This window comes from Bradyrhizobium sp. (assembly GCF_035273305.1).
Classification (GTDB): Bacteria; Pseudomonadota; Alphaproteobacteria; order Rhizobiales; family Xanthobacteraceae; genus Bradyrhizobium.
Genome location: NZ_DATEPI010000054.1, coordinates 1 through 55,896 on the forward strand (window position 1 = coordinate 1; position 55,896 = coordinate 55,896).

The window sequence follows — 55,896 nt, forward strand, 5'->3', positions numbered from 1 at the left end:
TTCCTGATCTTCGTGCTGTTCGGCTCGGTGACCTTCTCCGACATTTTCGCGCGGGCGCCCGACATCGCCAAGCAGAGCTTCCATTTCATCGGCTTCACCTGGCCGGCGCTCACCCTCGCCTGCCTGCTGCTGTTCATGGGCGCCATGGGCAAGTCGGCCCAGGTGCCGCTCCATACCTGGCTGCCGGATGCCATGGAGGGGCCGACCCCGGTCTCGGCTCTCATCCATGCAGCCACAATGGTGACGGCCGGCGTGTTCATGGTGGCGCGGCTGTCGCCGCTGTTTGAGCTGGCGCCCGACGCGCAGGCCTTCGTGATGTTCATCGGCGGCACCACAGCGTTCTTTGCGGCGACCATTGGCCTTGTCCAGAACGACATCAAACGCATCGTCGCCTATTCGACCTGCTCGCAGCTCGGCTACATGTTCGTGGCGATGGGGGCGGGGGCTTACTCGGTGGGCATGTTCCACCTGTTCACCCACGCCTTCTTCAAGGCGCTGTTGTTCCTGGGCTCAGGCTCCGTGATCTACGCGATGCATCACGAGCAGGACATTCGCAACATGGGCGGATTGAAGGACCGAATTCCGTTCACGTATGTGGTCATGGTGATCGGAACACTGGCATTGACGGGCTTTCCGCTTACCGCCGGCTATTTCTCGAAAGACGCCATTATCGAGTCCGCCTTCGCCTCCCACAATCCGCTGGCGTTCTATGGGTTCCTGATGACCGTGATCGCCGCCGGGCTGACCTCGTTCTACTCCTGGCGCCTGGTGTTCAAGACTTTCCACGGGGAGCCCCACGATCAGGCCCACTATGAGGCCGCCCACGAGGCGCCGTTGTGGATGCTCATTCCGATCGGCATTCTGGCTGCGGGATCACTGCTGGCCGGTTTTCCTTTCAAGGAGCTGTTCGCCGGCCACGGCGTGGAGGAATTCTTCCGCGAGTCGTTGAAGATGAATCCGCACATCATCGAGGGCATGCACGAGATTCCCGTGAGTATCGGCTCGTTACCCACCGTGATGATGGTACTCGGCTTCCTGGTGTCGTGGCTTTTCTATATCCGCCGGCCCTATCTACCCGTCGAACTCGCAACACAGCAGCCGCTGCTCTACCAATTCTTGCTCAACAAGTGGTATTTCGACGAACTGTACGATCTGATTTTTGTCCGTCCGACAAAATGGATCGGACGCTTCCTTTGGAAAGTTGGCGACGGCTACATCATCGATGGTTTCGGCCCCGACGGCGTATCGGCCTGGGTGCTTGATGTTACCCGTAACGTGGTGAAGTTGCAGACCGGATATCTCTATCATTACGCATTCGCCATGCTGATAGGCGTCGCCGGGCTCATCACCTGGTTCATGTTCGGCTTGGGAGGCCAGTGATGATTTCCTGGCCCATTCTCTCGGTCGTGACTTTTCTGCCGGTGGTTGGCGCGCTGATAATCTACATCAGTCGCGGTGATGACGAGGCCGTGCGGCGCAATGCGCGCTGGATAGCGCTTTGGACAACCCTGATCACATTTGCGGTGTCGTTGATCCTGGTCTGGCGCTTCGATCCGTCGCAGCCGGACTTCCAGTTCGTGGAGAAGGCACCCTGGCTCGCTAATGCCATAACCTATCACATGGGCGTGGATGGCATCTCACTTCCCTTCGTGATCCTGACCACGGCGCTGATGCCGTTCTGCGTCATCGCGAGCTGGCAATCCATCACGTTGCGCGTGCGCGAATACATGATGGCGTTCCTGCTGCTGGAAACGCTGATGGTCGGTACCTTCTCCGCGCTCGATCTCGTGTTGTTCTACCTGTTCTTTGAGGGCGGGTTGATTCCGATGTTCCTGATCATCGGAGTCTGGGGCGGGCCGCGCCGCGTCTACGCGAGCTTCAAGTTTTTCCTTTACACACTACTCGGCTCGGTTTTGATGCTCCTTGCAATCATGGCGCTGTACTGGAATGCCGGCACCACCGACATCCCGACGCTGATGCAAACCGCCGTGCCGCGGTCGCTGCAAACCTGGGCATGGCTGGCGTTCTTCGCTTCTTTCGCGGTCAAGATGCCGATGTGGCCGGTTCATACCTGGTTGCCGGACGCACATGTCGAGGCGCCGACGGCCGGCTCCGTCATTCTGGCCGCCATCCTCCTGAAAATGGGCGGCTACGGTTTCCTGCGTTTCTCATTGCCGATGTTCCCGCTTGCGTCGCATGATTTCGCGCCGCTGATTTTCTCGCTGTCGGTCATTGCCATCATCTATACCTCGCTGGTGGCGCTGATGCAGGAAGACATGAAGAAGCTGATCGCCTATTCGTCGGTGGCGCATATGGGCTTCGTCACCATGGGGATCTTCGCCGGAACGACGCAGGGCATCGCCGGCGGTGTGTTCCAGATGATCTCGCATGGCATCGTATCCGGCGCGCTCTTCCTCTGCGTCGGCATCGTTTATGACCGCATGCACACTCGCGAGATCGCCGCCTATGGCGGACTGGTCAACCGGATGCCGCTCTATGCGCTGGTTTTCATGGTCTTTACGATGGCCAATGTGGGTCTGCCCGGCACTTCCGGGTTCGTCGGCGAATTCATGACGTTGATCGGCACCTTCAAGGTTTCGATCCCGACCGCTACTTTCGCGACCACCGGCGTCATCTTGTCAGCCGCCTATGCGCTGTGGTTGTACCGCAAGGTCATTTTCGGAGCGCTGGTCAAGCCCTCGCTGGCAAGCATCAAGGATCTGACGTTTCGCGAGGGCCTGACGTTGATGCCGCTGGTTGCGCTTACTGTGCTGTTCGGGTTCTATCCGAAGCCGGTGCTCGACGTCTCGGCCGCGTCTGTCCAGCAACTTGTCAGCAACTACAACAACGCGGTGACAGCCCTGAAGGCGGCCGCGCTTCTGCAGTGAGCGTCTGGAGCGTTCAACCTGAGGTGGATACAGCCGCGTCATGAGACGCGTTGAATAAAGAGGGGAGAGCCTTGGTTCTGATGCAATCGGAAGCCGAACAGGCTCAATGTCGGGACAATACGCGATGAGCTTTGAGAGTGCAGGTTATCAGTTGCTACCCGTGCTGCCGGAGCTCGTGCTGGCTCTGGGCGCCATGGTATTGCTGATGATCGGGGCCTATCGCGGAGCTCATAGCACGCGACTGGTCACGGGCCTCGCCGTTGGCCTGTTGGTGCTGACTGGCTTTTTGGAGCTGGCCTTGCCAGCCGGCAAAGCCACCACTTTCGGCGGCAGCTTCATCCTCGACGACTTTGCTCGGTTTCTGAAGTTCCTGGCACTGATCGGCTCAGTGGCGACGCTTGTCCTTTCCGCCGAATACCTTGCGGACTCCTCACGGCGCATCTTCGAATATTCGATTCTGGTGCTGCTTTCGACGCTCGGCATGATGGTGCTGATCTCGGCTGGCGACTTGATCATGCTTTACCTCGGGCTGGAGCTGATGTCGCTCGCGCTGTACGTGGTCGCAGCCAGCAATCGCGATAACATCAAATCGACCGAAGCCGGTTTGAAGTATTTCGTGCTCGGCGCGCTGTCATCCGGGATGCTGCTGTATGGCGCCTCGCTCGTCTACGGCTTCACCGGAACGGTCAGCTTTGCTGGGGTGGCCGCCGCGGTGAAAACCGGCAGCATCGGCATTGTATTCGGCCTGGTGTTTCTGCTCGCAGGCCTTTGCTTCAAGATTTCAGCAGTGCCATTCCACATGTGGACGCCTGACGTGTATGAGGGCGCTCCGACGCCAGTCACAGCATTCTTTGCATCCGCGCCAAAAGTCGCTGCGCTCGCGGTATTTACCCGGGTGGCATTGACCGCATTTCCCGGCATCGTGCCCCAGTGGCAGCAGATCGTGGTGTTTGTGGCGATTGCTTCGATGGCGCTGGGCTCGTTCGCCGCCATTGGGCAAAGGAATATCAAGCGGCTGATGGCGTACTCGTCGATCGGCCACATGGGCTTCGCGTTGGTAGGGCTCGCCGCCGGCACCGCCGAAGGCGCCCAGGGCGTGCTGGTTTATATCGCGATCTATGTGGCGATGACGCTCGGCAGCTTTGCGGTTATCCTGACCATCAAGCGCAACGGCCAGCACTTCGAAAACATCAGTGACTTCGCCGGATTGTCGCGAACCAATCCACTGCTGGCATTCTTTTTTGCGATGCTGTTATTTTCGCTGGCCGGCGTTCCGCCGCTCGCCGGTTTTTTCGCCAAGTTCTACGTATTCGTCGCGGCGATCAAAGCCGGGCTGTTCACCTTGTCGGTTGTCGGTGTGCTGACGAGCGTGGTCGGTGCTTACTATTATCTTCTCATCATCAAAGTGATGTATTTCGACGAGCCGCTTCCGAAGCTCGATCCAATACGTGTTGAGTTGCGCACTGTGCTCGGCGTCGCAGGTCTCTTCAACATCTTCTTCTTCGCCTATCCGGGGCCGTTGGTTAGCATGGCGAGTTCAGCGGCCAAGTCACTTTTCTAGGACATGATCCCAAACGTGGACCGCCGTTCCAGAGGACATCATGCCTAACCAGAACATTGGCCCGCGGAGAGATCTGGCAAAACCGGATCGCGCCTGACATGGCATTCGCTCTCGGACCTCGAGCCACATCGGCAGGTTACCGCCTTATGGCTTTCGATCAGATCGGCTCTACGAACGCGGAAGCCATGTCGCGTGCGCGCGACGGCGAGCGCGGACCGATCTGGCTGGTAACCTCAGAACAGACCGCCGGGCGCGGCCGGCGCTCTCGGCCCTGGATCGCGCCGCGCGGTAACCTTGCCAGCAGCATCCTCGAAGTCATGGACATCTCGCCCGGGTCGGCGGCGACGCTGGGTTTTGCCGCCGGGCTTGCGCTCGAGGCTGCGTTGCAAAGGGTCAGCATCGAGGCATCGCTGAGGTCAGCGGGATCGGACCGTCTCAAGTTTTCACTAAAATGGCCTAACGACGTCTTGGCAGGCAGCGAAAAGATCGCCGGCATCCTGCTCGAGGCGGAAGCTTTGGCCGACCAACGTCTCGCGGTGGTGGTGGGCATCGGCACCAACGTGGTGGCGGCCCCCGAGGGTACGCCCACCCCTGCCACCTCGCTCGCGGCAATGGGCGCACATATTGGCGCGGCGGAACTGTTCTCGGAATTGTCCGACGCTTGGTCCGAATTCCGGCAGATCTGGGACGACGGCCGGGGCTTTGGCGAGATCAGGCGCCTGTGGCTGGCGCGCGCCGCCGGACTCGGCCAGCCGGTCTCGGTTCAAATGGGTAGCTCGGCGGTCCATGGGACATTTGACAGCCTCGATGAAGCCGGCTGCATGATTGTGAGGACATCGGCAGGCAAGAGGGTCTCGATCTCGGCGGGTGATGTTTATTTCGGCTCGGCTGCCTCGACCGGGGCAGCCTGATGTCACGCCCGGACGAACTGACATTTGCGCCACTCGGCGGGGTCGGCGAGATCGGCATGAACCTGTCGATCTACGGTCTCGGCAATCGCCATCAGCGCTCCTGGCTGGCCGTCGATCTCGGTGTCTCGTTTGGCGACGAAGAGCATCTGCCGGGTATCGATCTCATTATGCCTGACATCCGTTTCCTGGAAAAAGAGCGCAGAAACCTCATGGGCCTCGTGCTGACGCACGCTCATGAAGATCATTTCGGGGCAATCATCGATCTTTGGCCCAAGTTGCAATGCCCGATCTACGCGACCAGGTTCAGCGCGGCGCTGTTCGAGGCAAAGTGCGCTTCGGAGCGCAACCCGCCGAAGATCCCGATCACCGTCGTGCCGTCAGGCGGACGCATCGATCTCGGTCCGTTCAACGTCGAATTCATTCCCGTCGCACATTCGATCCCGGAGTCACACGCGCTGGCGATCCATACCTCCGCGGGCACCGTGTTGCATACTGGGGACTGGAAGATCGATCCGACGCCGATCATCGGACCACCGACGGACGAGCGGCGCTTGCGCGAACTCGGCGATGCCGGCGTGCTGGCGCTGGTTGGCGATTCCACCAACGCCGTGCGCGAAGGTCGCTCACCGTCGGAGGCCGAGGTCGCCAAGACGATCATCGAACTGGTGAAGACGGCGAAAGGCCGGGTTGCAGTGACCACCTTTGCATCCAACGTCGCCCGAGTGCGGGCGGTGGCGGATGCAGCGCGGATTGCCGGACGCGAGGTCGTGGTGGTCGGACGCGCGATGGAGCGCGTCGTGCAAGTCGCGCGCGAAACCGGCTATCTCGACGGCGTGCAGAACTTCCGCGGCGCCGATCTCTATGGCCATTTTCCACCCGACAAGGTGTTGGCGTTGTGCACGGGGAGCCAGGGCGAACCGCGCGCCGCGCTCGCTCGAATCGCGAATGACGATCATCCGGAGGTAACGCTGAACAACGGCGACAGCGTGATCCTTTCCTCGCGCACGATCCCGGGCAACGAGAAGGCGGTAGGCGCAATCATAAACGGTCTGATAAGGCAGGGCATTAAGGTCATCACCGACCGCACCCACCTCGTGCACGTCTCCGGCCATCCCCGCCGGGAGGAGTTGCGCGACATGATTTCGTGGGTGCGCCCGCAGCTTCTGATCCCGGTTCACGGTGAAGCGCTCCATCTGTCCGAACACGCCAAGCTGGCGCGGGCAGCCGGCGTGCCGAGGACGCTGATCTGTCGCGATGGCGATCTGGTCAAACTTGGGCCCGGTGATCCCGGTATCATCGAGGAACTGCCTTCGGGACGACTATACAAGGACGGCTCAATCCTGGAGGACTCAAAATCGCGCGCCGTGGTCGAGCGCCGGCGTTTGGCCTTCGCTGGCTGCGCCTTCGTCGCGATTGCGATGACGGATAAAGGCGACTTAGCTGACGATCCCGAGGTCGAACTGGTGGGCATTCCCGAAAAAAACACTGCGGGAGCCATCATCGACGAGATCGTCTTCAAGGTGGTGGTTTCGACCGTGGAAACGTTGCCGCGTGCGCAGCGTCGCGATCCCGACGCTACCGCTGAATCGGTTCGTCGGGCTGTCCGGGCGACGATAAACGAGCACTGGGGCAAGAAGCCGCTGTGCTACGTTCACGTTCTGAGGGTATGAGAGAAGCGGGAGAAGCTTCATGCTGGGACGGCTCAATCACGTCGCGATCGCGGTCAAGGACGCCGAGAAAGCCGCCAAGATATATGGGACAGCATTTGGTGCCGATATCTCTGCCGCGGTGCCGCTGCCTGAGCACGGCGTTATCACCGTGTTCGTTACCCTTCCCAACACCAAGATCGAATTCATTCAGCCGCTGGGTGAGGCTTCGCCTATTGCCAAATTTCTTGATCGCAACGCCGATGGCGGCATCCATCACATCTGCTATGACGTGCCGGACATTATAGCGGCGCGCGATATTTTGATGAAAGAGGGCGCGCGGGTACTGGGTGATGGCAATCCCAAGATCGGCGCCCATGGCAAGCCGGTGCTATTTCTTCACCCGAAGGATTTTTCCGGCGCGCTGGTCGAAATCGAACAGGCCTGAACCTTTCATGGCGTATACGATCTCAACGGCGTTTGCGATCTACTTTGTAATCTGGTGGGTCGTGCTGTTCTTGACGCTGCCGTTCGGGGTGCGCAGCCAACACGAAGACGGCGTCGGTGCTCCAGGCACCGATCCCGGCGCGCCGATCGCGACCCAGATGGGGCGCAAACTGATCTGGACCACAATCATCTCGGCAATCATTTTTGCGCTTGCTTCGCTGGCCTATAATGCGGGACTGTTTAATATCGAGCGATTGTCAAAGCTGATGCGGATTCCGCTCTGACCGGCCGACGAGTTTACGAAGAGATTTCTCTCGCGTGGCGATGCGGGTCGGCTAGCTCTCGGTCCGGCTGATGAGGCAATCGATTTCGCTCAATAAAGTTCGCCACGCCTGATCGATTTCAGGAGACCAGTCGCTCCCAAGTATGTCGCGCAGGGTGTTAGCAATCACAGCGAAAAAATCGCTGAATAATTTGCGCGGCGTGCCGTAGGCATCATGCGACTGCACCTCGCATTCGATCATGCGGAAATTGCCGTTGCGCTCTCCGGCCAGATCCAGAATTGCGTCGATCGCAAGCGCCAGCATTGACCCTTTGACGAGATCGCCTGACTCGCGCCGGAACATCGCCTCAGTTTCCGGATGTTTGCGGAAAAGCCGGCGATAGACAGCCGGCGTCAAATCTTCACAACGTTCGGCCGCCAATTCTAAGCTGTGCTGGATCAGATTTGTTGGAGTAACCATACGCCCTGCAACAGCGGCTTGGCGATGACAAACGCCTAAAATGAAAACATCAAAAAAAAGCAGGGCGCTAGCCCTGCTCTAAAAATTGTGTCGACCCTATTTCCCCGAAAAATTAGATTTGGTTTTGATTGACAGGGCGACGCTGCTTGAGCGCGTCAGGGCTCCTCCCGAGACTTGGACCACCAGACTTAAACCTCTCGGCAAGCCTGAGGCGCTACTCGTAGACCAGTTTTTTCGGGTTGTCACCCTTTTCGGCAACGATTGTTCAAATTTCGCGCAATTTGCGTAATGATCGCGATTTCACCACCCCGAATTGCATCAGTCGCATGCGAGTTGAGCTTTCGCGGAGAACGAGCCCAAAAATATTTTGGTGATCTGGTGGCAGAACCAACCGGATTTCATGTCGCGGAATAACCTGTTCCGATTGTGCAAACACGTGGAGGGCGGGACATCGCGAAGCGGTCCAACCTCGACAGTGGTTAGTCCGCGTGATTAGCTGATACCGTTCGAAAGAGGTGGAATGATCGATGCGGCGGCGATTGCGGAATTTTCTTCCGATCGTCCTGATGGCGCTGGCAATACAAATTGTCGCGCCAGTCGCGGCCTGTTGGGCTGTTAGCATCGTTGCCTCCGATCCGCTGCATGCCGCTGTTATTTGTCATGACACTGCGGCTTCCAATTCAAACACAGACGATCACACCGGGCAGCCACGCGCCCACGACGGCTGCTGCTCCGTTTGCAGCCTTGCCCAAATGGGGACCGGCATCGCTGCGCCTGATGCCGCAGCCGCCTCACCCTATTTCCAGCAGAACCGCGTCGTTTGGCTCGCTTTCGAAGTTGTTGGCCCAAGTTCCCGACATGGCTCCCTGGCGCAGGCGCGCGGGCCGCCGCAGTGACGTGATTTTGGCGGCTCTCGACCGCTGGCATCACACGTTCACTCTCGCGGAGAATCCAAATGCCTATCCGTCATGCGCGAGTAAGCCTGTCAGGGCTTGCGGTCGCGATGCTTACCCTAAGCCAAAGCGCCGCCCACGAAATCGTCGGCAATCGGTTTTTTCCAGCCACGCTCGGCATCGATGACCCAGGTGTTAACGATGAGCTGGCGATTCCGACGATATCCAGTGCTAAGACAGGTGACGACTCTTCATTCAGGCAGCTGGATTTTTCCGGCGAATATTCCAAACGGATCACTGACGCGTTCGCGATTTCGATCGGTTCCACCTATAGCCGTTTAAACCCGCCTGGCGGACCGACCGGGATGGGCGCGAATGGATTCCAGAACCTCGAAACGGCGTTGAAGTACCGTGTCTTCAAGGACCCGGCACATGAGTTCGTGATGTCCGTCGGCCTTTCCATTGAATGGGGCGGCACGGGTGCAGCCAGCGTGGGCGCCGACCCCTTCAATACGTACACCCCGACTGTTTTTTTCGGCAAAGGACTCGGCGATCTCCCGGACACACTGTCGTGGATCCGACCGGTCGCGATCACGGGCCAAGTCGGATATGCAATTCCAGGCCGACGCTCGACGACCACGTTCGCCATCGATCCGGATAGCGGCGAACTGGCCGCCGACACTGAATTCCATCCGCGCGTCTTGAACTGGGGCGGAACGATTCAATACAGCATGCCTTACTTAAAATCCGCCGTGGTCGATCTCGGGCTGCCCGACTTCATCAATCACCTGATCCCGCTGGTCGAGGCGAATTTACAGACGCCGGTCGGAAATACGTTCACTTCGGGAACCGTAACCACCGGCACTATCAATCCCGGTGTCATTTGGGTCGGCAATACCTTTCAGGTTGGGATCGAGGCTTTGATCCCCATCAACCGTCAGAGCGGAACCAATATTGGCGTGATCGGGCAGCTACACTTTTATCTCGACGACATCGATCCGCGCGGGATCGGCAGGCCCATTTTTGGCAATGCGGTCCAACCAGCAAACCTCTTTGCAAGGAATTGATCATGCGACACTCATCGGTCCTGTGCGCTCTGGCGCTCATGCTGTTCCTCGCGACCGGCCAAGCTTCCGCGCATGCCATGCTCGATCACACCGAGCCGCGGGTCGGCAACAAGGTCGCGGCCACTCCGCATGAAGTGACGCTTTGGTTCACGCAGAAGATTGAGCCGGCTTTCAGCACCATCACCGTGACGGATGCCGCCGGCAAGCGCGTCGATACCGGCAAAACCCGTGTCAGCGGCAGCCAGATGTCCGTGTCGTTGCGGCAAGGGGGTAGCGGAACCTATCGCGTCACCTGGCGCGTGCTTTCGGTCGACTCCCACAAGACCGAAGGTAGCTTTAGCTTCCAAGTCGGCCAGTAGGCACAATCGATGGATTGGCTCGACGCCGGTCTCAACGAACCATTGATCGTGGTTCGTGCGATACATTTTGCCGCGACAGCGGTCACCACCGGCGCGCTCATTTTCCGCGCCGTGGTGCTGGAGCCTGCTTTGCGTTCGGACGAAGGGCTTTGTGCGGGCCAGAAGGGCGATAAGCTGCGGAAACAAAGCCTGTCATTGGCGTGGATCGGCCTGGGCCTCACGCTCGCTTCCGGCGCGATCTGGCTGCTGATTGAAGCGGCCTCGATGAGCGAACGACCGCTAGCGGAAGCGATGAGTTCGAGCCTGCTGCTTACGGTGTTGCAGCAAACTCAATTCGGGCAGGTCTGCGAAATTCGCCTGCTGCTTTCGGCGGTGTTGGCGGCGTGCCTTGCTTATCATCGCTTTGGCTTGGTCGATCGGCTCGCACTCGGCGCGGGCCTGGGTCTGGCAGCCGCGATCGCATGGACCGGCCACGCGGGGTCTACGCCGGGTGAACTCGGCAATCTCCACCTCACCGCCGATGCACTGCATCTGCTTGCAGCGTCGGCCTGGATCGGAGGTCTGGTGCCGCTTGTTCTCCTGCTTGCCGCTGCCGGCGGTGATCGGGCGTTCGCATGGCCGTCGCTGACCCGGAATGCGACAAAAAGGTTTTCAACGCTCGGCGTTGTCGGTGTGGCGACACTCGCGGCGACTGGGATTATCAACGCCTGGATACTCGTCGGCTCATTTCATGCCCTGCTAAGCACCGGATATGGCCGGTTGCTAACGCTGAAGCTCGGCCTGGTAGGGATCATGCTGGTCTTCGCTGCGTCCAATCGCTTCTGGTTGACGCCACGGCTGACCCGATCGTCAGGCAATGAACTGCCGGCCGAGGTTCTTCATCAACTGACGCGCAATAGCGTCATCGAGATCGCCTTGGGCTTTGGCATCTTCGCCATTGTCGGAATGCTTGGAATGATGCATCCGGCGATCCACCTTCTCTGAATTCGAGACCAACGCTTTCACAGGATCATGCAAATGAAACTACTGGCATACAGTTCGATCCGCTGCGCGCTAGCAGCTATCGCCCTGCTTTATTGTTTTTCCGCCTGGCCCGCGCGAGCTGAGGAGGTCAAGGCGGGCGATCTCGTGATCTCGCAGGCCTGGAGCCGCGCCACGCCGGGTGGCGCGAAGATTGGCGGCGGTTATCTAACCATCGAAAACAAAGGCTCTGTGCCGGATCGGCTCGTTGGAGGGTCGGCCGATGTCGCCAGTAAAGTCGAGGTTCACGAAATGAGTATGAAGGATGGCGTCATGACTATGCGCCCGCTCGAGAAGGGTGTGACGATCGAGCCCGGCAAGACCGTCAAGCTGGCACCGGGCGGCAATCACCTGATGCTGTTCGATCTCAAGAGCCCGCTCAAACAGGGCGAAAAGCTGCCGGTTACGCTTGAGTTCGAAAAAGCCGGCAAGGTCAAGATTTCGCTCGAGGTGGAGAGCGTGGGAGCACAGGGCCCAACCGCCAATTCCGATGGCAAAATGCAGATGAAGGGAATGCCTGGGCACTCCGGCAAGATGTAAGCTGGAAATCGATCGGGCAGCGACCGGGGGGTTGATCTCACCGGCTCGCTTCGGAGATGCTGTCTTGGCGAGCATTTTGCTGATCCCGGCCTTGTGTTTTTGCGGTTGATCCGCTTTCAGTGCTGACTTCCAAGCGAATCCTGAAGGCTGATCATGCGATTGTCGCGGTTTTTTCTGCCCATCCTCAAAGAGAATCCGAAAGAGGCCGAGATCGTCTCACATCGCCTGATGCTGCGCGCCGGCATGATCAGGCAGGAAGCCGCGGGCATCTACGCCTGGCTGCCATTGGGCTTGCGGGTGCTGAAGAGGATCGAGCAGATCGTCCGCGAGGAACAAAATCGGGCCGGTGCCCTCGAAGTACTAATGCCGACGCTGCAGCTGGCGGACCTGTGGCGCGAGAGCGGCCGCTATGATGCCTACGGTCCGGAAATGCTGCGCATCACCGACCGTCATAAGCGCGAGCTACTTTATGGACCGACCAACGAGGAAATGATCACCGAAATTTTCCGCGCCTACGTCAAATCGTACCGCAGCCTGCCGCTTAATCTCTACCACATTCAGTGGAAATTTCGCGACGAGCAGCGGCCGCGTTTCGGCGTCATGCGCGGTCGCGAATTCCTGATGAAGGATGCGTACTCCTTTGACATCGATGAGGCGGCTGCGCGTCGATCCTACAACAAGATGTTCGTCGCCTACTTGCGAACTTTCGCGCGGATGGGGCTGAAGGCGATCCCGATGCGCGCCGAAACCGGTCCGATCGGTGGCGATCTTAGCCATGAATTTATCGTGCTCGCGGAGACCGGCGAATCCGCGGTCTATTGCGACAGCGACGTGCTTAACCTGCCGGTGCCCGGCGAGGAGATCGATTACGACAGCGATCTCAACCCGATCATCAAGCAATGGACCTCGGTCTATGCCGCGACCGAAGACGTTCACGACAAGCCCCGCTTTGAGCACGAAGTGAGCGCAGAAAAGAAGCTGCAGACCCGTGGCATCGAGGTTGGCCAAATCTTTTACTTTGGAACCAAATATTCAGAGGCCATGAAGGCGATGGTTGCGGGTCCGGATGGTGCCGAGCTCCCGATCCATGGCGGCTCGTATGGCGTCGGCGTCTCGCGTCTCGTCGGAGCCATCATTGAGGCGTGTCATGATGAAGCTGGCATCAAATGGCCGGAGGCAGTGGCTCCGTTCAAAGCAGTTATTCTGAATTTGAAACAGGGCGCTGAGGACACCGACGCCGAGTGCGAACGGCTTTACGGAGAGCTGTCGGCCGGAGGCATCGAAGTTCTTTACGATGACACTGACCAGCGCGCTGGAGCAAAGTTCGCTGCCGCAGATTTGATTGGCGTTCCCTGGCAGATTCTGGTCGGACCGAAAGGTCTTGCCGAAGGCAAGCTCGAACTCAAGCGCCGCAGCGACGGCATGCGTGAAAATCTCAGCTCGTCGGAGATAGTGGCGCGGCTGAGTGCGTGAAGATTTATCCACTTAACTAATCTCGATATCAATCGTCGCGGCAACAATTAGCCCGAATCGTGTGAAAATCGGGCTATGGATGAATCCATGAGCGAGCCAATTCGAACCCCACCTTTCGCGCCATTCGAATGGCTGCTGTCCGGACGCTATTTACGGGCACGTCGTAAGGAAGGCTTCATCTCCGTGATCGCGGGGTTCTCGTTCCTTGGCATCATGCTCGGCGTAGCTACGCTGATCATCGTGATGGCGGTGATGAATGGCTTCCGCAAGGAACTGCTCGACAAGATTCTCGGGCTCAACGGGCACCTTCTGGTGCAGCCGCTCGAATCACCGCTGACTGACTGGAAGGATGTCGCCGAGCGCATCAGCCAGGTCGCAGGCGTCCGGCTCGCCGCTCCAGTTGTGGACGGTCAGGGTTTGGGGTCATCGCCCTTCAATGCCGCCGGCGTTTTCATTCGTGGCATCCGTTCCGACGACCTCAATAACCTTACGTCGATCGCAAAAAACATCAAACAAGGTTCGCTGGAGGGCTTCGACGAAGGGCAGGGCGTGGCGATCGGCCGTAGGCTCGCCGACCAGCTTTCGCTGCACGCCGGAGACAGCATCACGCTGGTCTCGCCGAAGGGGGCGGTCACCCCCATGGGCACGACGCCGCGGATCAAGCCCTACAAAATTGCCGCGGTGTTCGAGATCGGGATGTCCGAATATGACGCGAGTTTCGTGTTTATGCCGCTTGCTGAAGCGCAGGCCTATTTCAACCGGACCAATGACGTGACCGCGATCGAGGTCTTCACCACCAATCCCGACAAAATAGACGCGTTTAGAAAGACGGTCACCGAGGCGGCCGGAAGACCCGTGTTCCTGGTCGACTGGCGTCAGCGCAACTCAACGTTCTTCAATGCGCTTCAGGTCGAACGTAACGTGATGTTCCTGATCCTGACCATGATCGTGCTGGTCGCGGCCCTCAACATCATTTCGGGGCTGATCATGTTGGTGAAGGACAAGGGGAGCGATATAGCGATCCTGCGCACCATGGGCGCCTCGCAAGGGGCTATCATGCGGGTGTTCCTGATCACCGGAGCTTCGATCGGAGTGGTCGGCACGTTGACCGGCTTTTTTGTCGGTCTGTTGATCTGCCTCAACATCGAAAGCATCAGGCAATTCCTGTCATGGCTCACCAGCACCGAATTGTTCTCGCCGGAGCTTTATTTCCTTTCCAGGCTGCCAGCCGAAGTTGATTTCGGCGAAACAAGCGCCGTGGTGATCATGGCACTGACGCTGTCCTTCCTTGCCACGCTATATCCATCGTGGCGTGCCGCTCGCCTCGATCCTGTCGAAGCGCTCCGGTACGAGTGAGGCGGTGATGGGGCAGGGGACGGAAGATGTACCGGTCATCTATCTCCACGAGATAAAGCGGCAGTACGTGCAGGGGACGACAACGCTGACCATCCTGGAGGGCGCGAAACTTGCTCTTTGGGCCGGACAGTCCGTCGCACTGGTGGCGCCGTCCGGTGCGGGAAAATCGACGCTGCTGCATATTGCCGGCCTGCTCGAGAGTCCCGACGATGGCGAGGTGTATGTCGGCGGCGCGGCCACTTCGGGTTTGTCTGATGTAGAGCGTACCCAGATCCGCCGGACCGACATCGGTTTCGTCTATCAGTCGCATCGGTTGCTGCCGGAGTTCTCGGCGATTGAGAACGTAATGCTGCCGCAGATGATCCGAGGACTAAGACGCAGCGAGACCATCAAGCGCGCGACTGAGATCCTTGGCTACCTGGGCTTGGGAGATCGCATGAAACATCGGCCTGCAGAGCTGTCGGGCGGTGAGCAGCAGCGGGTAGCTATTGCACGTGCGGTCGCGAATGCGCCACGCGCGCTCCTGGCCGATGAGCCCACCGGAAATCTGGATCCACACACGGCCGATCACGTGTTCAGTGCGTTGATGCAGCTCGTAAAGGCGACCCATGTCGCAATGCTAATAGCAACGCACAACATGGAATTGGCAGGTCGCATGGATCGACGGGTCTCATTGGTTGACGGACACGTTGTCGAGCTGGACTAGCTCAATAAGCCGGCCGATACCCCCGGTAGGGTCGGATGGACGGCTCTTCCGCCCTCGCGACATAAGGATTGAGCGAACAGTCGGCCGAGCGCCCGGATGCCGAGGCGTTGCACTGCGCCAGTGATGCGTAACGGCATTCATAATACGCAACCGGTCCGTACACGTGCAGGCAGACCGGATATCCCGGCGCGTAGGTTTGGGCAGCAACCGGTGCGGCCACTGACATCGTTGCGATCGCCAGAATTGGCAAGGCGAGACGGCGCATCAGTACCTCCTCCAACGATTAACGGACATGATCGGACGCAGCAGCGAGATAGGGACTTGCGGCGCGAGTTGCGAGGTATCGGGAAAGTTACCACAAGTCCGGTTTTCCAAACCGTCGTGGATCAGTTTTATGGTCGCGGCGCGATGGGCTGGCATCCGGTCGTTTCCCGGCGCATTTCGCAGGACGTCCATAAACGGCGATGCCTATGGTCGCCGGCATTTCGTCGCGCCCTAAAATAACTCCCAAACGTCTCCGATCTTGCTCGCACGTTGCGCGCCCCAACAGAGACCGCGCCAGCACCATGCCCGAAATTAACTAAGAGAAAACTTTGGGGCTCATTTTTCCAGCTGACCCACCGCCCCAGCTTGACTCCTGAGAACAAAATAGGAACAATGTTCGTCATATGTTCCCGTAGCAGGAGGCCGACATGTTGAAGGTTTTCGTGGAGGAATTAGCAGCTCTGGCGTCGATAACGCTGTTCGTGGGCATGATTGCGGTCTGGGCCCAACTCATTCCCCAGCTTTGAACTGGCCCGCCATGGACGTACACCGCCTTGGGGAAAGCGCGGAGAACGAGGTGATTTGCGCGTTCCACGTGGACTCAGCGGGTCCAAGAGACCACGATAAATAGGTGAGTCGGCCTGCGTGGCGGCTTCGCTCCCTCAAGCCGGACGATCGACCCATTCAATGACCCAGAAGCCTTCGGCAGCCATGTCCAATGCCGGATTTATCCATCTTCACGTCCATTCGGCGTATTCGCTGCTGAAGGGGTCCATCAAGATCCAGAAGCTCGGCGAACTGGCCAAGGCGGACCGCCAGCCGGCCCTGGCGCTGACCGATACCGACAACATGTTCGGGGCTCTGGAATTTTCCGACAAGATGGCCGGATACGGCATCCAGCCGATCATCGGTTGCGAGCTCGCGGTCGATTTTGGCGATCAGGACCCGAACGCCCGCAGCGCTATCTCCGCGACGCCGTCCCGGATCGTGCTTCTGGCGGCGCGCGAGCGCGGCTATCGCAGCATGATGCGGCTGAATTCGCGAGCGTTCCTAGAAACGCCGGTCCATCAGGCACCTCACGTCAAGTTTGAATGGCTGCAGGACGAGGCCGAGGACGTGATCGCCCTCTCCGGAGGGCCGGATGGACCAATCTCGTTGGCGTTCAATGCCGATCAGGCCGCGCTCGCGGGCTCGCGCTGTGATCGGTTGGCCAGCCTGTTCGGCGATCGACTCTACATCGAATTGCAGCGCCATGGGATTGAGAAGGAGCGCCGCGTCGAGCCCGCGCTGATCGATCTCGCCTATTCAAAAGGTTTGCCGCTGGTTGCGACCAATGAGCCGTATTTCGCGACCGCGGACGATTACGAAGCCCACGATGCGCTGTTGTGCATCGCCGGCGGCCGTCTGATCGCGGAGACCGAGCGCGAACAACTCACGCCAGATCACCGTTTCAAGACGCGGGCGGAAATGGCGGTGTTGTTCGCCGATGTGCCGGAGGCGCTGGCGTCCACGATTGAGATCGCCGAGCGTTGCGCCTTTCGCCCTCTCACGCGCAAACCGATCTTACCGCGCTTCACGGTAGGGGCGGGAAGTGATGCGACGGACGCGGAGAACGATGAGGCGGTGGAATTGCGGCGTCAGGCCGAGGAGGGGCTCAGCAACCGGATCGCGGTTCATGGCCTCTCACAAGGTGCTTCCGAAGAAGATTATCGCGCGCGGCTCGCCTTCGAACTCGATGTCATCAGTCGCATGAACTATGCCGGCTATTTCCTGATCGTCGCCGACTTCATCAAGTGGGCGAAGGCGGAGGGCATACCGGTGGGACCGGGTCGCGGCTCCGGCGCGGGGTCGCTGGTGGCGTATGCACTTACGATCACGGATCTCGACCCGATCCGGTTCGGTCTCCTGTTCGAGCGTTTTCTCAATCCGGAACGCGTCTCGATGCCGGACTTCGATATCGACTTCTGCCAGGAACGGCGCGGCGAAGTGATCGATTACGTGCAGAAGCGCTACGGGCGCGATCAGGTGGCGCAAATCATAACCTTTGGAACGCTGCAGGCGCGAGGCGTACTCCGCGACGTCGGGCGCGTACTACAGATGCCTTACGGCCAGGTCGACAAGCTGACCAAGCTGGTGCCGCAAAATCCCGCGGCCCCTGTCACGCTCGCGGCCGCAATCGCCAGCGAGCCGAAATTGCAAGCGTTTCGAGACGAAGATGCGGTGGTGGCGCGCGCTTTCGATATTGCGCAACGCCTTGAAGGTTTAACGCGGCACGCTTCCACCCACGCCGCCGGCATTGTGATCGGAGATCGCCCGCTCAGCGAGCTCGTGCCGCTCTATCGAGATCCGAAATCGGACATGCCGGTTACCCAGTTCAATATGAAATGGGTCGAACCGGCGGGGCTCGTCAAATTCGACTTTCTCGGACTAAAAACCCTCACGGTGCTTGACGTCGCAGCGAAGCTGCTCAGCCAGCGCGGTGTCGAGGTCGACCTTGCAACGCTGCCGCTGGACGATGCGCCGAGTTACCAGATGCTGGCGCGGGGCGATGTGGTCGGTGTTTTCCAGGTGGAAAGCCAAGGCATGCGTCGCGCGCTTGTCGACATGCGGCCGGACCGCTTCGAGGACATCATCGCGCTCGTCGCGTTGTATCGGCCGGGCCCGATGGCAAACATTCCAACCTATTGCGCCCGCAAGCACCGAGATGAAGAGCCGGAATATCTGCACCCGATGCTCGAACCCATCCTGAAGGAGACCTTCGGCGTCATCATCTATCAGGAACAGGTGATGCAGATCGCACAGGTAATGGCCGGTTATTCGCTTGGAGAAGCCGACCTGTTGCGCCGCGCGATGGGCAAGAAGATCCGCTCCGAGATGGAAAAGCAACGCGTCGGGTTTGTCACCGGCTCTGTCAAGAATGGAGTGCCGAAGGGACAGGCGGAAACGATCTTCGAATTGCTCGCGAAGTTCGCCGACTACGGGTTTAACAAGAGTCATGCGGCGGCTTACGCGTTGGTGTCGTACCAGACCGCCTATATGAAGGCCCATCACCCGGTCGAATTCCTCGCCGCTTCGATGACACTCGAGCTCAATAATACCGACAAGCTGTCGGAATTTCGGGCCGAGGCCCAGCGGCTCGGCATCAAGGTCGAGGCGCCCTCGATCAATCGATCCGCAGCCACTTTCGAAGTGAGCGAGGGCACCATCTATTATGCGCTGGCCGCTCTAAAGGGCGTCGGCTCCCAAGCCGTCGAACTGATCGTCAATGCGCGCAAAGACGGAGTATTCACCTCACTGGCAGACTTCGCGGCGCGGGTGAATCCGCGTGCTATCAATAAGCGGGTGATCGAAAGCTTGGCGGCAGCCGGCGCATTTGACCCGCTTGATTCCAATCGCGCTCGCGTGTTCGCCGGGGCGGAAGCGATCCTGGCTGCTTGCCAGCGCAGCCACGAGGCTGCCAGCATCGGGCAGAACGATATGTTCGGCGGGGCGGCCGATGCGCCCACGATCATGCTGCCGCAGGTTGAGCCGTGGCTTCCCGCCGAACGACTGCGCCGAGAGTACGACGCGATCGGGTTCTTTTTGTCCGGCCATCCGCTGGACGACTACTCCACGGTGCTGAAGCGCTTGAGGGTGCAGTCCTGGGCGGAATTTTCACGTGCGGTCAAAACCGGCGCCACAGCGGGCAAGGTGGCCGCCACTGTGGTATCGCGGATGGAACGGCGGACCAAGACCGGCAACAAAATGGGCATCATGGGACTGTCCGATCCCACCGGCCATTTCGAAGCCGTGTTGTTTTCGGAGGGGCTAGCGCAATATCGCGACGTGCTGGAGCCTGGCGCGGCGGTCCTGCTGCAACTCGGAGCCGAATTGCAAGGCGAGGATGTCCGCGCCCGGGTGCTGCATGCCGAGCCGCTGGACGACGCCGCGGCAAAGACCCAAAAAGGACTGCGCATATTCCTGCGCGACACGCGCCCGCTCGAATCGATCGCCAAGCGGCTGCAGCTGCCGGAGTCAGGACAGGGCGGTGCTGCGCGCGCCCAACCGGCAAAATCGGCGACGAACGGTGGGGGCGATGGGGACGTCTCGCTGGTGATGATGCTCGATCTGGAAACCGAGGTCGAAATGAAGCTTCCGGGCCGGTTTAAGGTGTCGCCCCAGATCGCAGGCGCGATCAAGGCAGTCTCGGGAGTGGTGGACGTGCAGACGCTCTAGCTTCGACGGGCGGAAAGCCTCCAATTTGAGCCACGCCGAGCCGTTGCGGCGTGGCCATATTTCCTTGCTTCTGGCCGAAATACCGCTATATAGCGGCCCATCTCACACGGAAACATGGCTCAAAAGGCCGTCCGGTGGCAGCCGGGCCATAAGGCTCGTCTGCTCACACGTTTCCGGAGGAACCAACCGGAGAACTGAACTATGGCGCTACCCGATTTCTCTATGCGTCAGCTGCTTGAGGCTGGCGTTCATTTCGGCCATCAATCGCACCGCTGGAATCCGAAAATGGCGGATTATATTTTCGGTGCGCGCAATAACATCCACATCATCGATCTTGCCCAGACCGTGCCGCTGCTGCACCGCGCGCTCCAGGCTGTCAGCGATACCGTCGCCAAGGGTGGTCGCGTCCTATTCGTTGGCACCAAGCGGCAGGCGCAGGACGGCGTAGCGGAGGCGGCAAAGCGATCGGCGCAGTATTTCGTCAATTCGCGCTGGCTCGGCGGCACCCTGACGAACTGGAAGACGATTTCAGGTTCGATCAAGCGTCTGCGGCACCTCGATGAGGTGCTGAATTCGGGCGATGCCAACGCCTACACCAAAAAGGAGCGGCTGACGCTGCAGCGCGAGCGCGACAAGCTCGACCGTTCGCTGGGCGGCATTAAGGAAATGGGCGGACTGCCCGACATGATTTTCGTGATCGACACCAACAAGGAAGACATCGCGATCCAGGAAGCCCAGCGGCTGAACATTCCGGTCGCTGCTATCGTCGACACCAATTCCGATCCCAAGGGGATCACGTATGTCATCCCCGGCAATGACGACGCCGGCCGCGCCATCTCGCTTTATTGCGATCTGGTCGCTCGCGCTGTGATCGACGGCATCTCGCGTGCGCAGGGAGACTCCGGGATCGACGTCGGCGCTTCCGCGACTCCCGTTCGCGAGGAAATTCCGACGGCTCCGCAAGCTGCGGGTTTCCAGGGCCTCGCAGGCCCGCGGGGAGCTGCCGACGATCTCAAGAAGCTCACCGGCGTATCGGGCGCGATCGAGAAGAAGTTCAACGATCTCGGCATTTTCCACTTCTGGCAGCTGGCGGAGCTCGACCATGATGCCGCCCATCAGATCGGTGAAGAGGTCGGACTGCCGTCCCGCGCCGACGCGTGGGTCGCCCAGGCCAAGACTTTGACCGCGGAAGCGGAATAATCAAACGCGCTGGCCGGAACGATCCGGCCGCCCGGTTTTCAACTGCGTAGTTCCTGGGGTGAAGGCGGCGAGCGGCGAATGCCGCGCCGCGGTCGACCGGACAGGCAAAGGATTGCAACGATGGCAACAATCACAGCGGCGATGGTCAAGGACCTTCGCGAGACCACCGGCGTGGGCATGATGGACTGCAAGCAAGCGCTGAGCGAGAACAATGGCGACATGCAGGCGGCTATCGACTGGTTGCGCAAGAAGGGCCTATCGAAGGCCGCGAAAAAAGCCGGGCGCGTCGCTGCGGAGGGGCTGATTGGCGCCCTAACCTCAGGCAACAAGGGAGTCGTCGTTGAGGTCAATTCAGAGACCGACTTCGTTGCGCGTAACGAGCAGTTCCAGGGATTGGTCAAGATGATCGCGCAGGTGGCGCTCGCCGTCGGAGCCGATGTGGAGAAGATCAAAGCCGCAAAGGCCGGAAACGTGGCGGTTGGAACCGCGATATCCGATGCGATCGCGACGATCGGCGAGAACATGACATTGCGACGCGCGGCTTCGCTCGAGGTCGGCAAGGGTGTGGTGTCGAGCTACGTGCACAACGCGGTGATCGATGGCGCCGGCAAGATCGGCGTAATCGTGGCGCTGGAGTCGGCAGGCAAGACGGATGAATTGGCAACTCTCGGCCGTCAGCTCGCGATGCATGTTGCCGCAGCCAATCCGCTGGCGTTGGACCCAGCCGGGCTGGAGCCGGCATCGGTGAAGCGGGAAAAGGATGTGCTGGCCGACAAGTACCGTCAGCAGGGTAAACCCGAGAACGTGATCGAGAAGATCGTCGAGTCCGGTTTGAAGACCTATTACAAGGAAGTTTGCCTGCTTGAGCAGGCTTTCATCCATGATAACGCCAAATCGGTCGCCCAGGCCGTAAAGGAAGCTGAGGGCAAGATCGGTGCGGCTGTGAAGATCACCGGATTTGTGCGCTATGCTCTCGGCGAGGGAATCGAAAAGCAGGAAACCGATTTCGCGGCCGAAGTGGCGGCGGTCAGCGGCAAGAACTAACCGCCGGAGCGATGCTTCCGGCCCGTTTGCGCCGAGGCAACCCGCGCGGGGAAGGATAGCGTTTAGCAATGGCTGAGCCGCTCTATCGTCGTGTGGTCGTCAAGCTTTCCGGCGAGTACCTCGCCGGCGACCAATCGTTCGGTATCCATCAGCCCACCGTCGACCGGATCGCCGGTGATCTGGTGGCCGCCCAAAAGCTCGGTACCGAAGTGGCCGTTGTCGTCGGTGGTGGAAACATCGCCCGTGGGGTCGATGTTTCCACGCGGGGCGTGTCGCGCCCGACCGGTGACACCATGGGCATGCTGGCCACCGTGATGAACTGTCTTGCGCTCGAGGCCGCTATCGAGCGCCGGGGCACGCCGGCCCGCAGCCTCTCCGCTTTCGTCATGCCGCAGATATGCGAGCTGTTCACCCGAGGTGCGGCGCACAAATATCTGGCAGAGGGCCGGATCGTGCTGCTAGGCGGTGGAACCGGCAACCCGTTCTTCACGACCGATACGACGGCCGTCTTACGCGCAGCCGAAATCGGAGCAACCGCGGTGCTAAAGGCCACTAACGTAGACGGCGTCTATAGCGCTGACCCCAAGAAGGATTCTGGCGCCAAAAGGTTTGACCGCCTGACCCATTCACAGGCGATCGAGGGCAGCTACAAGGTGATGGATGCTACCGCCTTCGCGCTTGCCCGCGAGACCTCGCTGCCTATCATCGTGTTCTCGATCGCCGAACCGGGTTCGATCGGCGCCATCCTACGCGGCACCGGTCGTGGCACCATCGTCGCCGGCTGACCAATTGAAGCTATTGGACGACGCGCAAAGCGGTCCGGCGGTGTCGACAAGAGTTTTTCTGAGGAGAGAGCGTCATGCCCACGGGTAAGTTCGACATCAACGAATTGAAGCGCCGAATGCAAGGCGCGACCCAGGCGTTGAAACATGAACTCGGCGGGTTGCGGACCGGCCGTGCCGCAGCCTCGATGCTGGAGCCCGTTCAGGTCGATGCGTACGGCACCCACATGCCGCTCAACCAGCTTGCGACTATCAGCGTGCCCGAGCCGCGGCTTCTTTCCGTGCAGGTGTGGGACAAATCGATGGTCAAGGCGGTCGAAAAAGCGATCGTCGATTCGAATCTTGGGTTGAGTCCGGCGACCGAAGGGCAGGTGCTTCGTTTGAGAATTCCCGAACTCAACGAAGAGCGTCGCAAGGAGCTTGTGAAGGTCGCGCACAAATACGCGGAAGCAGCCAGGGTCGCGGTTCGGCATGTCCGGCGTGACGGCCTCGATACCGTCAAGAAACTGGAGAAGAATCACGAGATTTCCGAAGACGATCAGGAGCGTCTGGCCGCTGATGTGCAGAAGGCCACCGACGCCGCGATTTCGGAAGTCGATCACCTGCTCGCGGCAAAGGAAAAAGAAATCCTTACCGTCTAGTGTTTCCCCGGGAACCCCCGATGTCGAACGCCGCTGCCCCTGCCACAGAAGGACCGGATCGTGCCGCCGGACCCTTGCACGTGGCGATCATCATGGACGGGAATGGACGTTGGGCAGCGGCCCGGGGCCTGCCCCGCGCGGAAGGGCATCGGCGCGGTGTTGAGGCTTTGCGCCGGGTTGTTCGCGCAGCCAGCGAACTCGGCATTCTCTATTTGACGATATTCTCCTTCAGTTCCGAAAACTGGTCGCGCCCGGCGACCGAAATCGGAGACCTGTTCGGTCTGCTGCGCCGCTTCATCCGCAACGATCTTGCAACGTTGCATCGTGACGGAGTGAGGGTTCGCATCATCGGGCAACGCGATGGACTCGAGCCGGACATCTGCGCGCTCCTAAACGAGGCGGAAGAGCTGACCAGGAACAACGCGAGGCTTAATCTCGTCGTCGCATTTAACTATGGCTCCCGGCAGGAGATCGCTAATGCGGCGCAACGGCTCGCGCGCGAGGTGGCCGAGGGAAAACGCGATCCAGCGACGATCGACGCTGACACGCTTGGGCGGTATCTCGACGCGCCCGACATCCCCGACCCCGATCTGATCATTCGCACCAGCGGAGAGCAGCGGCTGTCCAATTTCCTGATGTGGCAGGCGGCTTACACCGAACTCGTATTCGTGCCGATTCATTGGCCTGATTTCGATAAGCCCGCGTTGGAAGACGCGATCGCCGAGTATGCTAGGCGGGAGCGCCGTTTCGGCGGTCTGGCCGCGAAAACCGGATCGTGAGCGGGGACGAGGCCACGCCCCCGGCCGCCGGCGAGCAGGCGCGACGCAATCTCCTGCTGCGCGTTGTCGCAGCGCTGGTGCTCGCACCCACAACGATCGCGCTAGCCTATGCCGGTGGATGGCTGTGGATCACCTTGGTCACCCTGGCCTCGATCGGATTGTATGTTGAATGGCTGATGATTGTCGGCGCTGGACGCGAAATGCGCGTCCTTGTCACTGGCGCAATTGCACTTGCGATCGTTGCAATCTGCCTGGCGGCTGAACGGGTCGATGCTTCGCTCCTGGCAACGGTGCTTGGCCTCGCTGCCGTTGGCTTGCTCTCCCCAAAACCGCGCGGCTGGCCTGTGGCGGGCTTCCTCTATGCTGTGGCAGCGGAAATCGCGTCGGTGCTGGTGCGGCTTGACCAAGTAGAGGGATTTGTCGCGCTCATTTTCGTGCTCTTGATCGTTTGGGTAACCGACATCGGCGGATACTTTGTCGGCCGCGGCATCGGGGGGCCAAAGCTGTGGCCTCGAGTCAGCCCCAAGAAGACTTGGGCGGGCGCGATCGGGGGCTTCGCAGCTAGCCTGGCCGTGGCTGCAGTGTTTTTTGCCTTCGATCCTCATAAGTCGGATTCTCTGCTGATGCTGAAAATGGAGCGCCTGCTGGTGTTGGCAGCAGCGCTCTCCGCCGCTTCTCAAGTTGGCGACCTTTTCGAGTCGGCCGTGAAACGGACTTTCAACGTCAAGGATTCGAGCCACCTCATTCCCGGGCATGGTGGCCTGATGGATCGGCTGGACGGCTTCGTCGCCGCGGTCGTTTTGGCTGCGATTTTCGGGTTTCTGCGGGGTGGCCCGGATGGCGTCGGCCGCGGTCTTATGGTTTGGTAAAAGGCATGAGTGCTGTTCCGTTGCGTAATAACAAGGCCGCGGCTTCCGCCGTGCGTACCGTCACCGTCCTCGGCGCCACCGGGTCGATCGGCGACAGCACCATGGATCTGCTGAGGGCATCACCCGACCGTTATCAGGTCGAGGCTTTGACCGGTCACACCAACGTGCAGGGTTTGGCCAGCCTCGCCAGGGAATTCGGCGCGCGATTTGCGGCGATTGCTGATCCCGCTCGCCTCGGCGAGCTAAAGGATGCGCTGGCCGGCACGCGCACCGAATGCGGCGCGGGCGAAAGTGCCATCATCGATGCGGCAGCACGTCCTTCCGATTGGGTCATGGCGGCCGTCAGTGGCGCGGCGGGGTTGAAGCCCGCGCTCGCAGCGGTGGATCGTGGCGCTACCGTTGCGCTTGCCAACAAGGAATGCCTGGTCTGTGCGGGCGAGTTCTTCATGCAGCGGGCCGCTGCCGCAGGAGCCTGCATCTTGCCGGCGGATTCCGAACACAACGCGTTGTTTCAAGCGCTCGGCTCCGGAAATCGCGAAGAATTGGTCAGGGTCATCATCACCGCATCGGGCGGACCATTCCGCACATGGGCCAGCAATGAGATCGAGCAGGCGACCTTAGCGCAGGCCCTGAAGCACCCGAACTGGAGCATGGGACAGAAGATCACCATCGATTCCGCATCGATGATGAACAAGGGGCTTGAGGTGATCGAAGCTTCCTATCTGTTCGCGCTTACCCCAGATGAAATCGACGTGCTCGTCCATCCGCAATCGATCGTACACGGCATGGTCGAATTCTCGGATCGTTCGGTGGTGGCGCAATTGGGCGCGCCGGATATGCGCACTCCGATCGCGCATTGTCTCGGATGGCCGGATCGAATCGTCGGGCCAGCAGCCAAGCTCGATCTCGCCCAAATTGGACAGTTGACATTTGAGGCGCCGGATTTCGGCCGCTTCCCGGCGCTGCGCCTGGCGTATGATGCATTGCGCAGCGGACGGGGGACCACGACAGTCTATAATGCCGCCAACGAAGTCGCCGTGGCGGCCTTCATAGCCGGCAAGATCAAGTTCGGTGCCATCGCTCGCCTCGTTGAGGCGACCATGGAGGACTGGATTCGCTCGGGCAATCGTGCGCCACTGACGTCGGCTGATGACGCCATCACAATTGACCATACGGCGCGAAATAAGGCTGCCACCCTCTTGCCTCAAATAGCCTTAAAGGCATCTTAGAAGGCTGGGGAACGGGGCCTGCGGCCTTGGTTGAGGGGAACTGGATGTCTGAGTTTTTCGTGCATGGTTTCAATACGTTGGGTCATGGACTCATCGGTTACATCATTCCCTTCCTGTTCGTGCTTACGATTGTCGTCTTCTTCCACGAACTGGGTCACTTTCTGGTGGCCCGTTGGGCCGGCGTTAAGGTCTTAACTTTCTCGCTCGGGTTCGGACCCGAACTTGCCGGCTTCAACGACCGTCACGGCACCCGCTGGAAGATCTCTGCCGTTCCCCTCGGGGGCTACGTCAAATTCTTCGGAGATGAAAGCGAGGCTTCAACGCCGTCGTCCGAAGCGCTTGCCAACATGACGGAAGAAGAGCGCAGGGACAGTTTTCACCACAAGAAGGTTGGACCGCGGGCAGCAATCGTGGCCGCTGGTCCGATCGCCAATTTTCTTCTGGCGATCGTGATCTTCACCTGCCTGTTCACGTTTCTGGGTAAGCCCAGCACGACCGCGCGGGTCGACCAAGTGGAAGCCGGCAGTCCCGCCGCAGCAGCCGGGTTCCAGACCGGTGATGTGGTCGTTGCCATTGACGGCACGAAAATCGATAGTTTCTCGGACATGCAGCGAATTGTCGGAGTTCGCGCCGGCGAGCAGCTAACGTTCACGGTCAAGCGCGGTGATTCGACTGTGCAATTGCACGGTACGCCGCAGCTCAAGGAGGTGAAGGACCCCTTCGGAAACATGCATCGGCTTGGCGTGCTGGGCATCACCCGCAAGACCACAGCCGGCGACGTGACGACCGAGCGTGTTGACCCCGCAACCGCGGCGTGGCTCGGCGTCAAGGAAACCTGGTTCGTGATCGACCGTACGCTGTCCTATATCGGCGGCGTCTTTACCGGGCGCGAAGCAGCCGACCAGGTCGGCGGCCCTCTTCGGATCGCACAGATTTCAGGTCAGGTCGCCACGATCGGTGTTGCAGCCTTGGTCCATCTCGCGGCCGTGCTTTCGATCTCGATTGGACTCTTGAACCTGTTTCCCGTGCCGCTGCTCGATGGTGGTCATCTTTTGTTCTACGCCGTCGAGGCGGTGCGCGGACGTCCGCTTTCCGAGAGGGCCCAGGAGATGGGATTTCGAATCGGGCTGGCTCTCGTGCTGATGCTGATGGTGTTTGCCACCTACAATGACATCCTGCATCTGGCGGCATCCTGAAGCGGCTTTTTTGTGACGTGGCGAATAGGCAACGTCTTGGAATGAAAATGAAATTGCCCTGCAATCGGATGTTTGCCGCTCCGGCAAATTTGGTACAAGCAGGGCAATCGATGGGAATCTGCCGGTTCGTGGGGATTCGGGCCGGCCAGGAATGACAAGGGCGCGTTGCGCATGAATGTTGGAATGCGAGTGCGCGGGGGCTTGTTCGCCGCCCTGATCGTTTGCGCTATGCCGGTCGCCGCCACTCTGGCCGCTATGCTTGTCGCGTCGAGCGCCGTCGCCCAGAACGTGGCCTCGATTCAGGTAGAAGGTAATCGGCGGGTCGAAGTTGAGACGATCCGGTCGTACTTCAAGCCGGGCCCCGGCGGCCGTCTGGATAAGGCTCAAATCGACGACGGTTTGAAGGCGCTGATCGAGACCGGCTTGTTCCAGGACGTCAAAATCAGTCAATCGGGCGGCCATTTACTGGTAACGGTGGTCGAAAACCCGGTGATTGGCCGGGTGGCCTTCGAAGGCAACAAGAAGGTCAAGGACGAGCAACTTTCGGCCGAAATTCAATCCAAGCCGCGTGGCACGTTGTCGCGCCCAATGGTGCAGTCCGATGCCCAGCGCATCGCCGAAATCTATCGCCACTCAGGGCGCTATGACGTGCGTGTCGATCCCGAAATCATCGAGCAGCCCAATAACCGCGTCGACCTGGTTTTCACCATTACTGAGGGCGCAAAGACCGGCGTGAAATCGGTCGATTTCGTCGGCAACAACGCTTATTCGTCGTACCGGCTCAAGGACGTCATCAAGACGCACGAATGGAACCTGCTTAGCTTTCTTGGTGGCGGCGACGTTTACGATCCGGATCGCGTTGAAGCCGACAGGGATTTGATTCGGCGCTTTTATTTGAAGCACGGCTTTGCCGATGTGCAGGTCGTGGCCGCGCTGACGGAATACGACCCCGAGCGCAAAGGTTTCCTGGTCACGTTCAAGATCGAGGAAGGCCAGCAATATCGTGTGGCATCGGTCAATTTTGTCTCGAGCATTCCGACGCTCGACGCTAATGGGCTTCGTGGTTTCTCACGCGTTTCTGTCGGCGCGCTTTACAATGCTGAAGCGCTGGAGAAATCGGTCGAGGAAATGCAGATCGAAGCTTCGCGCCGAGGCTACGCCTTTGCTATCGTGCACCCGCGCGGCGATCGCAATTTCGAGAATCATACCGTCTCGATCACCTATGCCATCGATGAGGGCCCGCGGACCTATATTGAGCGCATCAATGTGCGCGGCAATACCCGGACGCGTGACTACGTGATCCGCCGTGAATTCGATATTTCGGAGGGCGACGCGTACAACCGCGCGCTCGTCGATCGCGCCGAGCGCCGACTGAAGAATCTCGACTTCTTCAAGACCGTGAAAATTACGACCGAGCCGGGCTCATCGAGCGATCGCGTGGTTCTCGTAGTCGATCTCGAGGAGAAATCGACCGGTGACTTCTCGGTGTCCGGCGGCTACTCGACGACCGATGGCGCGCTCGCCGAGGTCAGTATTTCCGAGCGCAACTTTCTGGGTCGTGGCCTGTTTGCCAAGGCGTCGGTGACCTATGGCCAGTACGCGCGCGGCTATTCGCTCTCATTTGTCGAGCCGTACCTGCTGGACTACCGCGTGGCGCTTGGGCTCGACCTGTTCCAGCGGCAACAGCTTCCGAACAGCTACATCTCGTATGGCACGTCGACCCTTGGATTCAGTCCGCGGTTGGGGTTCGCGTTGCGCGAAGATCTTTCGCTGCAGGTCAGGTACTCGATTTACCAGCAGAAGCTGTCGCTGCCGAGCTACCTGGCCAATTGTAACAACAGCACGTCCAACAACTCGTTACTGGCCTTCAATCCGAGCCCGGCTTTTGCCAACGCCAACGGCATCGATCTGAGTTCGACCGGCGGCTTGGGCTGCTATGTAGATGGAGAAGCCTCGCTCCCGGTCCGCAAGGAACTCGCAGGCGGCAGCACGCTGACCTCGTCGGTGGGTTATTCGCTGAGCTACAACACGCTTGATAACAACAAGAACCCGACCGACGGCCTCCTGGTGGACTTCAAGCAGGACTTCGCCGGCGTCGGCGGCGACGTGAGCTATCTGAAGAGTGCGATCGACGCGAAATACTACACGCCGCTGGTCGCCGATATTGTCGGACTGATCCATGTTCAGAGCGGCATTCTCAACAAGGTCGGCAGCAACGAACTGCGCATGCTCGATCACTTCCAGATGGGGCCGAATCTGGTGAGGGGCTTTGCCCCCAACGGTATCGGACCGCGCGATATCAACCCGTTCGGAACCCGCGATGCGATCGGCGGCACAAAATATTGGGGTGCGTCGATGGAATTGCAGATGCCGTTCTGGTTCTTGCCGAAGGAAGTAGGCCTCAAGGGCGCGGTGTATGCCGATGCGGGCGGACTCTATGATTATCAGGGGCCGACAACATGGGCTTTCACCAACGAAGTCACGACGCCGGCTAATTCCAATTGCGCGAAGCCGTCGCTGCCGGGGGCGATACCTGTGTCGGCCGGCACCTGCACGGGATTGATTTACGACAACGGCAACACGGTTCGTACCTCCGTGGGTGTCGGCCTGATCTGGACATCGCCGTTTGGTCCATTGCGGTTCGACTATGCCATCCCGATCACCAAGGGGCCGTTTGATCGCGTGCAGGAATTCAAGTTTGGCGGCGGGACATCGTTCTGATTTCGATCACCGGCCGGACCGCGACGGGTGGAATGGCGCAGCCGACATTCTTCGAACAACCACCTTCGTCGACGCTGGCTGAAATCGCCGCGTTCACGCAGGCGCATCTGGTCGATGCGTCCCGCGCTGGTCAGCAGGTCAGGGGCTTGGCTTCACTCGATGAAGCCGGGCCGATGCATTTGACGTTTTACGACAATCTCAAATACGCCAAGCAATTGGCTTCGACCAAGGCAGGCGCGTGCCTGGTAAGCGCTCGGTTCGAGGCGCAGGTCCCGCCCCATGTCGCAGTCCTGCGCGCCGCCCAGCCATTTCGCGAGTTTGTGACGGTCGCCCGGGAGTTTTACAGCAGCGCGCTTCGCCCGCAATCGTGGTTCGGCACTGACAGCATCGCGCCTTCCGCGATCATCGACCCCAGCGCGGATCTCGAAGATGGGGTCATCATCGATCCGCTGGCCGTCATCGGTCCGAACGTCGAAATTGGCACGGGAACGGTGATCGGAGCGGGGGCTGTCATCGGAGCCAACGTCAGGATCGGCAGGGATTGCAACGTCGGTGCGCGCACGGCCATCCAATTTGCGTTGATTGGCAATAACGTGCTGATCCATCCTGGCTGCAGCATCGGCCAGGACGGCTACGGCTTCATCTTCTTTGGGCCGGAAGGGCACTTGAAGGTGCCGCAAGCAGGACGGGTTCTGATTCAGAACGATGTGGAGATAGGCGCGGGGACCACAATCGATCGCGGCAGTCTGCGGGACACCGTCATCGGCGAAGGCACGAAAATCGACAATCAGGTTCAGATCGGCCACAATGTGACCATTGGCCGACACTGCTTGCTGGCGGCTCAGATAGGCTTGGCGGGTAGCCTGACGATTGGGGACAACGTGGCGCTGGGAGCCAAGGTGGGCATCAACAATCACCTTCACATTGGTGACGGGGCACAGGTCACGGCGATGAGCGCCGTCAAGGATGACATTCCGGCAGGCGGCCGATGGGGCGGCCATTTTGCCAAGCCGACCAAGCAGTGGTTCCGGGAAATCGTTGCCTTGGAGCGCCTGGTGCGCGATAGCTCCGCCGATCCAAAGGGCGAGGGGCGCGAATAATGGGGGATCCATCAGTCAGATTCGAGCTCGTGGATATCAATGAGATCCTCAAGACGCTCCCGCACCGTTATCCGATGTTGTTGATTGATCGGGTGATCAACATTCGGACCGATTACAGCGGCATCGGCATCAAGAACGTCACCTTTAACGAGCCTCCCTTTCTCGGCCATTTTCCCGACCGGCCGGTTTATCCCGGTGTGATGATGATCGAAGCCATGGCACAAACGGCCGGCGTGATCGGAATCAAATCGGTTGAAGGGACTCAGAAGCCACGCGCGGTATATTTTCTCACCATTGATAAATGCAAATTCCGCAAGCCGGTGATGCCCGGCGATTCCATCGAATATCACATGCGCAGCATCGGAAGACGAAAGGCCATGTGGTGGTTTCACGGCGATGCCAGGGTGAACGGCACCACGGTGGCCGAGGCCGATGTCGGCGCGATGCTGACGGACTGAGCCTGCGTGCTGGCGCACCGCTCGTGCGTCGCTGCTGAGGTGTCGCCCGTGCGCAACCCGTTCCATCTGCGAGCCCGCCCCTTCGCCGCTAACCTGTTATCCGCGATCACCATAGGCTCGTGCCAACGGGCCGAAACAGCGCGTAACCATACGTCACTAGACACTGCCCGGATGCCGCGCTAACCACCGCAACCTATGCAAATTAACTTGCGATGGCGGCAAATAACGGACCGATGAGCAGTATCGATTCCACCGCGCGCGTCGAAGACGGCGCTGTCATCGGCGAGGGCACCTCCATCGGTCCCTACTGCTTGATCGGCCCCCACGTCGTCATCGGCGACAACTGCCGGCTCGTGGCGCATGTGCATGTCACGGCTCAGACCACGATCGGCAATGACTGCACGATTTACCCGTTCGTCTCGCTCGGCACGCCTCCGCAATCGCTGAGCTATCGCGGCGAACTCACCAGGCTGCGGATCGGTCAGGGCTGCACGTTGCGAGAGCAGGTCACGATGAACGCCGGCAGCGTGGCCGGCGGCGGCATAACCAGCGTTGGCGATCGCGGCTACTTCATGAACTGCAGTCATGTTGGGCACGACTGCATCGTGGGCAACGATGTCGTGTTTGCGACCTCGGCCACGTTGGGCGGCCATAGCGAGATCGGCGACTTTGCTTTTATCGGCGGTCTGTCCGCCGTGCATCAGTTTACCCGGGTGGGTTCGCAAGTGATGGTCGGCGGGCTTAGTGGCGTGCGTAGCGACGTTATTCCGTATGCGCTCGCGAGCGGCCACTATGCGGCACTCACCGGCCTCAACATGGTTGGGATGAAGCGTCGAAAATTCACCCGCGAGCGATTGGCTGCTGTTCGATCGTTTTACCAGGAATTATTCCACGGGCCCGGCGTGTTCGTCGAACGCCTCGAGAAAGTCCGGCCGTCGGGCCTGACTGACCCGGCGATTGCGGAGATCCTGAATTTTATCGATGCCGGCAAAAACCGCGAGCTGTGTCAGCCGATCAAAGACGGGAGAAAGTCTCGATGATGAAACGCTCGGCCAAGGCATGACAGGCGCGGTTGCATCATCGCCGATTGGCGTGATCGCAGCCGGCGGAGTGATGCCCTTCGCGGTCGCGGATTCGCTCGTTGCGCGCGGCCTCGATCCGGTCTTGTTTGCTCTCAAGGGCGCCTGCGATCCCTTAGCTGTGGAACGCTTTCGCCATCATTGGATATCTGTCGGTCAGCTCGGTAGAGCCGTAAGGCTGTTTCGAGCCGAGAACTGCCGCGAGCTGGTTTTTATCGGAACGCTGGTTCGCCCTGCGCTCTCAGAAATCAGACTCGATTGGGCGACGCTGCGCGCAGCCGGCCGGCTATGGGCGGCTTTCCGCGGTGGCGACGATCATCTGCTCTCCGGGATCGGTCGCATTCTCGAGCAGGACGGCTTCCGAATGGTAGGTGTCAAGGACGTTGCGCCGGACCTTCTGATGCCCGAGGGATGTCTCACGCATAAGGCGCCTGATCAATATGCCCTTACGGACATTGCCAAGGCACGCGACGTGCTGCGGGCGCTGAGCCCTTTCGATATCGGTCAAGCCGTGGTGGTCATCGATGGCCACGTGGTCGGAATGGAGGATATCGAAGGCACCGATGGCTTGCTAGCGCGCGTCGCGCGACTACGCGAGGAAGGTCGCATTCGCGCCGGGAGCGCGCGTGGCGTGCTGGTGAAGGCGCCGAAGAGCGGTCAGGACTTGCGTTTCGATCTTCCCACCATAGGACCGCGAACCGTCGAAGGCGCACATGCGGCCGGCCTTGCCGGCATTGCGATCGTCTCGGCCAACACGATCGCCGTCGAACCGCAAGTCATGATTGATGCCGCCGATAAGGCCGGGCTTTTCATAACCGGGTTGCCCGCGTGATGCAGGCGCGCGCCACCGCCCCCATCGCTCGAACCATCTTCGTTGTCGCGACTGAGGCGTCCGGCGATCGGCTTGGTGCCAACCTGATGAAGGTCTTGCGCCAGCGCCTCGGCGACGCCGTACGGTTTGAAGGCGTCGGCGGCCAATCGATGGCCCGCGAAGGCCTGGTCTCGCTGTTTCCAATCGAAGAACTGTCGATCATCGGAGTTTCGGCGGTGGTGAAGCACTTGCCGAAAATCCTGCGGCTGATCCGGACGACTGCCGATGCTGTTGTGGAGGCCTCACCGGATATCCTTGTGATCGTCGACAGTCCCGATTTTACGCATCGGGTGGCCAGACGCGTTCGGGCTCAGGATCCATCCATCCCGATCATCGATTACGTGGCCCCCTCAGTGTGGGCATGGCGTCCCGGCCGCGCGTCCGCGATGCGGTCCTATGTCGATCACGTGCTCGCGTTGCTGCCGTTCGAACCCGACGAATACCGCAGGTTGGGCGGCCCGCCATGTAGTTACGTCGGGCATCCCCTGACCGAGCAGGTCACCGTTCTGCGGCCCGGTATCGAGGAGCAAAAGCGTAGAGAGGAGACGCCCCCGGTCCTCCTGGTGCTGCCTGGAAGCCGCCGCAGCGAGATCAGGCACCACATGGCCGTATTCGGGGAGGCGCTCGGGCGCCTGAAGGCCGAAGGCGTCGCGTTTGAACTGATCCTCCCCACCATGCCGCATTTGCAGGACGCGGTTGACGCAGCCCTGACCAACTGGCCGCTACAGCCACGCGTGGTAACAGGCGAGCACGAAAAGCGAGCTGCGTTCCGGATCGCTCGCGCGGCGCTCGCCAAGTCGGGGACAGTGACGCTGGAGCTTGCCATTGCCGGCGTACCGATGGTTGCCGGCTATCGGACAGGTGGGCTCGAAGCCTCGATCATCCGACGTTTGATCAATGTCAAATCGGTCATCCTGGCGAACCTGGTGGTTGGTGAAAATGTCGTTCCGGAATATCTGCAGCAGGATTGCACGCCGGAGAAATTGTTCCGCGCACTGCTTGATGTGCTTGCCGACACTCCCTTGCGCCGCCGTCAGCTCGAGGCGTTCGCGAAGATCGACACGATCATGTCGACGGGCAATCAACCGCCCAGTCTGCGCGCTGCCGAGATCGTGCTGGAAGCAATGCGGAAATCGCGACGTTCCGCTTAGAGCGTTTTCGAGCGAAGTGGACGCCGGTTCCCGTCAACAAAACGCGCCAGAACAATAAACCAGGCGATCAACGATCGAACTGACCGCAAACAGGACGTTCCATACCGAACGCCGGTGCCACCGCATTCGCTCACTTGCGCATTGCGATATCGACATAATCCCGGCGTGTCACACCGGTGTAGAGCTGGCGCGGACGGCCGATCTTCTGGTGCGGGTCCTCGATCATTTCACTCCACTGGCTGATCCAGCCAACAGTGCGCGCCACGGCGAAAAGCACGGTGAACATCGACGTGGGGAAGCCCATCGCCTTCAGGGTAATGCCGGAATAGAAGTCGACATTCGGATAAAGCTTGCGATCGATGAAATATTCATCGTGCAACGCGATTTTCTCCAGCTCCATCGCGACCTTCAACATCGGATCGTCGCCATGGCCCGTTTCCGCCAGTACCGCATGACACATCTTCTGCATGATCTTGGCGCGCGGATCGTAGTTCTTGTAAACGCGATGACCAAAGCCCATCAGGCGGACTTCGCTGTTCTTGTCCTTCACTCGCCGAATAAAGTCGGGAATCTTGTCTACCGTGCCGATGTCAGCCAGCATCGCCAGTGCCGCTTCGTTGGCGCCACCATGGGCCGGTCCCCACAGGCAGGCTATGCCGGCGGCGATGCAGGCAAACGGATTGGCACCGGAGGAGCCCGCAATGCGGACCGTTGAGGTCGAGGCGTTTTGCTCGTGATCGGCGTGCAGGATGAAGATCTTGTCGAGCGCATCCGCCAGGACCGGATTGATCTTGTATTCCTCGCAGGGCACCGCGAAGCACATGTGCAAGAAGTTTTCGGCGAAGGTCAGCGAGTTCTTTGGATACATGAACGGCTGACCGATGGTGTATTTGAACGCCATCGCCGCCAGTGTCGGGATCTTGGCAATCATGCGCATCGACGCGATCATGCGCTGCTGCGGATCGTTGATGTCGGTTGAATCGTGATAGAAGGCCGCCAGCGCGCCGACCGCCGCGACCATGATGGCCATCGGATGGGCATCGCGGCGAAAGCCCTGGAAGAAGCGCGCCATCTGCTCGTGAACCATGGTGTGATGGATCACGCGATTGTCGAAATCGGCCTTTTGCGCCTTGTTCGGCAGTTCACCGTAGAGCAGCAGGTAGCAGGTTTCGAGGAAGTCGCCCTTTTCGGCTAGCTGCTCGATCGGGTAGCCGCGATATTCCAGCACGCCGGCATCGCCGTCGATATACGTAATCCTGGATTGGCAGCTCCCGGTGGAGGTGAAGCCGGGATCATAGGTAAACATTCCGGACTGGGCGTAGAGCTTGGCGATGTCGATCACATCCGGCCCAACGGTGCCGCTCAAAATCGGGAAATCGTAGGTCTTGTTACCAACCGTTAAAGTTGCGATTTTGCTGTTGGAGGTCGCGTCCATCGTGAAGTCCCCGATCGTTGCAAAGGCGGCCGCGTGCGCCATGACGACTGGCATGGCGCGGGAAGCCGGGGATTGGAAAAGCACTTTTTAAATGGGTATCTTATTGCTGTTTGCACTGCAAGATGGCCATGGCTGGCTTGCAATAAGCCCTTATGCGGAGGCCTGATCGGCAAGCCGCGCCAGGCATTCTTCCCGACCCAGCACAGTCAGAACGTCGAAGATACCGGGAGACGTCGTCCGTCCCGTCAGGGCCGCACGGAGCGGCTGGGCCACTGCCCCGAGCTTGAGGTTGTTGCCCTCGGCGAACGCGCGCACCGCCGCTTCGGTGCTCTCCGCGGTCCAAGGCGCTACGGCCTCCAGCGTCCCGCGGAGCCGCCCGATCAGTTCACGATTTTCGGGCGTCAGCAGGGCGGCCGCCTTCGCCTCCAACTCGAGCGGCCGATCGGCGAAAATAAAATAGGCGCCGTCGATCAACTCGATCAGCGTTTTGGCGCGTTCCTTCAGGCTCGGCATCGCCTTCAGCAACTGCGCCCGCGTCGTATCGTTGATCTTGGATTTAATGTTGGAGGCACCGGGCACATAGTCCAGCACGCCCTCAAACATCGTGACCAGCGATTGATCGTCGCAGTGCCGGATGTAGTGCCCGTTGAGGCTTTCGAGCTTAGCGAAATCGAACCGGGCGGCTGAACGACCGACGCCTGGTAGATCGAAAGCCGCGATCATTTCCTCGGTTGAAAATATTTCCTGGTCCCCGTGGCTCCACCCGAGCCGTACCAGGTAATTGCGCAAGGCCGCCGGCAGATATCCCATTGCGCGGTAGGCATCCACGCCAAGGGCCCCGTGCCGCTTCGAGAGCTTCGAGCCGTCCGGCCCGTGGATCAACGGGATGTGAGACATGTTGGGTACCGCCCAACCGAGTGCATCATAGATTTGTTTTTGGCGCGCGGCATTGATCAGATGGTCGTCGCCGCGGATGACGTGGGTGACGCCCATATCATGGTCATCAACCACGACCGCCAGCATGTATGTCGGATTGCCATCGCCACGCAGCAGAACGAGATCGTCGAGGTTCTCGTTTTGCCAGACCACGCGGCCCTGAACCTGATCCTCGATCACAGTTTCGCCGGTCTGGGGCGCTCTCAGCCTGATCGTCGGTTTCATGTCCGCTGGCGCTTCGGAGGGATCGCGATCACGCCACATGCCGTCATACAGGCGTGTGCGGCCTTCCGCTCGCGCTTTTTCCCGCATTGCCGTGAGCTGCTCGGAGGTCGCGTAACAGTGATACGCTTTGCCGCTGGCCAGTAACTGCTCGGCAATCTCGCGATGGCGTGCGGCCCGGCTGAATTGATAAATAACCTCTCCATCCCAATCGAGCCCGAGCCATTTCAAGCCGTCCAGGATCGCTGCGATGGCAGGTTCGGTCGATCGCTCTCGATCGGTATCCTCGATCCGCAGCAGCATTTTGCCGCCGCGCCCGCGTGCGTAAAGCCAGTTGAATAGCGCCGTGCGGGCTCCCCCGATGTGCAGGAAGCCGGTGGGGGAAGGAGCAAAACGCGTGACGACGGAATCAGCCATTTACAAGAGCGGGTTGCGAGCAATAGGGGCATGCGGCGGGCGCGGTGGTGTATAGCAGGAACGGGACATAACTAAAGCCTTCCTTCGAGCAGGCGGATTTGGCAGAAACTCCGTTGACTCCCGAACAGGAAACAGGAATGACAGCAGAAGCGGTGCCGGCAGAGACGGGACGCGATTTTATTCGCGACATCGTCCAGGCCGATCTTGATGCCAAGCGATACAGTCGGGTCGTGACACGGTTCCCCCCGGAGCCGAACGGTTACCTGCATATCGGCCACGCCAAATCGATCGCGCTTAATTTCGGGATTGCACAGGAGTTCTCGGGTCGGTGCCACCTTCGGTTCGACGATACCAACCCGACCAGGGAAGAGCAGGAGTACATCGATTCGATTCAGTCCGATGTGCATTGGCTCGGCTACGACTGGGGAGACGATCTGTTCTACGCCTCCGACTATTTTGAACAGCTCTACGCGTGGGCGGAGGGGCTGATCCGCGGCGGCTTCGCTTACGTCGACGACCAATCGCAGGAGGAAATCCGAATTCGGCGAGGCACGCTGACCGAACCGGGCCAGAACAGTCCGTTCCGCGAGCGGAGCGTAGAGGAGAACCTCGATCTGTTCAGGCGGATGAAGGCGGGCGAATTTGCAAATGGCGCCCGCGTGCTGCGCGCCAAAATCGACATGTCATCCGGAAATATCAATCTGCGCGATCCCGTGTTGTATCGCATCCTGCATGCCACGCATCCACGCACCGGGGACAAATGGTCGATCTATCCGAGCTACGACTATGCGCACGGTCAGTCGGACGCCATCGAGGGCGTTACGCACTCGATCTGCACGCTGGAATTCGAGGATCACCGGCCGTTATACGAATGGCTGCTCGACAAGTTGCCAGTGCCCTCGAAGCCGCATCAGTATGAATTCGCGCGCCTGAACTTGAGCTACACGCTGTTGTCGAAGCGGGTGTTGACCGAGCTCGTCCGCGGCGGCCACGTCGCCGGTTGGGACGATCCACGGATGCCCACGATCGCCGGTTTGAAGCGTCGTGGCGTGCAGGCGGCGGCAATTCGGGAATTCGTCAAGCGCATCGGGGTAGCCAAAGCCAACAGCGTGGTTGATGTCGGGATGCTGGAATTCTGCATCCGTGAAATTCTCAACAAAACGGCGCAGCGGCGGATGGCGGTTCTGCGGCCGCTGAAAATAGTCATTGAGAATTATCCCGAAGGCAAAGCCGAAGACATCGAAGCAGTCAACCATCCGGACGATCCGGCTTCGGGGACGCGTCGTATCGCGTTCGGTCGGGAGCTTTACATCGAGCGCGACGACTTTATGGAAAATCCGCCGAAGAAGTTCTTCCGGCTCTCGCCGGGAACGGAGGTCCGGCTGCGCTATGCGTATTTCGTCACCTGCCGCGAAGTAATAAAGAACTCGGCCGGCGAGGTGATCGAATTGCGGTGCACCTATGATCCCTCAACCAAGGGCGGCAATGCGCCGGACGGACGGAAGGTCAAGGCGACCATGCACTGGTTGCCGGCGGCGCAGTCGCGAGCGGCGGAGATCCGCATCTATAATCAGCTATTCTCGAAGCCGACCCCGGACGCGGCCAATTTCGTCGGCGATCTCAATCCGCAGTCACTCGAAATCATCCGGGATGCGCGAATTGAGCCGGCGATCGCGGAAGCCAACTCTCCCGATGTCATGCAGTTCGAGCGGCAGGGCTATTTCGTGCGCGATCCCGATTCAACATCTGACCGCCCCGTGTTCAACCGAACCATCGGCTTGCGCGATACGTTTGCGAAAGAAGTGGGGGCGAAAAGCTGAACGTGCTTCGCTCCGCGCCCGTTTGCCGCCAACTAATTGCAATAGCCGTAGAGACCGCAGACATAGGGCAGGCGATCGCCGTAAGAGACGTAAGGTCCGCCGTAATAGGGGCCCGGGTAGTAATAAGACCACGGCGAACCGTAATAGTAGCCGCCGCGCTCCCACGGCAACACGGGCATCAGATTAAAGGGCATAATAGGCGGAGGTTTCGTCACCACTCGTCGAAGCGCGTAGACCCGTACCTGCGGTGGCTCGGAAAAGATTGCTCCCAACCGGCTCTGGACAGGTAGATCGGCAGCGCTCGCCAATGTTGCGGTAAGAGCGGCGGCGAAGACGGACAGCAAGATCCGGCGCGGCATTCGGCAAGCCTCGACTGATTCGGGTATTTTAATCGCTGCGCCGATACCAAAGGTTAATGGGCAACCTCGGGCCGGAAGGTTGCTCAATCCGGACGTCTTGTCCGTTCTCGCCAACACTGGCCCGTTGTTGCTCATTTCGATTGGCCCAAGTTCGATGAGGATCGCCAAATCGCTGCGCTGACCGGCGACAGCTTGGTGCCCTCACCCTTGATGTCTCGAGGCTTCGAGCGAAGTGCAATCGCCGGCTCAAGCTCCAGATTCGCAAACGGAGTTGGGTTTTCGCTCATAGGCGAGCAAGCATTGAAGCAGCGGGTTCGTGCTCGCGGCAAAGCCGTGAGCTGGAGCGATTCCGGTCAGATTCTGCTTCCGTTCCGCTATTCGAGACAATGCAACCTGAGATAGCGTTATTCATCTGTAGAGTAGGCGAGTGCCACCGGAATGGCGGAGCGGGATAGGGCACTTGCGCATGGAGCTGCGGCAACCTGGCCCCCGCGCGGCGCGGTGGGCGGTATCGCGCCGTCCAGTTCTGACGTTTGGTCGTCGCTTGTCGACAAGGTGCGCGGCTGGATCGGGGCCGAAGCGGGGCCAGGCCGCTTATTGCCCTGGGTACCCGTCGCATTCGGCACGGGCATCGCCTTCTATTTCACCGCCGACCATGAGCCGATGTTGCCGGCGACCGCCGTTGCCGCCCTAGCACTTTGCGCCGCCGCGTTCATGGTGCGGCGGCAAAGGATTTTTCCGCTGGTCGTTTTGTTTGCGGCCATAGCGGCGGGCTTCGCGACCGCGACGTGGAGGACTGAGCGGGTTGCGCATGCGGTGCTGGCGCGGCCGATGTATTCGGTCTCGCTTTCAGGGTTTGTCGAAACTCGGGACATCCGTGAGCGCACGGACCGCTTTGTGTTGCGCGTGGCGCAAATGGATAGCCCGAAGTCGCAGATCAGGATGGAACGGGTCCGGCTCTCGGTGCGCAAGGGCACCGCGCCTGCTGTCGGCAGCTTTGTCGAACTGAAAGCGCGCTTACAGCCGCCGCTCGCGCCGATGCGGCCGGGCAGCTACGATTTCGGCCGCGATATGTATTTCCAGGGCCTCGGCGCGTCCGGTTTTGCGATGGGCACGATCCGGACCCTCGAGCCGCCGCAGAGCGGCGGCTCGTCGTTGCGCTACGCTGCACTCATGCAAGCGCTGCGTGACGCGATCGATGCGCGTATCCGAACGACGCTCGATGGGGACAAGCGGGCGATCGCCACCGCATTGCTGACCGGTCGCCGTGACGCGATCACCACGCCGGTTAACGACGCCATGTTCATTTCGGGCCTTGGCCACGTGTTGTCGATATCGGGATATCACATGGCTGTCGTGGCCGGTGTGGTGTTCTTTGCAATACGCGCGCTACTTGCGTTGTTCCCAGTATTGACCGTGGGATTTCCGATCAAGAAGTGGTCGGCGGCGATCGCGCTTGCAGCAGCGCTGTTCTATCTGCTGTTGTCCGGTTGCGAAGTCGCCACTCAACGCTCGTTCTTGATGACAGCCGTGGTGCTGATCGCGGTGCTGGTCGATCGCCGCGCCGTGACATTTCGCACGCTCGCGGTGGCGGCGATGATCGTGCTGGCGATCGCCCCCGAGGCACTGGTTCACCCGAGTTTCCAGATGTCGTTCGCCGCGACGCTTGGGCTGGTGGCGCTCGTGCAGATCGGCATGCCGCGCTTTTTCGCCTCTCCCGACGATTCCGCGACCGCAAAGATCGCGATGTGGGGCGGGCGGGAGATCATGATGCTGACACTCGCCTCGCTGGTCGCAGGGCTGGCCACAACGCCCTATGCCGCTTTTCATTTTCATCGCGTGACCCCCTACGGCGTTCTCGCCAACCTAGCCGCCATGCCTGTGGTCTCGGCTGTAGTGATGCCCGCGGGAATGCTCGGGCTTGTCGCCATGCCGTTCGGCTTTGACGGCGTGTTCTGGTGGATGATGGGCTTGGGCATCGATTGGATGATCGCGGTGACGCGGTGGGTCGCCGACTTGCCTGGCGCCATCGGCCGGATGGCGGCGTTCGGAGTTGGACCGCTGATCGTGGCAAGCCTCGGCATCATACTCCTGGGTCTGTTGCGAACGCCGTTGCGTTGGTCGGGCATGGGCCTGCTCGCGCTTTCCACCCTGTGGGCGTTGACGGTGGCACAACCAGATATTCTGATTTCCGCGGACGGCCATAATCTTGGCGTGCGCGGTCAGGACGGTCGGCTGCATCTGATGAGAAGCGGCAAGGATGCGTTTCTCGTCAAAGAATGGCTGGCCGCCGACGCCGATCCGAGGATGCCCGCGGATCCATCACTTGCCGAAGGTGTGTCGTGCGACGAGGCGGGTTGCGTCACTCAGCTCGCCAGCGGCGGCTATGTCGCGCTGTCGGTAAAGCCGGAAGCCTTGGCAGACGATTGCGAGCGCGCGGCATTGGTGGTGACCACAAGGCAGGCACCAGCCTCATGTCAATCGACGGTGATTTCCGGCGAGCGGCTCCGCGGCCAGGCGGGGCTAGCTCTCTGGAGAACCCGCGACGGCTATGCGGTGGCAGCGATAAGGCCGAAGGAGCGCGATCGGCCGTGGGCGCCGGCAGCTCTGGCGCTCGCAGGGCAGACCGAAGCGGACATAACCCTCGCGCCACGTACCGCCGCGCCGAAGCCTGTGGATGCGACACCGGCCGAAGGTGATCAGCTGGAGGAAGACTGAGGTCTCAAGCCTGGCGGCGCTCCTCCCGCAGATCGAATGCGCCGAGGTGAAATTCCTCGACCCCGTCAACATCGATCGGAGCGGACGCGGTTTTGACCAGTGCGAAAACCGCATTGGGGAACTGCTGCCAAATAGCCAGATCCGATGGCGCCACTGTGAGCCATCCAAATCTGAACATGTATCGGCCCGGTTCGGTTACGTGCCCGATTTGCTGCCAGCCGAGTTTAGTGACCCCCAATCATATTTCCCTTCTGATGGCTGCGAGTCTTCCGCCGAAGGGAAACGCAACCCGTCCCCTCGGCTGATCGCCAGCCGTGCTCCGTTCATTCGCATTTCAAAGACATCGAGCTGCAAGGCGAACGTGGCCAATGCTATTTTCATATTGTCCCGTTCCTGGATCCGCGTGTCTTCCGAGTGATGCATGGTGAACTCCGCGTGCGGCGCGGGACGCGCCGGAAGCCGCCGGTCGAAACCGGCGGGAGTCCGTGCGAATACGCTCAATCGGCCGAGAGTGGTGTCTCCGTGCGGACCTGGGCAGCCGGCTGCGGCCGCTCCGAAGGCTGCTGAAGCACTGGCAGTTGCAACACGCTCACCCGTTGACCTTCGCATAGCAGCGTCACCAGCACTCGGCTTCCATCCGGAAACTCGATCGCATCATGGTGTCGATCCGGAACATGCGCATCGACCTGACCGAATTTTCCGACACGGAAGTCGATTTCTCGGGTCCAGATCCACCGATTATCGTACTTCACGTTTTCGGCGAATGCCAGTTCGGTGCCCGGGAGCATGCAGACCGCAACGTCGGGCTCACGCTCGGATGCGAAACCCCGTGTCGACGTTCCGCGGAATGTGGTGGTGATCAGTGTCTCGCCGACCTGGGCCGGACGTGACGCTACAGCATGCAAACTATAGTCACACATCGGATTGCTCCTCGTTCGAGATAGCCAACCCGCACCTCTCAGAGGCGCGGGCCTCTAGCAGAGTGGAGAACAAAGCTTACGACGTCAGATAAGTTCCGAGGCTCTCGCTCGTTGTAGGCAATTATGCGGCTCAAGCTGCCAGGCCCGATCACAAATTCGTTCCGAACATGCGGGCGAGTGCGGGCGGGAAGTTGCCGAGCGGACGATGCCAATTCCGGCGCTCTTCAAGGCAGAGGCGTGAGGCCAGCCTGAAAGCTTGCGCCGGCCGGCAAGCTCCGGCGCTGCTCCGCCGATTCTGATCCGAGAAGTCGACCTTACAGATCAGCCAGCCGATCAGTACTTCCGATACAGGCCGATCAGCTTGCCCTGAATCTTCACACGGTTAGGCGGCAGAATGCGCACTTCGTAGGAAGTATTGGCGGGTTCGAGCGCGATCGAGGCACCGCGGCGGCGGAATCGCTTCAGTGTTGCTTCCTCCTCATCGATCAGCGCGACTACGATATCGCCGGTGTCGGCGGTTTCATTGCGCTGGATCAGGGCCATGTCTCCATCGAGAATGCCAGCATCCACCATCGAGTCGCCGCGCACTTCGAGAGCATAATGTTCGCCGGACCCCAGCATATCCGGGGGCACGCTGATGGTATGGCTGCGGGTCTGGAGCGCCTCGATCGGCGTACCCGCCGCGATACGTCCCATGACCGGCACCGCAACCGGACGGCCGCTATCGTCCTCAGCACCCAGGCTTGAGCTGCGAACCCTCCCAAGCGTGCCCTCGATGACGCTGGGGGTGAACCCACGGCGCCCGTTGCTCCCCGATAACTCGGGTACCTTGATCACCTCAATGGCCCGCGCGCGGTTTGGGAGTCGCCGAATGAAGCCGCGCTCTTCAAGCGCAGTGATCAGGCGATGGATGCCGGATTTGGAGCGCAAGTCGAGTGCGTCCTTCATCTCGTCGAACGAAGGTGGAACGCCGGATTCCTTCAGGCGCTCGCTGATGAATCGCAGGAGTTCGTATTGTTTGCGCGTGAGCATCTCAACCAATCCCCAATTTGATAAGTGGCGCGTGATATCGAGACCTGTTTCCGAGGTTCAGGTCGAAGGCCCCGGACCAGAAAACCAAACCCGGAAAAAGCGTGGTCACCGTAGAAAACTCGCATAGGCGAACCGCAAAACTCACCGGCAGACTGAGCGTGACCGCCGTAGCATTCCCGCTTGTAGACACACTAGTGCTCGAAACAAATCATGAACGGACACTATATGTTCCATATGTGTTCCGCAACCACTTAATTTCTGGTCAATGAAATCTCATCTGCCGTTATTGCACGCACGACCAGCTCAGACCGGCAGCCGCAGGATCTCGCAAGCCGTCCCGGCCGAGGCTTTTGGCGCAAACGGCGGGCGGACGACAAGTGCCCGTGCCGCAGCGAGATTTGCAAGCAGGGAGCTGTCTTGATGTTGCACCGGAACGGCAATCAAGGTGCCGTCGCTCCGCGTCTCAAGCCGGGCGCGCAGATAATCCTCCCGCAGATCGTTGGCAGCAACATCGCGTCCCAACAGCGCCTTCTCGCGAGGATGATGGACCACGTTGCTTCCCGACAGAGCGCGAATCAGCGGCACCAGGAACAGAAAGCTGCACACATAGGACGATACCGGATTACCAGGCAGGCCGATCACCCGCATCTGCCCGATCCGGCCATGCATCATCGGCTTACCGGGTCTCATGGCAATTTTCCAGAAGGCAATGGAGACCCCTTCGCTCTCCAGCGAGCGCTTGACGAGATCATGGTCACCGACGGAGGCGCCGCCGGTCGTAACCAGCACGTCGGCGCCGCTATCGCGGGCGCGGCGAATACCGTCTTTGGTCGCCTCAAAACTGTCGGGAGCAATACCGAGATCAAGCGTGTCGGCGCCCTCGCGCCTAGCAAGTGCGTGCAATGCGTAGCCATTGGAATAAACAATCTGCCCGGGCTTTGGGTTTGAACCGGGCATGACGAGTTCGTCGCCCGTTGCCAGGATGGCGACTTTTGGCCGGCGGCGCACGGGAAGTTCAGGATAGTTCATGCCGGCCGCCAACGACAGATCGCGGTCAGTCAGCCGGCTTCCCTGGACGAGCAGCACGTCGCCCTCGCGAAAGTCGATGCCGGCGGGCCGGATATGACGGCCCGCCACCGCAGCTTCGGTGATGCTGATGTGGCCGCCGTCCACCACGGTATCCTCCTGGATCATGATGGCATCTGCACCTTCGGGCATGACGCCGCCGGTGAAGATCCTGACCGCCTCGCCTGGGCCGATCGCGCCGCCGAATGGGCGGCCGGCCGGTACCTCGCCGATGACCTTCACCCGAGCGCCGGCGTGCGAAGCGTCGGCGGATCGCACGGCATAACCGTCCATTGCCGACATCGTCTGCGGCGGCTGGGTCCGCAATGCAGCAAGGTCGCGCGCGAGCACCCGATGATATGCCGCGTCCAGCGCCACCAATTCTTCGGGCAGCGGCTCGGCGCCCGCGAGGACGGCGGTGAGAGCATCGGCAACCGGCATCAGCGCCACGGTCGAACTCCTAAATCCCGAGCGCGGCCATCGCCTCGGCGACGTCATCGGAAGACGTCACGTGAACCGCCGTCAGGCCCCGGGCGCGGGCGCCTTCTATATTTTCGGCGAGATCGTCGAAAAATACGATGCGTTCCGCAGGTGCCCCGATCGCCTTCACCACGTGATCGTAGGCCTCGGCATCCGGTTTCCGAAGCCCAATCGCGGAGGAAAGAAATAATTCGCGGAAATAGCCGAGCACGCCGGCGTAGGCTGCAGAGAAGTGCTCGACGTGGGCGGCGTTGGTATTTGAGAAGGCATAAAGCGGCACCCTTTTGGCGGCCCGTGCGAGCAGTGGGGCTATACCGGGCATTTCGCCGGAGAAAATCGCATTCCAGCCCTCAAGGAATTGAGCATCGGAGATGGCAATGCCGAGAGCGGTTCGAAGCGCTTGGAAAAACTCGGCATCACTGAGCTCTCCCTTTTCATGGCGCTGATAGAATTCGTCGCGGGAAAACCGCCCCGCGAGATCCGCCGGCTCGCAACCGGCATGGCCCGCCCAACAGGCAAGCGTCTTTTTGAAATCGACATCGAGGACCACGCGGCCGAGATCGAACAGCAGCGCGTCGGCTGAGCCGGGAAGGAGCATGGGTCTGTTCATCGCGGCGGTGTACGAAAAAGCTGAGATTGGCGCAATGTTTGCGCCGCGACATCGCGGGACAGGGCACGCATCAGTATCGGTACGGCTCAATTTCCAGCAGTGGAAACGCGCTGAACACGCCTGGCAGATTCGTCGGCGTGGCGGGGTGTAGATAGGATTTGCTCAGTTCGGCGAAATTTGTGACGCCGAGTAGGCCGAGGCAACGGATCACTTCATCTTCCAAAAGCTCCAGCATTCGCAGCACTCCGTTTTCGCCGGCTGCCGCGAGCGCCCAGCATTGCAGGCGGCCAAGGCCGACGAGATCGGCGCCAAGCGCGATCGCCTTCACGATGTCGCTGCCACGGCAGAACGATCCGTTCACCATGATTTTGGCTCGGCCCGCTACGGCGTCGACGATCTCAGGAAGCACGTGCATAGCGCCGCGGCCGTGGTCGAGTTGGCGACCGCCGTGGTTCGATACGTAAATCCAGTCGACACCGTGATCAAGCGCGATCGCTGCGTCTTCCGTGGTGGCGATGCCCTTGATGACCAGCGGCAGTTTGAATTTGTTCTTGATCAGCTTCACCGTGCGCCATTCCAGTCCCTTCTGGAAGTCGCCGCCGGTGGCACGGACGCGGCTGGCGCGGACATAGCGCTTGGCAATGTCCCGCTCGCGCCGGCTGTAATGCGCAGTGTCCACGGTGAGGCAGAACGCGGCATAACCATTCGCAACCGCGCGGGCGGCGCAATCTTCGACGAATGCGTCGCCGCCTCGAACATAGAGCTGATACATGCGCAAGGCGTCCGGTGCGGCCGCAGCGGTTTTCTCAAGCCCTGGTTCGGAAACCGAACTCAACATATGGGCGGCGCCAAAACTAGCGGCCGCACGCGAGACGCTGGCGGCGGCGCCAGGATCGAACAGCTCGAGTGCACCGACCGGCGCTAGCACGACAGGCAGCCGCAACTTGCGACCGAACAGTTCGACTGAGGCGTCGACCTTCGCGACATTGCGCAGCACGCGCGGACGGAAGGCGATCTCGTCAAGCGCCATGCGGTTGCGCCGCAATGTGGTCTCAGTCTCGGCGGCGCCGACAATGTAGTCCCAGGAATTCTGGTTGAGGTTGCTGCGCGCCTTGCGGATCAATTCGTGCAAGTTCTGGAACTCTTCCGACCCGGCGCCCAATTCAAGGGCAGCTGGCGGGATGCGGCTAGCCTCATTCATGATGGTCTCTCCTGGGGCGTGACTGCCTTGGCGTTGTCTTTCGGGTATCGCGTCCTGCGCTTGCCGACAAGGCACGCGGCATCTGTTGCGGTGGTTGGCTGGCATTCTCGATTGCGCCTTTGCCGGCACCATCGCACGCGTATATCGTTATCTGATCGCTCATGCCGGGCTGCGCCGCCTGAGAGACTCCGAAGCCTTTCGAGGAAGCAGGTTATGTCCGAGTTGTTGCTGTTTTCGCCGCTGACGATCCGAAACGTCGAGCTGCGCAACCGCATCGTGGTGCCGCCCATGCACCAGTATTCGGCGGAAAAAGGATATCCGACCGACTGGCATCTGATGAATGCCGGTAAGTTCGCGGCCGGTGGCGCGGGTCTCGTCGTAATCGAGTCGACGAAGGTCGAACGGCGCGGCTGCGGCACGTTGGGTGATCTCGGCATCTGGGACGATAGCTTCGTCGAGCCGCTCAGGCGTTTGGTCAAGTTCATCAAGCAACAGAACTCGGTGGCGGGCATTCAGCTTGGTCATTCCGGTCGCAAGGCGCGAGCCAAGCGTCCGTGGGAAGGCGATGGACCGTTGCAACGGACTGCCGAGATCGAGGACTGGGATGCATGGAACCCCGTGGCGCCGAGTGCAATCGCGCACAGTGAAAAATGGCCGGTGCCGAGGGAGCTCGCGCGTCACGAGGTCAAGGATCTCGTGCAGGCATGGGGCAACGCGGCTAAGCGCGCCGATCAGGCCGGGTTCGACGTGTTGGAGCTGCACGGCGCGCACGGCTATCTCGTGCACCAATTCCTGTCGGAGCGGTCCAATCATCGCAAGGACGAATATGGCGGTTCCGAATTGAACCGGATGCGCTTGATCACTGAAATCACGGAAGCGGTTCGGACTCATTGGCCCGAGAGCAAACCGCTGTTTGTGAGGCTCTCGGTGGAGGATAACGCGGGGTGGGGGCCGGAACAGAGCGCACGGCTGGCCAAGACCCTCAAGGCAAAGGGCGTGGATGTCATCGACTGCTCGTCCGGCGGAATTACCGACCAGGCGCCTATCCTGGGCAAGGAAATCAAGTACAGCTATCAGGTCCCGTTGTCGGAATATGTCCGCCGCAATGCAGGAATCATGACCATGGCGGTCGGCCTGATCATCCATGGGGACCAGGCGGAGCAGATACTCCGCCAGGGACAGGCCGACCTGATCGCGGTCGGGCGCGAGATACTCAACAATCCGAACTGGCCGATGGATGCTGCCTTGAAATTGGGCATAGATGGCCCGTTCCGGAGCGTACCACCCCAATTCGGTTACTGGCTGGGTACCCGCGCCAAGCGAGGTTTTGGTACCCGGCCCTCGACCTGGCAAAATGGCCTCAAAGATACCGGAAATGTGTTGTGAAGCTGCTCGGTCTTTAGCTGCGGCGAAACGTTGACTTTGACTGACGGCTGCACCTGACGGCGAGGAGGTTCGCGAACAATGCGGAAGAATGTCCTGTTCTTTCTCGGTGCGGCCACGGGCGCGGGCCTGATGCTGCTCGCCACTTCGCCCCAAGGGACGCTCTCGCTGGCGTTTGCCAAGCAGAGCGTGGGCGCCGATCCTTATTCGCAGCTGAACTTGTTCGGCGAGGTATTCGAGCGCGTCCGGGCCGACTACGTCGAAAAGCCCGACGACACCAAGCTGATCGAAGGCGCCATCAATGGGATGGTCACCTCGCTCGACCCTCATTCGCGCTATATGAATGAGAAGTCCTGGAAGGACATGCAGGAGACGACCCAAGGCGAGTTCGGCGGCCTCGGCATCGAAGTCATGATGGAGAGCGGTCTGGTCAAGGTGGTCGCGCCAATGGACGACACGCCCGCGGCAAAGGCCGGCATTATGTCGGGCGATCTGATTACGCAAATCGATGGCGTCGCGGTGCAGGGGCTTACCCTGGAGCAGGCCGTGAGCAAGATGAAGGGGCCGATCGATACCAAGACCCGACTCAAGATCATGCGCAAGGGAGTGGAGCAGCCGATCGAGGTCACGATCGTGCGCGAGATCATTCGGGTTCGCCCGGTTACCTTTCACACCGAAGGCGGCGACATCGGTTATATCCGGATCACATCGTTCAACGAGCAAACGACTGATGCCCTGAGGAAGGCGATCGCAGACATTTCGAAGCAAATCCCGCAGGAGAAGCTCGCAGGTTACGTCATCGACCTCCGCAACAATCCCGGCGGACTGCTCGACCAGGCCGTCTCGGTGTCGAGCACGTTCCTCGCGCGTGGCGAGGTCGTTTCGACACGCGGCCGTACGCCCGAGGAAACCCATCGTTTCAGCGCGCGGGGAGGCGATCGCACGAAGGGCAAGCCGCTCGTGGTGTTGATCAACGGCGGATCCGCATCGGCCTCGGAGATCGTGGCTGGCGCGCTGCACGATCACCAGCGTGCGAGGTTGATCGGTACGCGATCCTTCGGCAAGGGGTCGGTGCAGACCGTGATTCCGCTGGGTGCCCGGAACGGCGCGCTCGCGCTGACGACTGCGCGGTATTTCACGCCGTCCGGTCACTCGATCCAGGCGCAGGGGATTAATCCGGACATCGAAGTGCTCCAGGACGTGCCCGACGAATTGAAGGGCCGCCCTGAGCTGCAGGGTGAAGCCTCGATGCGCGGGCATCTTTCGGCCGAAGGAGCGGAGCAGACGGGTTCGCAATCCTATGTCCCGCCCGACGAGAAGGACGACAAGGCGCTCGCCGCTGCGTACAACCTGCTGCGCGGGGTCAGGGCCAATGCGGACACTCCGTCGAACCCCCGCGCGGCTGTTCCGAACTAGGCGATCGGCCTGTGAGCAGGATGCGCACAAGTTCAACCAGCGCTTCGATAGTGTCCGGACTTGCCGCCCTTTTTCTCGACCAGGTGTATGCCTTCGATCCGCACCCCGCGTTCCGCCGCCTTGATCATGTCGTAGATCGTCAGGCACGCCACTGATACGGCGGTGAGCGCTTCCATTTCGACGCCGGTGGGGCCGGTCACCTTCACCGTCGCGCGAACGATGCAGCCAGGCAGCATCTTGTCCGGAGTAATCTCCAGCGTTACCTTCGAGAGCGCCAGCGGATGGCAGAGGGGTATCAGATCCGACGTTCGCTTCGCCGCCATGATGCCGGCTAGCCGCGCGGTGCCCAGCACGTCGCCCTTTTTTGCATTGCCGGAAATGATCAGCCCGAGCGTCGCCTTGCTCATGACAACGCGACCCTCCGCGACCGCGATGCGCTCGGTGGCCGGCTTCGCGGATACGTCCACCATTCGCGCCTCGCCCTTGACGTCGATGTGGGTGAGGGCGGTTCTTTTTTTGGAAGATTTGCGCGCCATGGCTTATCGGGCGCCGGTCGCGCGAGGGCTGGTTTCGGGTGCGAGCAGCGCGCGGGTCGCGGCCGTCACGTCGGGCTGCCGCATCAGGCTTTCGCCAACAAGAAATGTCGAGATTCCAACCCGAGCCAGCCCCGCCAGATCAGATGGCGTAAAGATGCCGCTCTCGCCTACCATCAGGCGATCGTTCGGAATCAGCGGAGCCAGCGCTTCGCTGGTCGCCAGCGTGGTCTCGAACGTCCGCAAGTTCCTGTTATTGACCCCGATCATGGGCGAACGAAGTTTAAGTGCCCGCTCAAGCTCTTTGCGATCGTGGACTTCTATCAGAACGTCCATGCCATGGACGAGCGCCGCGTCTTCGATGTCTTTTGCCGCACCATCATCTACCGCCGCCATGATGATCAGGATGCAATCGGCGCCATGCGCCCGCGCCTCGACAACTTGATAGGTGTCATAGATAAAATCCTTGCGCAGCACCGGCAGATGCGTAGCCGCACGCGCCGCCACCATGAAATCAAGATGGCCTTGAAAAGAGGGCTTGTCAGTGAGCACCGACAGACACGCAGCACCACCGGCCTCATAGGCTCGCGCAAGCGCCGGTGGATCGAAATCGGAGCGGATCAGTCCTTTGGACGGCGAGGCCTTCTTCACCTCGGCAATCAACGCGTATTGGCCCTCTGCAAGTTTTTTTCGGATAGCCGCAACAAAACCTCGAGGCGCCGGTGCAGCCCTGGCCAGCGCTTCGAGACTGGAAAGCGGATGATTGCGCTTGGCTGCGGCAATCTCCTCGCGCTTGTAGGCTTCGATTTTGGTTAGGATGTCGGACATCAAGCCCCTGAATCAGCTGTTCGAGACCGCAACCAGACGCTTAAGGCGGGCCGCCGCCGCGCCTGTATCCAACGATTTGATGCCCAACGCCACGCCTTCCTTCAGATCTTTTGCCCGGCCCGCCACCACCAGTGCTGCCGCGGCATTAAGCAGCGCCACATCCCGATAAGGGCTCGGCATGCCGTCAAGAACGCTCTGCAGCGCAACTGCATTGGCGTCGGCATCGCCGCCCTTTAACGCGGACCCCTCGACGCGTGCGAGGCCGGCTTCCTCCGGCGTTACCTCGAAGGCGCGGATCGAGCCGTTCTCGAGAGCCGCTACAAAGGTCGGACCGGTGAGGGTAATTTCATCGAGACCATCAGAGCCGTGCACCACCCAGACGGACTTGGAGCCGAGGTTCTTCAGCACCTGCGCCAGTGGCTGCACCCATTGTCGTGAAAATACCCCGACCATCTGCCTGGTAACGCCAGCCGGATTGGACAGGGGCCCCAGCAGGTTGAAAATCGTGCGCGTCGCCAGTTCGACCCGGGTTGGCCCCACGTTTTTCATGGCGGGATGATGGGACGGTGCGAACATGAAGCCGATGCCCGCCTCGGAAAGACAGCGGCCGACCTGCTCAGGCTTGAGGTCGATCTTCACGCCAAGCGAGGACAGCACGTCGGCGGCTCCCGAGCGCGACGACAGCGCGCGATTGCCGTGCTTGGCGACCGGCACGCCAGCGCCCGCGACGATGAAGGAGGCGCAGGTCGATACGTTGACTGAGCCGGAGCCATCGCCGCCAGTGCCGACTACGTCGATCGCGTCGGCGGGAGCATCAACGTGGAGCATCTTGGCGCGCATCGCTGACACCGCGCCGGTGATCTCATCGACGGTTTCGCCGCGAACCCGCAAGGCCATTAGCAATCCGCCCATTTGCGAAGGGGTGGCCTCGCCGGACATCATGCTGTCGAAGGCGGACGCGGCCTCCTCGCGCGACAAGGTCGCCCCGGTGGCGACTTTGCCGATAATAGATTTGAGGTCGTCCATCGCCTGCTTTCGGTACTATTGATTTGCGCCCGTCACCTGCGCGAAGGCAGTTTGATTGATACTCGTCCCGATGTCGCTTTCGAGCTTGCTGACATATTCCGCGACCTGCTCGTCAGTCAGTCCTCGCTGCAGCGTGTCCTTTAGCTTCTTCATTTCGTCCGAGGCCAGATCGACAGGCGGCACCGTGATGTCAGTCACACGGAAGACGATCCATTCGTCGGAGCCGGCGCCCGCCGTCTGCCCAACGCCATCCTTGGCGGTTCGAAACGCCGCGGCGATCACGCCAGCCGGTAAGCCCGGCAGTGAAGCATCGCGACGGAATCCCGCGGCGGTCTCGACCTTCAGTCCCGCGGCTGCGGCCTGCTCGGCGAGCTTGCCTCCCTGCTCGAGCTTCTGGACCATGTCCGTCGCCTTGCTCTTTAGCCGGCTTGTGATCTGGTCGTCACGCCAGCGCGCCTCGACCTGATCCTTCACTTCATCAAGGTTTCGCTCGCGCGACGGCGTGATCCCGAGAACATCGTACCAGACGTAACCGCCCTTGAACGAGATCGGATCGTTATCGACACCGACATCGCTGTTGAACGCTTGCGATACGACGTCGAGGCCGGCGGGTATGTTCGCTGCCGGCTGGCCGTTGGGAAGTCGGCCCGAACGGTCCACCGCATCGATCGTCACGGCGGATAACCCAAGTTTCTGCGCAGCTTCGACCACGCTGGCCCCGCCGCCCCGCTCGTCCTCCATTTTGTCGCGAAGCTCCGCAACTTTGGCGCGCGCGCGCTCGGTGGCAATTTCTTTCTTCAGATTGGCAGCAACGCTCTCGTAAGACGGTTCTGTACCGGGCTCGATTTTCCCGATCTTCACCAGGGCAACGCCGAACTTGCCTTGCACGGGTTGACTGACCTCGCCGGAGCCGAGCGAAAACGCCGCGTTGGCAATGGCGGGATCGATGATCGCGGATTTGGAAACCAGGCCGAGGTCGACGTCGCTAGGGCCAAGCCCGCGCTCCTTGGCAAGGTCGTCGAACGACGATCCGGAAGCAATACGATTACGCGCTGCCGTCGCCTCTTCCATATTCGGGAAGACGATTTGCGACACTTCGCGTTTTTCAGGCGTTCCAAGCTGGTCACGCCGCTGCTCGTACAGCTTTTTGGCGTCGTCGTCGGAGACATCCGACCACTTGCCGATCTCGTCGGGCGTAATCATCACAAAGGCGATCTTGCGATACTCGGGGGCGCGGAACTGCGCTTTGTGCTCTTCGAAATAAGCCGCCAGCGTTTCCGGCGAGGGCGGATCGATCGTCCCGGCCTGAGCGGCTTCGAGTTTTACGTATTCGATCGACCGCTGTTCGTTTTGGAAACGGCTCAACGCCTCGATCATCGGTTTCGGCGGCTCTAGCCCGGCGGAAATCGTGCCGACGATCTGACGCCTCAGCGACACCCTGCGTTGCTCGGCGATGTAGCGCTGCTCGCTGAACCCATATTGCCGGATCACCGCCTGAAATCGCTGCGGGTCGAAGTTGCCGCCGACGCCCTTGAAATTCGGATCGCTGACAATCAGGCGCATGGTCTCGGCGTCGGACTGCCCGAGCCCGAGCCGCCGCGCCTGTTCGTCGAGCGCGGCCTCGGCAATTGTTTGCTGCAGCAATTGGCGATCGATGCCGAAGGCGCGAGCCTGCTCCGCTGTCAGCGGACGGCCAAACTGCCGTCCGATCTGCTGCAGCTTATCAGTGTAAAGCTGACGAAACTCGTTGATCGAGATCTCGGTGTGCCCGACCGTCGCCAACGTCGATTGCCCGAATCCTCTGAAAATGTCGGCAATCCCCCACACCCCGAAACTGATGATCAAGACGCCCATCACCACGGCCATTACGGTCTTGCCGAGCCAGTTTGATGAGGCTTTCCGCATTCCTCGAAGCATTAGGTCCAACTTGTTTTTTCAGGAGGGAAGGGGTTGCGCCCGAGCAAATTCAAGCAAACGAATTCCGCAAAAGGGCGTCACCGGATTGGTAAGGCATTGTAAAGTGGCCGCCCCCTCGTCGCAACCTTGCCGGGGCGGCGATTTGAAGCGGCCTTCGCCACCTCGCGGGCTCTCTGGAAGTGGCCGCTGCGCTCTGGTAGCGCATGTATGAGCGAGATATCCGTGAGGAATTGCGATGACCGACGCTATCCGGCCGCTGATCGCCGGCAACTGGAAGATGAACGGCCTCAAGTCGTCTCTGGCCGAATTTGAAGCGATGCGAAGCGGCGCCGCTGATCTGGCCGGCAAGGTCGATCTCCTGGTCTGCCC

Annotated in this window: 49 protein-coding genes and 1 pseudogene; 35 read left to right on the forward strand and 15 right to left on the reverse strand. The window is 60.4% G+C overall.

The window, feature by feature from the left end; translation table 11 throughout:
- The 7 genes from nuoL to VJV58_RS03640 form a co-directional block, all read left to right on the forward strand.
- Nucleotides 1–1,380, forward strand: a 1,380-nt coding sequence (gene nuoL, locus VJV58_RS03610) for an NADH-quinone oxidoreductase subunit L (protein WP_324135975.1), incomplete at its 5' end; no start/stop codon positions are given.
- Nucleotides 1,380–2,888, forward strand: coding sequence for an NADH-quinone oxidoreductase subunit M (locus tag VJV58_RS03615; protein WP_324135976.1), 1,509 nt, complete (start codon nt 1,380–1,382; stop codon nt 2,886–2,888). The genes nuoL and VJV58_RS03615, both read left to right, overlap by 1 nt.
- A 124-nt stretch (nt 2,889–3,012) precedes the next feature.
- Nucleotides 3,013–4,449, forward strand: coding sequence for an NADH-quinone oxidoreductase subunit NuoN (gene nuoN, locus VJV58_RS03620; RefSeq protein ID WP_324135977.1), 1,437 nt, complete (start codon nt 3,013–3,015; stop codon nt 4,447–4,449).
- A 98-nt stretch (nt 4,450–4,547) separates the two neighbouring features.
- On the forward strand, nt 4,548–5,360 hold the full coding sequence (locus VJV58_RS03625; protein WP_324135978.1) for a biotin--[acetyl-CoA-carboxylase] ligase: 813 nt from the start codon (nt 4,548–4,550) through the stop codon (nt 5,358–5,360).
- On the forward strand, nt 5,360–7,030 hold the full coding sequence (locus tag VJV58_RS03630) for a ribonuclease J (RefSeq protein ID WP_324135979.1): 1,671 nt from the start codon (nt 5,360–5,362) through the stop codon (nt 7,028–7,030). The genes VJV58_RS03625 and VJV58_RS03630 overlap by 1 nt, the downstream gene beginning before the upstream one ends.
- A 19-nt stretch (nt 7,031–7,049) precedes the next feature.
- Entirely contained in the window at nt 7,050–7,454 is a 405-nt protein-coding gene (gene mce, locus VJV58_RS03635; protein WP_324135980.1) for a methylmalonyl-CoA epimerase, read from the forward strand.
- A 7-nt stretch (nt 7,455–7,461) separates the two neighbouring features.
- Nucleotides 7,462–7,737, forward strand: coding sequence for a DUF1467 family protein (locus VJV58_RS03640; protein WP_324135981.1), 276 nt, complete (start codon nt 7,462–7,464; stop codon nt 7,735–7,737).
- A 51-nt stretch (nt 7,738–7,788) separates the two neighbouring features.
- Here VJV58_RS03640 and VJV58_RS03645 read toward each other — a convergent pair whose 3' ends face one another.
- A complete protein-coding gene (locus VJV58_RS03645) occupies nt 7,789–8,196 on the reverse strand; it encodes a globin (protein ID WP_324135982.1) in 408 nt (135 codons plus the stop codon).
- Between the two features lie 566 nt (nt 8,197–8,762).
- Between VJV58_RS03645 and VJV58_RS22350 the strand changes: the two genes are divergently transcribed.
- The 8 genes from VJV58_RS22350 (at nt 8,763) to VJV58_RS03680 (ending at nt 15,610) form a co-directional block, all read left to right on the forward strand.
- Nucleotides 8,763–9,092: a DUF2946 family protein gene (locus VJV58_RS22350; protein ID WP_414641396.1), complete on the forward strand. Its 330-nt coding sequence runs from the start codon at nt 8,763–8,765 to the stop codon at nt 9,090–9,092.
- A gap of 59 nt (nt 9,093–9,151) precedes the next feature.
- A complete protein-coding gene (locus tag VJV58_RS03650) occupies nt 9,152–10,156 on the forward strand; it encodes a hypothetical protein (RefSeq protein ID WP_324135983.1) in 1,005 nt (334 codons plus the stop codon).
- Between the two features lie 2 nt (nt 10,157–10,158).
- Nucleotides 10,159–10,515, forward strand: a complete 357-nt coding sequence (locus VJV58_RS03655) for a copper resistance CopC family protein (protein ID WP_324135984.1) — start codon at nt 10,159–10,161, stop codon at nt 10,513–10,515.
- A gap of 9 nt (nt 10,516–10,524) precedes the next feature.
- Nucleotides 10,525–11,499 carry a copper homeostasis membrane protein CopD gene (gene copD / locus VJV58_RS03660; protein WP_324135985.1) on the forward strand — a complete coding sequence of 325 codons (975 nt, stop codon included), beginning with the start codon at nt 10,525–10,527 and terminating at the stop codon, nt 11,497–11,499.
- 27 nt (nt 11,500–11,526) lie between these two features.
- Nucleotides 11,527–12,075 carry a copper chaperone PCu(A)C gene (locus VJV58_RS03665; protein WP_414641394.1) on the forward strand — a complete coding sequence of 183 codons (549 nt, stop codon included), beginning with the start codon at nt 11,527–11,529 and terminating at the stop codon, nt 12,073–12,075.
- Nucleotides 12,076–12,228: 153 nt separating this feature from the next.
- Nucleotides 12,229–13,548: a proline--tRNA ligase gene (proS, locus tag VJV58_RS03670; RefSeq protein WP_324135987.1), complete on the forward strand. Its 1,320-nt coding sequence runs from the start codon at nt 12,229–12,231 to the stop codon at nt 13,546–13,548.
- A gap of 75 nt (nt 13,549–13,623) precedes the next feature.
- Nucleotides 13,624–14,904 carry a lipoprotein-releasing ABC transporter permease subunit gene (locus tag VJV58_RS03675; RefSeq protein ID WP_324135988.1) on the forward strand — a complete coding sequence of 427 codons (1,281 nt, stop codon included), beginning with the start codon at nt 13,624–13,626 and terminating at the stop codon, nt 14,902–14,904.
- A 7-nt stretch (nt 14,905–14,911) separates the two neighbouring features.
- On the forward strand, nt 14,912–15,610 hold the full coding sequence (locus VJV58_RS03680) for an ABC transporter ATP-binding protein (protein WP_324135989.1): 699 nt from the start codon (nt 14,912–14,914) through the stop codon (nt 15,608–15,610).
- 1 nt (nt 15,611) lies between these two features.
- Here the strand turns inward: VJV58_RS03680 and VJV58_RS03685 are convergent, their stop codons facing one another.
- On the reverse strand, nt 15,612–15,875 hold the full coding sequence (locus tag VJV58_RS03685) for a DUF3551 domain-containing protein (protein WP_324135990.1): 264 nt from the start codon (nt 15,873–15,875) through the stop codon (nt 15,612–15,614).
- A 710-nt stretch (nt 15,876–16,585) separates the two neighbouring features.
- Between VJV58_RS03685 and dnaE the strand changes: the two genes are divergently transcribed.
- The 15 genes from dnaE (at nt 16,586) to lpxB (ending at nt 35,209) form a co-directional block, all read left to right on the forward strand.
- A complete protein-coding gene (gene dnaE / locus VJV58_RS03690; protein WP_324136020.1) occupies nt 16,586–20,089 on the forward strand; it encodes a DNA polymerase III subunit alpha in 3,504 nt (1,167 codons plus the stop codon).
- A 201-nt stretch (nt 20,090–20,290) separates the two neighbouring features.
- On the forward strand, nt 20,291–21,289 hold the full coding sequence (locus tag VJV58_RS03695) for a 30S ribosomal protein S2 (RefSeq protein ID WP_324135991.1): 999 nt from the start codon (nt 20,291–20,293) through the stop codon (nt 21,287–21,289).
- 120 nt (nt 21,290–21,409) lie between these two features.
- Complete coding sequence (tsf, locus tag VJV58_RS03700; RefSeq protein WP_324135992.1) at nt 21,410–22,333, forward strand: translation elongation factor Ts; 924 nt, start codon at nt 21,410–21,412, stop codon at nt 22,331–22,333.
- Nucleotides 22,334–22,401: 68 nt separating this feature from the next.
- Complete coding sequence (gene pyrH / locus VJV58_RS03705) at nt 22,402–23,118, forward strand: UMP kinase (RefSeq protein WP_324135993.1); 717 nt, start codon at nt 22,402–22,404, stop codon at nt 23,116–23,118.
- A 74-nt stretch (nt 23,119–23,192) separates the two neighbouring features.
- On the forward strand, nt 23,193–23,756 hold the full coding sequence (gene frr / locus VJV58_RS03710) for a ribosome recycling factor (RefSeq protein WP_324135994.1): 564 nt from the start codon (nt 23,193–23,195) through the stop codon (nt 23,754–23,756).
- Nucleotides 23,757–23,776: 20 nt separating this feature from the next.
- Nucleotides 23,777–24,535 (forward strand): isoprenyl transferase, encoded by a 759-nt coding sequence (locus tag VJV58_RS03715; protein WP_324135995.1) that lies wholly within the window; start codon nt 23,777–23,779, stop codon nt 24,533–24,535.
- The gene (locus VJV58_RS03720) at nt 24,532–25,404 is read left to right on the forward strand and encodes a phosphatidate cytidylyltransferase (protein ID WP_324135996.1); all 873 of its coding nucleotides are present in this window, start codon (nt 24,532–24,534) and stop codon (nt 25,402–25,404) included. The genes VJV58_RS03715 and VJV58_RS03720 overlap by 4 nt, the downstream gene beginning before the upstream one ends.
- Nucleotides 25,405–25,409: 5 nt before the next feature.
- Entirely contained in the window at nt 25,410–26,633 is a 1,224-nt protein-coding gene (gene dxr / locus VJV58_RS03725) for a 1-deoxy-D-xylulose-5-phosphate reductoisomerase (protein WP_324135997.1), read from the forward strand.
- 44 nt (nt 26,634–26,677) lie between these two features.
- Nucleotides 26,678–27,829 (forward strand): RIP metalloprotease RseP, encoded by a 1,152-nt coding sequence (gene rseP, locus VJV58_RS03730; protein WP_324135998.1) that lies wholly within the window; start codon nt 26,678–26,680, stop codon nt 27,827–27,829.
- 171 nt (nt 27,830–28,000) lie between these two features.
- Nucleotides 28,001–30,550, forward strand: a complete 2,550-nt coding sequence (bamA, locus tag VJV58_RS03735) for an outer membrane protein assembly factor BamA (protein ID WP_324135999.1) — start codon at nt 28,001–28,003, stop codon at nt 30,548–30,550.
- A 32-nt stretch (nt 30,551–30,582) separates the two neighbouring features.
- Nucleotides 30,583–31,650, forward strand: a complete 1,068-nt coding sequence (gene lpxD, locus VJV58_RS03740) for a UDP-3-O-(3-hydroxymyristoyl)glucosamine N-acyltransferase (RefSeq protein ID WP_324136000.1) — start codon at nt 30,583–30,585, stop codon at nt 31,648–31,650.
- Nucleotides 31,650–32,108 (forward strand): 3-hydroxyacyl-ACP dehydratase FabZ, encoded by a 459-nt coding sequence (gene fabZ, locus VJV58_RS03745; protein ID WP_324136001.1) that lies wholly within the window; start codon nt 31,650–31,652, stop codon nt 32,106–32,108. Before lpxD ends, fabZ begins: the two co-directional genes overlap by 1 nt.
- A 233-nt stretch (nt 32,109–32,341) precedes the next feature.
- Entirely contained in the window at nt 32,342–33,148 is an 807-nt protein-coding gene (gene lpxA, locus VJV58_RS03750; protein ID WP_324136002.1) for an acyl-ACP--UDP-N-acetylglucosamine O-acyltransferase, read from the forward strand.
- Between the two features lie 19 nt (nt 33,149–33,167).
- Nucleotides 33,168–34,019 (forward strand): LpxI family protein, encoded by an 852-nt coding sequence (locus tag VJV58_RS03755; RefSeq protein WP_324136003.1) that lies wholly within the window; start codon nt 33,168–33,170, stop codon nt 34,017–34,019.
- Complete coding sequence (lpxB, locus tag VJV58_RS03760; RefSeq protein WP_414641395.1) at nt 34,016–35,209, forward strand: lipid-A-disaccharide synthase; 1,194 nt, start codon at nt 34,016–34,018, stop codon at nt 35,207–35,209. Before VJV58_RS03755 ends, lpxB begins: the two co-directional genes overlap by 4 nt.
- Nucleotides 35,210–35,339: 130 nt before the next feature.
- On the opposite strand, the gene gltA is transcribed toward lpxB, so the two are convergent.
- A complete protein-coding gene (gene gltA, locus VJV58_RS03765) occupies nt 35,340–36,644 on the reverse strand; it encodes a citrate synthase (protein ID WP_324136022.1) in 1,305 nt (434 codons plus the stop codon).
- 150 nt (nt 36,645–36,794) lie between these two features.
- Complete coding sequence (gene gltX / locus VJV58_RS03770; RefSeq protein WP_324136004.1) at nt 36,795–38,219, reverse strand: glutamate--tRNA ligase; 1,425 nt, start codon at nt 38,217–38,219, stop codon at nt 36,795–36,797.
- 137 nt (nt 38,220–38,356) lie between these two features.
- On the opposite strand from gltX, the gene VJV58_RS03775 reads away from it, so the two are divergent.
- Complete coding sequence (locus tag VJV58_RS03775; protein WP_324136005.1) at nt 38,357–40,039, forward strand: glutamine--tRNA ligase/YqeY domain fusion protein; 1,683 nt, start codon at nt 38,357–38,359, stop codon at nt 40,037–40,039.
- 32 nt (nt 40,040–40,071) lie between these two features.
- Here the strand turns inward: VJV58_RS03775 and VJV58_RS03780 are convergent, their stop codons facing one another.
- Nucleotides 40,072–40,398: a hypothetical protein gene (locus VJV58_RS03780; RefSeq protein WP_324136006.1), complete on the reverse strand. Its 327-nt coding sequence runs from the start codon at nt 40,396–40,398 to the stop codon at nt 40,072–40,074.
- Nucleotides 40,399–40,836: 438 nt separating this feature from the next.
- Here VJV58_RS03780 and VJV58_RS03785 point away from each other — a divergent pair, with 438 nt between their 5' ends.
- Nucleotides 40,837–43,116, forward strand: coding sequence for a ComEC/Rec2 family competence protein (locus VJV58_RS03785; RefSeq protein WP_324136007.1), 2,280 nt, complete (start codon nt 40,837–40,839; stop codon nt 43,114–43,116).
- A 4-nt stretch (nt 43,117–43,120) separates the two neighbouring features.
- Here the strand turns inward: VJV58_RS03785 and VJV58_RS03790 are convergent, their stop codons facing one another.
- From VJV58_RS03790 to VJV58_RS03815, 6 genes are all read right to left on the reverse strand, one after another.
- Nucleotides 43,121–43,354: a hypothetical protein gene (locus VJV58_RS03790; RefSeq protein ID WP_324136008.1), complete on the reverse strand. Its 234-nt coding sequence runs from the start codon at nt 43,352–43,354 to the stop codon at nt 43,121–43,123.
- Between the two features lie 259 nt (nt 43,355–43,613).
- The gene (locus tag VJV58_RS03795) at nt 43,614–44,036 is read right to left on the reverse strand and encodes a hypothetical protein (RefSeq protein WP_324136009.1); all 423 of its coding nucleotides are present in this window, start codon (nt 44,034–44,036) and stop codon (nt 43,614–43,616) included.
- Between the two features lie 333 nt (nt 44,037–44,369).
- Entirely contained in the window at nt 44,370–45,068 is a 699-nt protein-coding gene (lexA, locus tag VJV58_RS03800; protein ID WP_324136010.1) for a transcriptional repressor LexA, read from the reverse strand.
- A 303-nt stretch (nt 45,069–45,371) separates the two neighbouring features.
- Nucleotides 45,372–46,583 (reverse strand): gephyrin-like molybdotransferase Glp, encoded by a 1,212-nt coding sequence (glp, locus tag VJV58_RS03805; protein WP_324136011.1) that lies wholly within the window; start codon nt 46,581–46,583, stop codon nt 45,372–45,374.
- A gap of 10 nt (nt 46,584–46,593) precedes the next feature.
- Nucleotides 46,594–47,223 carry an HAD-IA family hydrolase gene (locus tag VJV58_RS03810; protein WP_324136012.1) on the reverse strand — a complete coding sequence of 210 codons (630 nt, stop codon included), beginning with the start codon at nt 47,221–47,223 and terminating at the stop codon, nt 46,594–46,596.
- Between the two features lie 70 nt (nt 47,224–47,293).
- Nucleotides 47,294–48,424 (reverse strand): alpha-hydroxy acid oxidase, encoded by a 1,131-nt coding sequence (locus tag VJV58_RS03815; protein ID WP_324136013.1) that lies wholly within the window; start codon nt 48,422–48,424, stop codon nt 47,294–47,296.
- Nucleotides 48,425–48,637: 213 nt separating this feature from the next.
- Here VJV58_RS03815 and VJV58_RS03820 point away from each other — a divergent pair, with 213 nt between their 5' ends.
- Nucleotides 48,638–49,810: an NADH:flavin oxidoreductase/NADH oxidase gene (locus VJV58_RS03820; protein ID WP_324136014.1), complete on the forward strand. Its 1,173-nt coding sequence runs from the start codon at nt 48,638–48,640 to the stop codon at nt 49,808–49,810.
- A gap of 78 nt (nt 49,811–49,888) precedes the next feature.
- Complete coding sequence (locus tag VJV58_RS03825; protein ID WP_324136015.1) at nt 49,889–51,223, forward strand: S41 family peptidase; 1,335 nt, start codon at nt 49,889–49,891, stop codon at nt 51,221–51,223.
- 32 nt (nt 51,224–51,255) lie between these two features.
- Here VJV58_RS03825 and moaC read toward each other — a convergent pair whose 3' ends face one another.
- From moaC to VJV58_RS03845, 4 genes are read right to left on the reverse strand one after another with little or no spacing between them, the layout of a single operon-like run.
- Nucleotides 51,256–51,759, reverse strand: a complete 504-nt coding sequence (gene moaC, locus VJV58_RS03830; protein ID WP_324136016.1) for a cyclic pyranopterin monophosphate synthase MoaC — start codon at nt 51,757–51,759, stop codon at nt 51,256–51,258.
- A gap of 3 nt (nt 51,760–51,762) precedes the next feature.
- The gene (trpC, locus tag VJV58_RS03835; protein ID WP_324136017.1) at nt 51,763–52,584 is read right to left on the reverse strand and encodes an indole-3-glycerol phosphate synthase TrpC; all 822 of its coding nucleotides are present in this window, start codon (nt 52,582–52,584) and stop codon (nt 51,763–51,765) included.
- 12 nt (nt 52,585–52,596) lie between these two features.
- Entirely contained in the window at nt 52,597–53,610 is a 1,014-nt protein-coding gene (trpD, locus tag VJV58_RS03840) for an anthranilate phosphoribosyltransferase (RefSeq protein ID WP_324136018.1), read from the reverse strand.
- Nucleotides 53,611–53,625: 15 nt separating this feature from the next.
- Nucleotides 53,626–55,527 (reverse strand): peptidylprolyl isomerase, encoded by a 1,902-nt coding sequence (locus VJV58_RS03845; protein ID WP_324136019.1) that lies wholly within the window; start codon nt 55,525–55,527, stop codon nt 53,626–53,628.
- Nucleotides 55,528–55,762: 235 nt separating this feature from the next.
- Between VJV58_RS03845 and VJV58_RS03850 the strand changes: the two are divergent.
- Nucleotides 55,763–55,896, forward strand: a pseudogene (locus VJV58_RS03850) (triose-phosphate isomerase); the annotation flags it as partial.

What these genes read in the sequence shown, in the direction of transcription:
- VJV58_RS03615 (WP_324135976.1), top strand. Translation starts at nt 1,380, where the DNA reads ATGATTTCCTGGCCCATTCTCTCGGTCGTGACTTTTCTGCCGGTGGTT.
- nuoN (WP_324135977.1), top strand. Translation starts at nt 3,013, where the DNA reads ATGAGCTTTGAGAGTGCAGGTTATCAGTTGCTACCCGTGCTGCCGGAG.
- VJV58_RS03625 (WP_324135978.1), top strand. Translation starts at nt 4,548, where the DNA reads ATGGCATTCGCTCTCGGACCTCGAGCCACATCGGCAGGTTACCGCCTT.
- VJV58_RS03630 (WP_324135979.1), top strand. Translation starts at nt 5,360, where the DNA reads ATGTCACGCCCGGACGAACTGACATTTGCGCCACTCGGCGGGGTCGGC.
- mce (WP_324135980.1), top strand. Translation starts at nt 7,050, where the DNA reads ATGCTGGGACGGCTCAATCACGTCGCGATCGCGGTCAAGGACGCCGAG.
- VJV58_RS03640 (WP_324135981.1), top strand. Translation starts at nt 7,462, where the DNA reads ATGGCGTATACGATCTCAACGGCGTTTGCGATCTACTTTGTAATCTGG.
- VJV58_RS03645 (WP_324135982.1), bottom strand. Translation starts at nt 8,196, where the DNA reads ATGGTTACTCCAACAAATCTGATCCAGCACAGCTTAGAATTGGCGGCC.
- VJV58_RS22350 (WP_414641396.1), top strand. Translation starts at nt 8,763, where the DNA reads ATGGCGCTGGCAATACAAATTGTCGCGCCAGTCGCGGCCTGTTGGGCT.
- VJV58_RS03650 (WP_324135983.1), top strand. Translation starts at nt 9,152, where the DNA reads ATGCCTATCCGTCATGCGCGAGTAAGCCTGTCAGGGCTTGCGGTCGCG.
- VJV58_RS03655 (WP_324135984.1), top strand. Translation starts at nt 10,159, where the DNA reads ATGCGACACTCATCGGTCCTGTGCGCTCTGGCGCTCATGCTGTTCCTC.
- copD (WP_324135985.1), top strand. Translation starts at nt 10,525, where the DNA reads ATGGATTGGCTCGACGCCGGTCTCAACGAACCATTGATCGTGGTTCGT.
- VJV58_RS03665 (WP_414641394.1), top strand. Translation starts at nt 11,527, where the DNA reads ATGCAAATGAAACTACTGGCATACAGTTCGATCCGCTGCGCGCTAGCA.
- proS (WP_324135987.1), top strand. Translation starts at nt 12,229, where the DNA reads ATGCGATTGTCGCGGTTTTTTCTGCCCATCCTCAAAGAGAATCCGAAA.
- VJV58_RS03675 (WP_324135988.1), top strand. Translation starts at nt 13,624, where the DNA reads ATGGATGAATCCATGAGCGAGCCAATTCGAACCCCACCTTTCGCGCCA.
- VJV58_RS03680 (WP_324135989.1), top strand. Translation starts at nt 14,912, where the DNA reads ATGGGGCAGGGGACGGAAGATGTACCGGTCATCTATCTCCACGAGATA.
- VJV58_RS03685 (WP_324135990.1), bottom strand. Translation starts at nt 15,875, where the DNA reads ATGCGCCGTCTCGCCTTGCCAATTCTGGCGATCGCAACGATGTCAGTG.
- dnaE (WP_324136020.1), top strand. Translation starts at nt 16,586, where the DNA reads ATGTCCAATGCCGGATTTATCCATCTTCACGTCCATTCGGCGTATTCG.
- VJV58_RS03695 (WP_324135991.1), top strand. Translation starts at nt 20,291, where the DNA reads ATGGCGCTACCCGATTTCTCTATGCGTCAGCTGCTTGAGGCTGGCGTT.
- tsf (WP_324135992.1), top strand. Translation starts at nt 21,410, where the DNA reads ATGGCAACAATCACAGCGGCGATGGTCAAGGACCTTCGCGAGACCACC.
- pyrH (WP_324135993.1), top strand. Translation starts at nt 22,402, where the DNA reads ATGGCTGAGCCGCTCTATCGTCGTGTGGTCGTCAAGCTTTCCGGCGAG.
- frr (WP_324135994.1), top strand. Translation starts at nt 23,193, where the DNA reads ATGCCCACGGGTAAGTTCGACATCAACGAATTGAAGCGCCGAATGCAA.
- VJV58_RS03715 (WP_324135995.1), top strand. Translation starts at nt 23,777, where the DNA reads ATGTCGAACGCCGCTGCCCCTGCCACAGAAGGACCGGATCGTGCCGCC.
- dxr (WP_324135997.1), top strand. Translation starts at nt 25,410, where the DNA reads ATGAGTGCTGTTCCGTTGCGTAATAACAAGGCCGCGGCTTCCGCCGTG.
- rseP (WP_324135998.1), top strand. Translation starts at nt 26,678, where the DNA reads ATGTCTGAGTTTTTCGTGCATGGTTTCAATACGTTGGGTCATGGACTC.
- bamA (WP_324135999.1), top strand. Translation starts at nt 28,001, where the DNA reads ATGAATGTTGGAATGCGAGTGCGCGGGGGCTTGTTCGCCGCCCTGATC.
- lpxD (WP_324136000.1), top strand. Translation starts at nt 30,583, where the DNA reads ATGGCGCAGCCGACATTCTTCGAACAACCACCTTCGTCGACGCTGGCT.
- fabZ (WP_324136001.1), top strand. Translation starts at nt 31,650, where the DNA reads ATGGGGGATCCATCAGTCAGATTCGAGCTCGTGGATATCAATGAGATC.
- lpxA (WP_324136002.1), top strand. Translation starts at nt 32,342, where the DNA reads ATGAGCAGTATCGATTCCACCGCGCGCGTCGAAGACGGCGCTGTCATC.
- VJV58_RS03755 (WP_324136003.1), top strand. Translation starts at nt 33,168, where the DNA reads ATGACAGGCGCGGTTGCATCATCGCCGATTGGCGTGATCGCAGCCGGC.
- gltA (WP_324136022.1), bottom strand. Translation starts at nt 36,644, where the DNA reads ATGGACGCGACCTCCAACAGCAAAATCGCAACTTTAACGGTTGGTAAC.
- gltX (WP_324136004.1), bottom strand. Translation starts at nt 38,219, where the DNA reads ATGGCTGATTCCGTCGTCACGCGTTTTGCTCCTTCCCCCACCGGCTTC.
- VJV58_RS03775 (WP_324136005.1), top strand. Translation starts at nt 38,357, where the DNA reads ATGACAGCAGAAGCGGTGCCGGCAGAGACGGGACGCGATTTTATTCGC.
- VJV58_RS03780 (WP_324136006.1), bottom strand. Translation starts at nt 40,398, where the DNA reads ATGCCGCGCCGGATCTTGCTGTCCGTCTTCGCCGCCGCTCTTACCGCA.
- VJV58_RS03785 (WP_324136007.1), top strand. Translation starts at nt 40,837, where the DNA reads ATGGCGGAGCGGGATAGGGCACTTGCGCATGGAGCTGCGGCAACCTGG.
- VJV58_RS03795 (WP_324136009.1), bottom strand. Translation starts at nt 44,036, where the DNA reads ATGTGTGACTATAGTTTGCATGCTGTAGCGTCACGTCCGGCCCAGGTC.
- lexA (WP_324136010.1), bottom strand. Translation starts at nt 45,068, where the DNA reads ATGCTCACGCGCAAACAATACGAACTCCTGCGATTCATCAGCGAGCGC.
- VJV58_RS03810 (WP_324136012.1), bottom strand. Translation starts at nt 47,223, where the DNA reads ATGAACAGACCCATGCTCCTTCCCGGCTCAGCCGACGCGCTGCTGTTC.
- VJV58_RS03815 (WP_324136013.1), bottom strand. Translation starts at nt 48,424, where the DNA reads ATGAATGAGGCTAGCCGCATCCCGCCAGCTGCCCTTGAATTGGGCGCC.
- VJV58_RS03820 (WP_324136014.1), top strand. Translation starts at nt 48,638, where the DNA reads ATGTCCGAGTTGTTGCTGTTTTCGCCGCTGACGATCCGAAACGTCGAG.
- VJV58_RS03825 (WP_324136015.1), top strand. Translation starts at nt 49,889, where the DNA reads ATGCGGAAGAATGTCCTGTTCTTTCTCGGTGCGGCCACGGGCGCGGGC.
- moaC (WP_324136016.1), bottom strand. Translation starts at nt 51,759, where the DNA reads ATGGCGCGCAAATCTTCCAAAAAAAGAACCGCCCTCACCCACATCGAC.
- trpC (WP_324136017.1), bottom strand. Translation starts at nt 52,584, where the DNA reads ATGTCCGACATCCTAACCAAAATCGAAGCCTACAAGCGCGAGGAGATT.
- trpD (WP_324136018.1), bottom strand. Translation starts at nt 53,610, where the DNA reads ATGGACGACCTCAAATCTATTATCGGCAAAGTCGCCACCGGGGCGACC.
- VJV58_RS03845 (WP_324136019.1), bottom strand. Translation starts at nt 55,527, where the DNA reads ATGCTTCGAGGAATGCGGAAAGCCTCATCAAACTGGCTCGGCAAGACC.